The sequence below is a fragment of the Herbaspirillum sp. Her3 genome (assembly GCF_057961275.1).
In genome coordinates this window covers 5,459,374-5,515,106 of sequence record NZ_CM176328.1, presented here as the reverse complement: position 1 = coordinate 5,515,106, position 55,733 = coordinate 5,459,374, and the positions used below count along the sequence as shown (strand labels likewise).

Below are 55,733 nucleotides of genomic sequence, written 5' to 3'. Positions count from 1 at the left end.
TGGGCGGTCCCAACTCGCATACCGCCATCGTTGCCCGCAGCCTGGCCATCCCGGCTGCCGTGGGGATGCACAATGCTTCCGTCCTGGTAAAGCACGATGACGTGCTCATCATCGATGGCGACGCCGGCGTGGTCATCGTCGACCCCTCGCCGCTGGTGCTGGCGCAGTACCGTGCGCGGCAGGAAAGGCTGCTGCGCGAGCGGAAGAAACTTTCACGTCTGAAGAAAACCCCGGCCATCACCCAGGATGGCGAGCCGATCACGCTGCTGGCCAACATCGAATTGCCCAATGATGCCGCCAATGCCTTCGAGGCGGGGGCGATGGGCATTGGCCTGTTCCGTTCGGAATTCCTCTTCATGGGACGTGCCGGCCATCATCTGGAGAAATTCCCCAGCGAGGATGAGCAGTTCGAATCCTACAAGCAGGCCGTCATTGCCATGAAGGGTCGGGTGGTCACCATCCGTACCCTGGACGTGGGGGCCGACAAACCGCTGGACGAGGATGAGGAAACCGCCCTGAACCCGGCCCTGGGCTTGCGCGCGATCCGCTATTGCCTGTCCGAGCCGCAGATGTTCCTGACGCAATTGCGGGCCATCCTGCGCGCCTCGGCCTATGGCCCGATCAAGCTGCTGGTGCCGATGATGGCGCACGCCTTCGAGATCGACCAGACCCTGACCATGATCGAGCAGGCCAAGCAGCAGCTGCGCGAGCGCAAGCAGAAGTTCGATGAAGACATCCCGGTCGGTGCCATGATCGAGATCCCGGCCGCTGCGCTGGCGCTGCCGTTGTTCATCAAGCGGCTGGACTTCCTTTCCATCGGCACCAACGACCTGATCCAGTACACCCTGGCGATTGACCGCGTGGACCATGAAGTGGCGCATCTCTACGACCCGCTGCATCCGGCCGTGCTGTTCCTGCTCTCCACCGTCATCTCCCAGGGGCGCAAGGCTGGCATCCCGGTCTCGGTCTGCGGTGAAATGGCCGGCGACCTCAAATGGACACGCCTGCTGCTGGGCATGGGGCTGCTGGAATTCTCCATGCATCCTTCGCAGATCCTGTCGGTGAAGAACGAGATCCTCAACAGCGACCTGCGCCTCTTGGAACCGCAGGTCAAGAAGGTGCTGCGCGCCACCGAGCCGGCTGCCATCAGCGCGGCCATGGCGCAGTTGCAGGCGCTGCAGGCCGAACCGGTGGTGGTTGATACCAAGGTCGCCGTGCGCCGCCGTTAAGAGGCGCGATGCAAGCCGGGCAGGGCCGTTTGACGGGTCTGCCCGACTTGGGTATTCTTACGCCACTGCGCCGATTTGAACGGTTTGACCAACTTCAGCTTGCGGGCGCCGGGATCCTGATCCCATCTAAATGCGGCTAAAGCGAGCTTGGATCAGCTGTTCTTCCCAAGACTTGGCCCCATCGATGAGTAAGCCCGCAAGCACTGCTTCCGGGCTTTTTTGTTGCCCGCGCACGAGACTGGCCACCCCGCCCGGCGAAGCGACCGCCAGCACCGCTCCCCGGGAGCCGCCTGGCGCCGAGTCACTTACGCAGAACAATCATGTCGATCGGAATCGTATCGCCCCAGGTCATGCATTTCGCCGAGCCGCTACCGCTGCAAAGCGGTGCCTCGCTGGCGGACTACTCGCTGACCTTTGAAACCTACGGCACCTTGAATGCCGACAAATCCAATGCCGTGCTGGTCTGCCACGCCCTCAATGCCTCCCATCACGTGGCCGGCGTCTACGCCGACGATCCGGACAACGTGGGCTGGTGGGACAACATGGTCGGCCCCGGCAAGTCGCTGGATACGGATCGCTTTTTCGTCATTGGCGTGAACAACCTGGGCTCCTGTTTCGGCTCGACCGGGCCGATGCATCCCAATCCGGCCACCGGCAAGCCCTACGGTGCCGATTTCCCGGTGGTGACGGTGGAAGATTGGGTCAACGCCCAGGCACGCCTGGCGGACCGTCTCGGCATAGCCTGCTTCGCCGCCGTCATGGGCGGCTCGCTGGGCGGCATGCAGGCGCTGGCCTGGAGCATGATGTATCCGGAGCGCCTGCGCCATTGCCTGGTGATCGCGTCCACGCCCAAGCTGTCGGCGCAGAACATCGCCTTCAACGACGTGGCGCGCCAGGCCATCCTGACCGATCCGCAGTATCACGGCGGCGATTTCTATGCGCATGGCGTGGTGCCCAAGAATGGCTTGCGGGTGGCGCGCATGGTGGGGCACATCACCTATCTGTCGGACGACGACATGGCCGAGAAATTCGGTCGTGACCTGCGCTCGGGCGAGTACCAGTTCGGCTATGGCGTGGATTTCGAAATTGAATCCTATCTGCGCTATCAGGGCGACAAGTTCTCGACCTACTTCGACGCCAATACCTATCTGCTCATCACCAAGGCGCTGGATTACTTCGACCCGGCGCGCGAATTCGGCGGCGACCTGGCCAAGGCATTTGCGCGTACGCGCGCCAAGTTCCTGCTGGTGTCCTTCACCACCGACTGGCGCTTCTCCCCCGAGCGCAGCCGCGAGATGGTGCAGGCGCTGGTGGCCAACAAGCGCCGCGTGAGCTATGCCGAGATCGACGCCCCCCACGGGCACGACGCTTTCCTGCTGGACGATGCACGCTACATGAAGGTGGTGCGCGAGTACTACGGAAGCATCTGGACTGAACTGCAGCAGGAGGGCCGCGCATGACTTTCGAACAATTGAGCGCACTGCGCCCCGACCTGGCTTTCATCGCCCACTGGGTGCGCGGAAAGTCGCAGGTGCTGGACCTGGGCTGTGGAGATGGGGTGATGCTGGATTACCTGCAGAGCGACAAGGGCTGCTCCGGCTATGGCGTGGAAATCGACGATGCGCAGATTCCCAAGTGCGTGGCGCGCAACGTCTCGGTGATCCAGCAGGACCTGAACGGCGGCCTGGCCATGTTCGAGGACAATGCCTTCGATACCGTGCTGTGCCTGTCGGCGCTGCAGATGGTCAAGGATGTGGAGGGCACGCTGCGCGAGATCGCCCGGGTCGGGCGCGAGGTGACGGTTTCCTTCCCGAACTTTGCCTACTGGCCGCACCGCGTGGCGCTGCTGCGGGGGCGCATGCCGGTGTCCAGGAGCCTGCCGTACCAATGGTATGATACGCCGAATCTGCGCTGCGCCACGATCAGGGACTTCGAGGCGCTGGCCAACGAGCTGGGGCTGGAAGTGCTGGAATGCGTCGCCCTGAAGGATGGCAAACCGGTACGTTACCTGCCCAACTGGCGCGGCAGCCTGGCGGTGTTCAGGCTGCGCAAGAAATCCGCCAAAAAATAGCAAAAAGCTTCACCATGCCCGTAGACGCCGGTCCGGCAGCGCCCAGCGCTGGCTGCCGGCGTTTTTTGTTTCATATTCCGCGTTTTTCGAGCTGATCCGCCCCACTCTATGACTTCACCCGCCGCTTCCTGGCAACAATACCTGAACCGGCGCATGCTGATCTGCGTCTTCCTCGGCTTTACTTCCGGCCTGCCGCTGTTCATCCTGCTGAGCCTGTTGCAGGCCTGGCTGGCCAAGTCGGGCCTGAACGTGAAAACCCTCGGACTGTTCGCGCTGGTGATGTTCCCCTACACGTGGAAGTTCGTCTGGTCGCCGCTGATGGACCGTTTCCACTTCGGCCGCATGGGCCGGCGGCGCGGGTGGATGGTGTTCACGCAGTTGCTGCTGTTCCTGGCCATTGGCGGCATGGGCATGCTCGATCCGCTGACCGATGTCAGTACGATTGCCTTCATGGCCTCGGTGGTAGCTTTCCTCTCGGCCAGCCAGGACATTGCCATCGACGCCTACCGGCGCGAGATCCTGCCCGAGGCCGAACTCGGCCTGGGTAGCGCCATCCATGTCAATGCCTACAAGCTCTCCGGCATGGTGCCGGGCGCCCTGTCGCTGGTGCTGGCCGACCAGATGCCGTGGCCGACCGTGTTCTGGATCACGGCGGCCTTCATGCTGCCGGGGCTGCTGTGTTCGCTGGTGGTCAAGGAACCGAAAGTCTATGGCGCCCCGCCCAAGAATCTCTATGAAGCCGTGGTGCTGCCGTTCCGTGAATTCATCGCCCGTGGCGGCTGGGGCAATGCATTGTGGGTGCTGGGCTTCATCTTCCTCTACAAGCTGGGCGACAGCATGGCCACCGCCCTGGCCACCAAGTTCTACATCGACCTGGGCTTTTCGATGACCGAGATCGGCGTGGTCTCCAAGACCACCAGCCTGTGGGCCAGCGTGGCTGGCGGCATCCTCGGCGGCATCTGGATGGTGCGGCTGGGCATCAATCGCGGTTTGTGGGTGTTCGGGGTGCTGCAGGCCATTCCCATCCTGGGCTTTGCCTGGCTGGCCCACGTCGGCGCGAGCCTGCCGGTGCTGGCGGTGGTGATCGGGGTGGAAGCCTTCGGCGTGGGGCTGGGCACCACGGCCTTCGTGGCCTACATCATGCGCGAGACCGATCCACGCTATACGGCGACCCAGTTCGCCTTGTTCACCAGTTTGATGGCCGTGCCCCGTACTTTTGTGAATTCTTCGGTCGGATATATCGTCGCCGACACCGGCTGGTTAAATTTTTTTCTGATTTGTTTCGTTCTGGCCTTGCCTGGAATGCTGATGTTGCCTAGAATTGCGCCCTGGAATGAAAAGCCGGTTGAGTCGCAGACACAAAAAGCCTGAAGATTCGAAAAAACGTCGCGGGTCGTTCCTCTGAGCAATATCCGGCAGTCAATAAAATATTTAGCCTTGAAGCAAAAATTTAGTTGACAGTCTAGAGATGTTCCTCTATAGTTTTGAGTTCCCTGCACGGAGAGGTGGCCGAGTGGTTAATGGCAGCAGACTGTAAATCTGCCCTCTTACGAGTACGCTGGTTCGAATCCAGCCCTCTCCACCATTAGGCCGGGAGTCAAAGCAGTCTGCAGTACATACGCGATCGAAAGACGCGGCGGTTGTGAAGTGAACGTAGTTTCCTCGCGGGTGTAGCTCAATGGTAGAGCTGAAGCCTTCCAAGCTTAAGACGAGGGTTCGATTCCCTTCACCCGCTCCAAGTTTTGGTCCGGTTGCATGTTTGGTTGTTGTGCAGTCGGAAAAATGCCCTTGTAGCTCAGTGGTAGAGCACTCCCTTGGTAAGGGAGAGGCCACGTGTTCAATCCACGTCAAGGGCACCAGTTTCTCGTCGTATCGCTGACAAGTCAGTAATCAGTCGGGCGTGTTGCCTGGACATTCTCATCAAATCTAGGAGTCTAAGATGGCAAAAGGCAAGTTTGAACGGACCAAGCCGCACGTGAACGTCGGCACCATCGGTCACGTTGACCACGGCAAGACCACCCTGACCGCTGCAATCGCAACCGTTCTGTCGAAGAAGTTCGGCGGCGAAGCGAAGGCCTACGACCAGATCGACGCAGCGCCTGAAGAAAAGGCCCGCGGCATCACCATCAACACCGCGCACGTCGAATACGAAACCGCGAACCGTCACTACGCGCACGTTGACTGCCCAGGCCACGCCGACTATGTGAAGAACATGATCACCGGCGCAGCCCAGATGGACGGCGCGATCCTGGTGTGCTCGGCCGCTGACGGCCCGATGCCCCAGACCCGCGAACACATCCTGCTGTCCCGCCAGGTTGGCGTTCCTTACATCATCGTCTTCCTGAACAAGGCTGACATGGTGGACGACGCTGAACTGCTGGAACTGGTGGAAATGGAAGTCCGCGAACTGCTGTCGAAGTACGAGTTCCCTGGCGACGACCTGCCCATCGTGAAGGGTTCGGCCAAGCTGGCGCTGGAAGGCGACACCGGTCCCCTGGGCGAACAAGCCATCATGGCTCTGGCAGAAGCGCTGGACACCTACATCCCGACCCCGGAACGTGCCGTTGACGGTACCTTCCTGATGCCGGTGGAAGACGTGTTCTCGATCTCCGGCCGTGGCACCGTGGTGACCGGTCGCGTTGAGCGCGGCATCATCAAGGTCGGCGAAGAAATCGAAATCGTCGGTATCGCTGACACCCAGAAGACCACCTGCACCGGCGTGGAAATGTTCCGCAAGCTGCTGGACCAGGGTCAGGCTGGCGACAACGTTGGCGTGCTGCTGCGCGGCACCAAGCGTGAAGACGTGCAGCGTGGCCAGGTTCTGGCCAAGCCGGGTTCGATCAAGCCGCACAAGCACTTCACCGGCGAGATCTATGTTCTGTCGAAGGATGAAGGCGGTCGTCACACCCCGTTCTTCAATAACTACCGTCCGCAGTTCTACTTCCGTACCACCGACGTGACCGGTGCGATCGAACTGCCGAAGGACAAGGAAATGGTCATGCCGGGCGACAACGTGTCGATCACCGTGCAACTGATCAACCCGATCGCCATGGAAGAAGGTCTGCGCTTCGCTATCCGTGAAGGCGGCCGTACCGTCGGCGCCGGCGTGGTTGCCAAGATCTTCGACTAAGATCAAGCTGTAAAACACTTTGCCGCGGTGCGTAATGTATCGCGGCATTCGTGTCTCAATCGCGAGTTTTTGTAGGGGCGTAGCTCAATTGGCAGAGCGTCGGTCTCCAAAACCGAAGGTTGGGGGTTCGATGCCCTCCGCCCCTGCCACCGAATCTGGTGCAGGGTACTGAAAGTAAATATGTCTAGCCAGCCAGTTCAAACCGTCAACACCTCCAACGACAAGATCAAGATCGCCCTGGCGATCGTGGCTGTGGTTGCTGGCGTGGTCGGTTTTTTTGTGTTGTCTGATCAGTCGACTCCGGTGCGTGCCGTCGCCCTGGTCGCCGGTCTGCTGGTGGCGGTAGCGTTTGCCTGGACCTCTGCACAAGGCCGCGGCTTCGTCGGTTTCGCCAAGGAATCCGTGCGCGAAACCAAGAAAGTCGTCTGGCCCACCCGCAAGGAAGCCATGCAGATCACCGGGGTGGTCTTCGCCTTCGTGCTGATCATGGCCATCTTCCTGTGGGGTACGGACAAGTTGCTCGAGTTCCTGTTGTACGACGTAATTTTGGGCTGGAAATAACATGAGCGATAGCACGCAAGACAGCGCACCGATTGGTGCGCAAAGCGTTTCAAGCGCAGGAAACAAGCGCTGGTACGTGGTGCATGCGTATTCCGGCATGGAAAAGAGCGTGCAGCGCGCGCTGACCGAGCGCATCAACCGCGCCGGCATGCAAGACCAGTTCGGCCAGATCCTGGTGCCGACTGAAGAAGTCGTTGATATGAAGAATGGTCACAAGTCCGTGACCGAGCGTCGTTTCTTCCCGGGCTACGTCCTGGTCGAGATGGAAATGACGGACGAAACCTGGCACCTGGTGAAGAATACCGCCAAAGTGACCGGTTTCATCGGTGGCAAGTCGAATCGTCCGACCCCGCTGCCGCAGCGCGAAGTGGACTCGCTGCTCCGCCAGATGCAGGAAGGCGTCGAGAAGCCCCGTCCGAAGGTGCTCTACGAAGTGGGCGAGATGGTCCGCATCAAGGAAGGTCCGTTCACCGACTTCAACGGCAACGTCGAGGAAGTGAACTACGAGAAATCGCGCGTGCGTGTCTCGGTCACCATCTTCGGTCGCGCCACCCCGGTCGAACTCGAATTCGGCCAACTGGAAAAAGTCTGATCCCGCCCTCCGGAATCCCGTCTTTCCCTGCCAAGTTTTCAACGCCCGCTGGAGCGTACCGGACAAATCACCGTCCGCCAATTCAGCATTCCGAGGAGCCCGAGTAAGACGCCGCAAGGCCGATGAAACGGCGCTACAACTCAATCAATAAGGAGCCGTCATGGCAAAGAAGATTATTGGTTTTATCAAGCTGCAAGTGCCAGCTGGTAAAGCGAACCCGTCTCCCCCGATCGGTCCTGCGCTGGGTCAGCGCGGTCTGAACATCATGGAATTCTGCAAGGCCTTCAACGCCCAAACTCAAGGTGTTGAACCGGGTCTGCCGATTCCCGTCGTGATCACCGCCTTCGCGGACAAGTCCTTCACCTTCGTGATGAAGACCCCGCCGGCGACCATCCTGATCAAGAAGGCTGCTGGTATCCAGAAGGGTTCCTCCAAGCCGCATACCGACAAGGTTGGCAAGATCACCCGCAAGCAAGCGGAAGAAATCGCAACCCAGAAGAAGCCGGACCTGACCGCTGCTGATCTGGAAGCTGCCGTGCGCACCATCGCTGGTTCCGCACGTTCGATGGGCATCACGGTGGAGGGTCTGTAATGGCTAAGGTATCCAAGCGCGTCAAGGCAATGAAGGAAAAGGTCGACCGTACCAAGGCCTATCCGTTCGACAACGCCGTTTCCCTGATCAAGGAATTCGCAACCGCCAAGTTCAACGAATCGATCGACGTGTCCGTCCAGCTGGGCGTGGATGCGAAGAAGTCGGACCAGGTGGTCCGTGGTTCGGTGGTGCTGCCTGCCGGTACCGGCAAGACCGTTCGCGTGGCCGTGTTCGCCTCCGGCGACAAGGCTGAGGCTGCCAAGGCAGCTGGCGCCGACGTGGTTGGCATGGAAGACCTGGCAGAGCGCGTGAAGGCCGGCGACATGCCGTTCGACATCGTGATCGCTTCGCCCGACACCATGCGTATCGTCGGTACCCTGGGTCAGATCCTGGGCCCCCGTGGCCTGATGCCTAACCCGAAGGTTGGCACCGTGACCCCGGACGTGGCCACTGCCGTCAAGAACGCCAAGGCTGGTCAGGTGCAATACCGTACCGACAAGTCCGGTATCATCCACGCCACCATCGGTCGCAAGTCGTTCTCCGACGCCGATCTGAAGGCCAACCTGCTGGCCCTGATCGATGCACTGAACAAGGCCAAGCCGGCCAGCAGCAAGGGTGTGTACCTGCGCAAGATCGCTCTGTCGTCCACCATGGGCGCCGGCGTTCGCGTGGACCAGGCTTCCCTGACTGCCTAAGCAAGCAATACAGTCCCCGTTTCCGTGAGGAAGCGGGGCATCTCTTTGGGCTGTCGCAGTTGAAAGCAATCAGCAATTGATTGCGGCAGGCCTTCAAAGACCGTTGGGCGGAAGCCGGCAGCAGCAAGCCGGACGAAGTTAAAAGCGCTGTTCGCAAGACCAGTGAACCCAACGCAGATGGTGAACCCGAGCAAGTTTCGTAGTCTCAGGCAGCATATTCAGTTTTGCCCTATGCTGCAGTGAACTCCTAAACGTCGGACGCCGTGTTCGAACCGGTGCAAGGCAAGCAGGCATTGGCCTGCGTAGTGGCCGAGTACTATTTTTGGAGGTTGATCTTGAGTCTCAATCTGAATGACAAGAAGGCCGTCGTCGCCGAAGTTTCCGCAAAGGTTGCATCTGCGCAAACGATCGTCGTGGCCGAATACCGTGGCATCCAGGTTGGTTCCTTGACGCAACTGCGCGCACAAGCGCGTGCCCAAGGCGTGTACCTGCGCGTGTTGAAAAACACGCTGGCTCGTCGCGCCATCGAAGGCACGAAGTTTGCCGACCTCGCCCCGCAACTGACCGGTCCGCTGATCTACTCGATCTCGGAAGATGCCGTGGCCGCTGCCAAAGTCGTTTCCGACTTTGCCAAGACCAACGACAAGCTGGTTGTGAAGGCAGGTAACTACGAAGGCAAGCAGCTGGACAAGGCTGCTGTGGCTTCGCTGGCAAACATCCCGTCTCGCGAAGTTCTGCTGGCCCAGGTCCTGGGCATGATGCAGGCTCCGGTGTCGGGCTTTGCGCGCGCTCTGGCTGCCCTGGCAGCCAAGAAGGAAGCCGAAGCCGCATGAGGCACGGCCGCTTGAAGCGGCCCCGCTCTGCAGTTTCGACGCTTTCGCGTCACTACCAATCTGATGTTATTACCGAAATAAATTTAGGAGTTTCAAATGGCAATTAGCAAAGAAGACATCCTGGAAGCCGTTGGCGCGCTGTCCGTGATGGAACTGAATGACCTGGTCAAGGCATTCGAAGAGAAGTTTGGTGTTTCCGCTGCCGCTATGGCCGCTCCGGCCGCCGGTGGCGCTGCTGGTGGTGGTGCTGCCGCTGCTGAAGAACAGACCGAGTTCACCGTTGTGCTGGCTGAAGTCGGCGCCAACAAGGTCGGCGTCATCAAGGCCGTCCGTGAAATCACCGGCCTGGGTCTGAAGGAAGCCAAGGATCTGGTTGACGGTGCACCGAAGCCGGTCAAGGAAGGCATCGCCAAGGCTGACGCTGAAGCTGCCAAGAAGAAGCTGGAAGAAGCTGGCGCCAAGGCCGAACTGAAGTAATTCTCTTGCCTACCAAGGCGAGTCATTACTCCGGAGTCAAAGTGCAGAATCCCTTGAAAAAGGGATTCGGCTTTGGCTCCTTTGTCGTTTCTTATTTTTGCTGGTGATGTTGATGCGTTGCAGTATTCGTTGTCGGGAATATTAAGCGCGATCTCAGCAAAAAACTAGGGTAGACATTTGAAGATTTGAGTGCCGATGGCCCGGACTGCTTTGCCGGCAAGTCGCGCGGTCTGATCGAATCTTGAATTCTCTATCCTTCCTGTCACTCACGGAGTGTCCATGCACTACTCATTTACTGAGAAGAAGCGCATTCGCAAATCCTTCGCGAAACGCGCAAACGTCCACAACGTTCCGTTCCTGCTCGCGACTCAGATCGAGTCGTATCAGAATTTCCTGCAACCCGAACGTGCTGCATCGGAACGCAAGAACGAAGGCCTGCAATCGGCTTTCACCTCGATTTTCCCCATCGTGTCGCACAATGGCTTTGCGCGCCTCGAATTCCTGTCGTATGTGCTGGGCGCTCCGCCGTTTGACGTCAAAGAGTGCCAACAACGTGGCCTGACCTTCGCGTCCCCGCTGCGCGCCAAGGTGCGCCTGGTGATCCTGGACAAGGAGTCGCCCACCAAGCCGGTCGTCAAGGAAATGAAGGAACAGGAAGTCTACATGGGCGAGCTGCCCCTGATGACCACCACCGGTTCCTTCGTCATCAACGGCACCGAGCGCGTGATCGTGTCCCAGCTGCACCGCTCCCCGGGCGTGTTCTTCGAACACGACCGCGGCAAGACGCATTCGTCGGGCAAGCTGCTCTTCTCGGCCCGCATCATTCCTTACCGTGGCTCCTGGCTGGACTTCGAATTCGATCCGAAGGACATCCTGTTCTTCCGCGTCGACCGCCGCCGCAAGATGCCGGTGACGATCCTGCTGAAGGCCATCGGGATGACCTCCGAGCAGATCCTGGCGAACTTCTTCGTCTTCGACAACTTCAACCTGCACGCCGAAGGCGCGGACATGGAGTTCGTCTCCGAACGTCTGCGCGGTGAAGTCGCACGTTTCGACATCACCGACAAGTCGGGCAAGGTGATGGTCGCCAAGGACAAGCGCATCAACGCCAAGCACGTGCGTGACATCGAAGCCGCCGGCATCAAGCACATTTCCGTGCCTGAGGATTACCTGCTGGGCCGCGTGCTGGCCAAGAACATCGTCGATCCGGACACCGGCGAAGTCGTGGCCAGCGCCAACGACGAGCTGACCGAAGAACTGCTGGCCAAGCTGCGCGAAGCCAACATTTCGGCCATCCAGACCCTGTACACCAACGACCTGGACCAGGGCGGTTACATCTCGCAGACCCTGCGCACCGACGACACCGCCGACCAGACCGCTGCTCGCGTGGCGATCTATCGCATGATGCGTCCTGGCGAACCGCCGACCGAAGAGTCGGTGGAAGCCCTGTTCAATGGCCTGTTCTACAGCGAAGACCGCTACGACCTGTCGGCCGTGGGCCGCATGAAGTTCAACCGCCGCGTTGGCCGCGATGAGCTGACCGGTCCGATGACCCTGTCCAATGACGACATCCTGGCCGTCATCAAGATCCTGGTCGAACTGCGTAACGGCCGTGGCGAAGTCGATGACATCGACCACCTGGGCAACCGTCGCGTGCGTTGCGTGGGCGAACTGGCTGAGAACCAGTTCCGTGCGGGTCTCGTGCGCGTGGAACGCGCCGTCAAGGAACGCCTGGGCCAGGCCGAGGCGGACAACCTGATGCCGCACGACCTGATCAACTCCAAGCCGATCTCGGCTGCCATCCGCGAGTTCTTCGGTTCGTCCCAGCTGTCGCAGTTCATGGACCAGACCAACCCGCTGTCGGAAATCACGCACAAGCGCCGCGTTTCCGCCCTGGGCCCTGGCGGTCTGACCCGCGAACGCGCCGGCTTCGAAGTGCGCGACGTGCACCCGACCCACTACGGCCGCGTCTGCCCGATCGAAACGCCTGAAGGCCCGAACATCGGTCTGATCAACTCGCTGGCGCTGTATGCCCGCCTGAACGAATACGGTTTCCTGGAAACCCCGTACCGCAAGGTCGAGGGCAGCAAGGTCACCAACCAGATCGACTACTTGTCGGCCATCGAAGAAGGTCGTTACGTGATCGCCCAGGCGAACGCGACCATTGACGCTGAAGGCAAGCTGTCCGACGAACTGGTGTCGGCCCGTGAAGCTGGCGAAACCATCCTGGTCTCGCCGGAACGTGTGCAGTACATGGACGTGGCCCCGGGCCAGGTGGTGTCGGTGGCAGCCTCGCTGATTCCGTTCCTGGAACACGATGACGCGAACCGTGCACTGATGGGCGCCAACATGCAGCGCCAGGCCGTGCCTTGCCTGCGTCCGGAAAAGCCGCTGGTCGGCACCGGCATCGAGCGTACCGTGGCAGTCGACTCCGGTACCACCGTGCAAGCCCTGCGTGGCGGCGTGGTGGACTACGTCGATGCAGGCCGTGTGGTGATCCGCGTCAACGACGACGAAGCGCAAGCTGGCGAAGTCGGTGTGGACATCTACAACCTGATCAAGTACACCCGTTCCAACCAGAACACCAACATCAACCAGCGCCCGATCGTCAAGATCGGTGACCGCGTGGCCAAGCATGACGTGATCGCCGACGGCGCCTCGACCGACATGGGCGAGCTGGCACTGGGCCAGAACATGCTGGTGGCGTTCATGCCCTGGAACGGCTACAACTTCGAAGACTCGATCCTGATCTCCGAAAAGGTCGTGGCTGATGACCGCTACACCTCGATTCACATCGAGGAACTGTCGGTCGTTGCACGTGACACCAAGCTGGGTGCAGAAGAAATCACCCGCGACATTTCCAACCTGGCCGAGAACCAACTGGCCCGTCTGGATGAGTCGGGTATCGTCTACATCGGCGCGGAAGTCGAAGCTGGCGACACCCTGGTCGGCAAGGTCACCCCGAAGGGCGAGACCCAGTTGACTCCGGAAGAGAAGCTGCTGCGTGCGATCTTCGGCGAGAAGGCTTCCGACGTGAAGGACACCTCGCTGCGCGTGCCCTCGGGCATGGTCGGTACCGTCATCGACGTGCAGGTGTTCACCCGCGAAGGCATCCAGCGCGACAAGCGCGCCCAGCAGATCATCGATGATGAACTCAAGCGCTATCGCCTGGACCTGAATGACCAGCTGCGTATCGTGGAAGGCGATGCCTTCCAGCGTCTGGAGCGTCTGTTGATCGGCAAGGTCGCCAACGGCGGCCCCAAGAAGCTGGTCAAGGGCACCAAGCTGGACAAGGCTTACCTGGACGACCTGGACAAGTTCCACTGGTTCGACATCCGCCCGGCCGATGACGACATCGCCAACGCGCTGGAAGCCATCAAGGAATCCATCGCCGAGAAGCGTCACCAGTTCGACCTGGCCTTCGAAGAGAAGCGCAAGAAGCTCACCCAGGGCGACGAACTGCCTCCTGGCGTGCAGAAGATGGTCAAGGTCTACCTGGCCGTGAAGCGCCGCCTGCAGCCTGGCGACAAGATGGCCGGCCGTCACGGTAACAAGGGTGTGGTCTCGCGTATCCTGCCGATCGAAGACATGCCGCACATGGCCGACGGTACCCCCGCCGACATCGTGCTGAACCCGCTGGGCGTGCCGTCCCGTATGAACGTCGGCCAGGTGCTGGAAGTTCACCTGGGCTGGGCTGCCAAGGGTCTGGGCCTGCGTCTGGGCGAGATGGTGCAGGCGCAAGCCAAGGTTGCGGAACTGCGCAAGTTCCTGACCACCATCTACAACGAATCCGGCAAGAAGGAAGAGCTGGACTCGTTCACCGATGAAGAAATCATCGAGCTGGTGACCAACCTGAAGAAGGGTGTGCCCTTCGCGACCCCGGTGTTCGACGGTGCGCATGAAGAAGAAACCCGCCGCATGCTCGATCTGGCCTATCCGGACCCGATCGCCAAGCAGCTGGGCATGACGCCTTCGAAGAACCAGGTCACGATGTATGACGGCCGTACCGGCGAAGCCTTCGAGCGCACCGTGACCGTCGGCTACATGCACTACCTGAAGCTGCACCACCTGGTCGACGACAAGATGCACGCTCGTTCCACCGGCCCGTACTCGCTGGTGACCCAGCAGCCGCTGGGTGGCAAGGCGCAGTTCGGCGGCCAGCGTTTCGGCGAAATGGAAGTGTGGGCACTGGAAGCTTACGGGGCCTCCTACGTCCTGCAGGAAATGCTGACGGTCAAGTCCGACGACGTGAACGGCCGTACCAAGGTTTACGAGAACCTGGTCAAGGGCGATCACGTGATCGATGCCGGCATGCCGGAATCCTTCAACGTGTTGGTGAAGGAAATCCGCTCGCTGGGTATCGACATCGACCTGGAACGCGAATGATGTAAAAGGGGGGCGCGGCGCAGGCTGCGCACCCCGCCGGTTTTTCCGGCGAACCAAGAATTCAGTATTGACGCATCGCTCCACGGGCGATGTGAATGAATCAAGAGATTCAAGCGATTCAAGCGAAGTACGGCAGTAAGCTGGGGAGGTCTGTCCCGGTATCGAGCGGCACCGCGAAGCAGAGGCTTCGCTGGCTCTCCCGCCGATGCGAACAGGGTTAAGCAGGGTGAACCGGCCACACGTAAATTTAGTTTTTTCACGCCAACCTGGAGTGATACATGAAAGCACTGCTCGATCTATTCAAGCAAGTCCAGCAAAACGAACAATTCGACGCGATCAAGATCGGTCTGGCTTCGCCTGACAAGATCCGCTCGTGGTCCTTCGGCGAAGTCAAGAAGCCGGAAACCATCAACTACCGTACCTTCAAGCCCGAGCGCGACGGCCTGTTCTGCGCCAAGATCTTCGGCCCCATCAAGGACTACGAGTGCCTGTGCGGCAAGTACAAGCGCCTGAAGCACCGTGGCGTGATCTGCGAGAAGTGCGGCGTGGAAGTGACCCTGGCCAAGGTGCGCCGTGAGCGCATGGGCCACATCGAGCTGGCTTCCCCGACTGCCCACATCTGGTTCCTGAAGTCGCTGCCGTCCCGCCTGGGCATGGTGCTGGACATGACCCTGCGCGACATCGAGCGCGTGCTGTACTTCGAAGCCTACGTCGTGACCGATCCCGGCATGACCCCGCTGAAGAAGTGCCAGATCATGTCCGAAGACGACTACGCCGCCAAGTACGAAGAGTACGGCGACGACTTCATCGCCTTCATGGGCGCCGAAGGTATCCGCGAACTGCTGCGCTCGATCGACATCGACCGCGAAGCGGAAACCCTGCGCCAGGAACTGAAGGACTCCAAGTCCGAAGCCAAGATCAAGAAGTACGCCAAGCGCCTGAAGGTGCTGGAGGCGTTCCAGCGTTCGGGCATCAAGCCCGAGTGGATGATCATGGAAGTGCTGCCCGTGCTGCCGCCGGAATTGCGTCCGCTGGTGCCGCTGGATGGCGGCCGCTTCGCGACCTCCGACCTGAACGACCTGTACCGCCGCGTCATCAACCGTAACAACCGCCTGAAGCGCCTGATGGAGCTGCGTGCTCCTGAAATCATCACGCGCAACGAAAAGCGCATGCTGCAGGAAGCGGTCGACTCGCTGCTGGACAATGGTCGTCGCGGCAAGGCCATGACCGGCGCCAACAAGCGTCCGCTGAAGTCGCTGGCCGAAATGATCAAGGGCAAGGGCGGTCGTTTCCGTCAGAACCTGCTGGGCAAGCGCGTGGACTACTCGGGCCGTTCGGTCATCGTGGTGGGCCCGCAGCTGAAGCTGCACCAGTGCGGCCTGCCCAAGCTGATGGCCCTGGAACTGTTCAAGCCCTTCATCTTCAACAAGCTGGAACTGATGGGTCTGTCGACCACCATCAAGGCCGCCAAGAAGCTGGTGGAAGCGCAAGAGCCGGTGGTCTGGGACATCCTGGAAGAAGTCATCCGCGAACACCCGGTCATGCTGAACCGCGCACCGACCCTGCACCGTCTGGGTATCCAGGCGTTCGAGCCGGTCCTGATCGAAGGCAAGGCGATCCAGCTGCACCCGCTGGTTTGCGCGGCGTTCAACGCCGACTTCGACGGCGACCAGATGGCCGTCCACGTGCCGCTGTCCATCGAAGCGCAGATGGAAGCCCGCACCCTGATGCTGGCCTCCAACAACATCCTGTTCCCGTCCAACGGCGAACCTTCCATCGTGCCGTCCCAGGATATCGTGCTGGGTCTGTACTATGCCACCCGTGAAGCCATCAACGGCAAGAACGAAGGCATGATGTTCCAGGACGTGTCGGAAGTCATCCGCGCCTACGACAACAAGGAAGTCGAGCTGGCCACCCGTATCACGGTGCGTATCGTGGAACACCCGAAGGATCCGGTCACCGGCGAATTCGTGCGTACCGTCAAGCGCTACGAGACCACCATCGGCCGCGCCATCCTCTCCGAGATCCTGCCCAAGGGCTTGCCGTTCTCGGTGCTGAACCGCGCACTGAAGAAGAAGGAAATCTCCAAGCTGATCAACACGTCCTTCCGCAAGTGCGGTCTGCGTGCCACGGTGGTGTTTGCCGACCAGCTGATGCAGTCGGGCTTCCGCCTGGCGACCCGCGCCGGTATCTCCATCTGCGTGGACGACATGCTGGTGCCGCCGCAAAAGGCCACCCTGATCGCGGCTGCCGAGTCGGAAGTCAAGCAGATCGAACAGCAGTACTCCTCGGGTCTGGTGACCGCAGGCGAGCGCTACAACAAGGTCGTGGACATCTGGGGCAAGGCCGGTGACGAAGTCGGCAAGGCCATGATGGACCAGCTGAAGGTGGAAGACGTCATCACCCGCGAAGGCAAGAAGACCACGCAGGAATCGTTCAACGCGATTTACATGATGGCCGACTCCGGCGCCCGTGGTTCGGCTGCCCAGATCCGCCAGCTGGCCGGTATGCGCGGCCTGATGGCCAAGCCTGACGGCTCCATCATTGAAACGCCGATTACCGCGAACTTCCGCGAAGGCCTGAACGTGTTGCAGTACTTCATCTCGACGCACGGCGCCCGTAAGGGTCTGGCCGACACCGCGCTGAAGACCGCAAACTCCGGTTACCTGACCCGCCGTCTGGTGGACGTGACCCAGGATCTGGTCGTGATCGAAGACGATTGCGGCACTTCCAACGGTTCGGCCATGAAGGCGCTGGTGGAAGGTGGTGAAGTCATCGAAGCCCTGCGTGACCGTATCCTCGGCCGCGTGGCAGCCACCGATATCGTCAATCCGGAAGATCAATCCACCCTGTTCGAAGCCGGCACCCTGCTGGACGAAGACAAGGTTGAAGAGATCGAACGCATGGGTATCGACGAAGTGAAGGTCCGTACTCCGCTGACCTGCGACACCCGCTATGGCCTGTGCGCCAAGTGCTATGGCCGCGACCTGGGCCGTGGCCTGCTGGTGAACTCCGGCGAAGCCGTCGGTGTGGTGGCTGCGCAGTCCATCGGTGAGCCGGGTACCCAGCTGACCATGCGTACCTTCCACATCGGTGGTGCGGCATCGCGTGCAGCGGTGGCCTCCTCGGTGGAAGCCAAGTCCAACGGCACCGTGCGCTTCACCGCCACGATGCGTTACGTGACCAATGGCAAGGGCGAACAGATCGTCATTTCCCGTTCCGGCGAAGTGCTGATCACCGACGACCTGGGCCGTGAGCGTGAGCGTCACAAAGTGCCGTACGGCGCCACCCTGATCGTCAAGGATGGCCTGACCATCAAGGCCGGTACCGCCCTGGCGACCTGGGATCCGCTGACCCGTCCGATCATCACCGAGTACTCCGGTACCGTGAAGTTCGAAAACGTGGAAGAGGGTTCGACCGTCGCCAAGCAGATCGATGAAGTCACCGGTCTGTCGACCCTGGTGGTCATCGATGCGAAGCGTCGTGGTCCTTCCTCGAAGGTCATGCGTCCGCAGGTGAAACTGCTCAACGAACAAGGCGAAGAAGTGAAGATCGCCGGCACCGAACACTCGGTGACCATCGGCTTCCAGGTCGGCGCGCTGATCACCGTCAAGGACGGCCAGCAGGTGCATGTGGGTGAAGTACTGGCCCGTATCCCGACCGAATCGCAGAAGACCCGTGACATTACCGGTGGTCTGCCGCGCGTGGCCGAGCTGTTCGAAGCCCGTTCGCCCAAGGATGCCGGCATGCTGGCCGAAGTCACTGGTACCGTTGCCTTCGGCAAGGAAACCAAGGGCAAGCAGCGTCTGGAAATCACCGACATGGAAGGCACCAAGCACGAGTTCCTGATCACCAAGGACAAGCAGGTGCTGGTGCACGACGGCCAGGTGGTGAACAAGGGCGAAATGATCGTGGACGGTCCGGCCGACCCGCAGGACATCCTGCGCCTGCTGGGTATCGAAGCGCTGGCCCGCTACATCGTGGACGAAGTGCAGGACGTGTACCGTCTGCAGGGCGTGAAGATCAACGACAAGCACATCGAAGTGATCGTGCGCCAGATGCTGCGCCGCGTGCAAGTGGTGGAGCCGGGCGACACCAACTACATCACCGGTGAGCAGGTCGAGCGTTCCGAACTGCTGGACGAGAACGACCGCGTGACCGCCGAAGGCAAGATCCCGGCGACCTATGAAAACGTGCTGCTGGGTATTACCAAGGCATCGCTGTCGACCGACTCCTTCATCTCGGCCGCATCGTTCCAGGAAACCACCCGCGTGCTGACCGAAGCGGCGATCATGGGCAAGAAGGACGGCCTGCGCGGCCTGAAGGAAAACGTCATCGTCGGCCGCCTGATCCCGGCCGGTACTGGCCTGGCCTTCCACCGCGCCCGCAAGGAAAAGGATGCATGGGAAGCCGAAGAGCGCGCAGCACTGCTCGAAGCCGAACGTGCCTCCCGTTCCGAGTTCGCCGACGAGGAAATCTCCTCGACCGAATCCATCGGTGGCGGCGAAGGCGAAGCGTAAGCACTTCACCTGTTGCATCAGGGGCGGCCGGAAGCATCGGCTGCCCCGGCAAGAAAATGGCTGCAAGAACGAACGGCGCCGGAAGCAATTCCGGCGCCGTTTTTTCGTTCATAGAGGCTGTTTGGGGCTTGCCGACAACTTCATATCCCTAAATCGCATGGGGTTGATGGCTTGCGGCATTGCCAAGCATGCGTGAAGCTTTTATCATCTACAAACAATAACGATTCTCATCTGAGGTCTTCTCGATGGTATCGATGTTCATATGCCCGATGGCCTGCGTCCGCAGGCCGTTTTTTATCCCAAGGTAGCCAGCTCACGCCAGTAACCGATCCACATCTGAGGGGTGGTTACCGGTGTCTCCATGCAAATCGCGGTGTGCAGCCTCAACGTCAGCCTGAAGATCGCCTGCTGATCCCCCTTGGCTAGTTAAGGAACTCCCATGAGCAAGCACATCATCGCTCGCGCGGCATTGCGCCGTACTTCCATCGCCTTCTTGCTGGCGACCGCCCTGGCTGCAGCCGGCTGCGCAAGCCAGGCCTCTCTGTCCGAGCGCTGGGCAGAACTCCAGCGAACGCAGCCAAAGCTTCATACGCGAGATGCCGCGCGTGAACTTGGTGTCAAGGAATCGGCCTTGCTGGCCACCCAGGTCGGCCGCAATACCGTGCGCCTCAAGGGCGACCAGGCCGATCTGCAGGCGCTCTTCGAGCGGCTGCCCGAACTGGGCCGTATCAAGGCCATCACCCGCAATGAAGATGCGGTGCTGGAGCGTAGCGGCGAAGTCGCGCCAGTCAGGCGCGATGAGGAGGGCAGGGTGATCCCCGGCACCGGCTTCGCCGGCGGCGCCATCGACCTGCGTTTTGCCATGAGCCGCTGGGGTAGTGCCTTCGCGGTGGTGCAGCCGGGACGGGATGGCAAGATCACCCGCAGCCTGCAGTTCTTCGATCGCCAGGGTGACGCCGTGCACAAGGTCTATCTTGACAACGACCAGCACGTGCCACAGTTTGACCGCCTGGTGGCGGACTTCCGCCTGGCTGACCAGCAGGCTCCGTTGACCATCGAGCCGCCCGCTGCCGAGGCCACCGCGAGCACGAACACCGCGCCCAGCCCCGAAGCCATCCGCGAGCTGCGCCAGTCCTGGCAGGAGCTCACCGACGTCCACCAGTTCCCGCGCCTGTTGCGCGAACTGAAGCTCACGCGCGAACAGGCGTTGCAGCTCATCGGCACCGATTCAGCCTGGCGGCTCTCGCCACAGGCGGCGCAAACGCTGCTGGAAGAGGCCAGGGCGCGCCAGCAGCCCATCATGGTATTCGTCGGCAATGGTGGCGTGACGCAGATCTACAGCGGGCTGATCGGCAAGACGGCGGTGGCCGGCGGCTGGTTCAACGTGCTCGATCCGGACTTCAACCTGCACTTGCGCGCCAGTGCCATCGACCATGGCTGGGCGGTGCGGCGGCCGACCGATCACGGGATGATCACCTCGGTGGAGTTCTACGATGCCCAGGGCCGCCAGGTCGTCAACTTCTTCTCCCGCCGTGACCGCGGCCAGCCCGAGACCGCGCAGTGGCGCAAGCTGGTGGAAGCCCTGCCGCGCAGCTGAACTTGCCGGCCTGGGCATCTACCAGCGACACCCGAAGCTTGCACAGCAGCAAACATTGCCATTTCGCCACCCGTTAACCGTGGCGAAATGGCCATAAACGGCGCCAAATCGACGCTGCAGCGGCGTTCGGGTTGACCCGCTGGACATTCAGGCGTACACTCGCGAGTTCTCGAATTTAGGCTCTCCCGGGCTTATGCGTTCTTTGGTCTGAAACATCGCTTCTGCGACGCTATTCTCCCTTCCGGTCTTAAATCCGATTTGCGCATTGTCTTGCGCACAAGAGTTTCCTGTGTGGTTCCGGGCAACCGATTCCGGAACCTGTTTTCAATGTTGTACTTTGTTGGATTAAAACGATGCCAACCATCAATCAACTGATTAGCAAACCACGTGTCCGCGCGATCGTGAAGAGCAAGTCGCCGGCGCTGGAAAACAGCCCGCAAAAGCGCGGTGTTTGCACCCGCGTCTACACCACCACCCCGAAGAAGCCGAACTCGGCGCTGCGTAAGGTGGCCAAGGTGCGTCTGACCAACGGTTTCGAAGTCATTTCGTACATCGGCGGTGAAGGCCACAACCTGCAAGAACACAGCGTCGTGCTGATCCGCGGCGGCCGTGTGAAGGACTTGCCGGGTGTGCGTTACCACATGGTTCGCGGTGCACTGGATACCCAGGGCGTCAAGGATCGTAAGCAAGCTCGCTCGAAGTACGGTGCCAAGCGCGCCAAGGCAGCGAAGAAGTAATAATTGGTGTTTATCATGACGCTCGCGCGTCGTGTGAACAGACTCAGAGTCGGTCCAGGACGGGCCGAGTAAGTGGAAGCCATGATGGCTCTCCGCGAGTGCAGGCGAAGTTGAAGCAGGGTTCGCCCACTCAACTGAAGATTGAAAGGAATCGAAATGCCACGTCGTCGTGAAGTCCCCAAGCGGGAAATTCTGCCGGATCCGAAGTTCGGCAACGTTGAAGTCGCCAAGTTTGTGAACGTGCTGATGCTGTCGGGCAAGAAGTCCGTCGCTGAAAACATCATCTACGGTGCCTTCGACTACATCCAGACCAAGTCGGGCAAGGATCCGCTGGAAGTGTTCTCCGCAGCCCTGAACAACTGCAAGCCGATGGTGGAAGTGAAGTCCCGCCGCGTCGGTGGCGCCAACTACCAGGTGCCCGTTGAAGTGCGTCCGGTGCGCCGTATGGCCCTGTCGATGCGCTGGCTGCGTGAAGCCGCCAACAAGCGCAGCGAAAAGTCGATGCCGCAGCGCCTGGGTGGTGAACTGATGGAAGCCGCCGAAGGCCGTGGCGGCGCCATGAAGCGTCGTGATGAAGTGCACCGTATGGCAGAAGCGAACAAGGCGTTCTCGCACTTCCGCTTCTAATCAAGACTGGGCCGGGGTCTCTCTATCCGGGAGTGCTCCGGTCTGCATCTTAAATTGGTTCGAGCCGAGCGTTTATTTGAAAAAAATGACGCTCGGTTTCGTGCATTAAAGACTTAGGAATAAATCATGGCTCGCAAGACCCCCATTGAGCGCTACCGCAATATCGGTATCTCCGCGCACATCGATGCTGGCAAGACCACCACGACCGAGCGCGTGCTGTTCTACACCGGTGTGAACCACAAGATCGGTGAAGTGCACGACGGCGCCGCCACCATGGACTGGATGGAGCAGGAACAAGAGCGCGGTATCACCATTACCTCCGCTGCGACCACCTGTTACTGGAAGGGCATGGCGAACAACTTCCCGGCCCACCACATCAACATCATCGACACCCCGGGTCACGTTGACTTCACCATCGAAGTGGAACGTTCGATGCGCGTGCTCGACGGCGCCTGCATGGTCTACTGTGCAGTGGGCGGCGTGCAGCCGCAGTCGGAAACCGTGTGGCGTCAGGCCAACAAGTACAAGGTTCCGCGTCTGGCCTTCGTCAACAAGATGGACCGTACCGGTGCCAACTTCTTCAAGGTCTACGAGCAGATGCGTGCTCGCCTGAAGGCCAACCCGATCCCCATGCAAGTGCCTATCGGCGCCGAAGAAAACTTCGAAGGCGTGATCGACCTGGTCAAGATGCGCGCGATCTACTGGGACGACGCTTCCCAGGGCATGAAGTTCGACTACCGCGACATCCCCGAGCACCTGAAGGCTGACGCGCAGAAGTGGCGTGAAAACCTGGTCGAAACCGCTGCTGAAGCATCGGAAGACCTGATGAACAAGTACCTGGAAGAAGGCGACCTGACCGAAGCCGAAATCAAGGGCGCGATCCGTCAACGCACCATCTCCGGCGAAATCGTCCCGATGATGTGCGGCACCGCCTTCAAGAACAAGGGCGTGCAAGCCATGCTGGACGGCGTGGTCGAGTACCTGCCGTCGCCGGTGGACATCCCCCCGGTTCCGGGCCTGAACGAAGACGACGAACCGGTCGTGCGCGAAGCCAAGGACGACGAGAAGTTCTCCGCCCTGGCCTTCAAGATCGCCACCGACCCGTTCGTGGGCCAGCTGTGCTTCATCCGCTGCTACTCCGGTACCCTGAACTCGGGCGACACCGTGCTGAACTCGGTGAAGTCGAAGAAGGAACGTATCGGCCGTATCGTTCAGATGCACGCCAACCAGCGTGAAGAAATCAAGGAAATGATGGCCGGTGACATCGCCGCCGTCGTGGGCCTGAAGGACACCACCACCGGTGACACCCTGTGCGACGACAAGGCAATGGTCGTGCTGGAGCGCATGGTCTTCCCCGAGCCGGTGATCTCGCAGGCTGTGGAACCCAAGACCAAGGCCGACCAGGAAAAGATGGGCCTGGCCCTGAACCGCCTGGCTGCTGAAGACCCGTCGTTCCGCGTGCGTACCGACGAAGAATCGGGCCAGACCATCATCGCCGGTATGGGCGAGCTGCACCTGGACATCATCGTTGACCGCATGAAGCGTGAATTCAACGTCGAAGCCACCGTCGGCAAGCCGCAAGTGGCTTACCGCGAAACCATCCGCAAGACTTGCGAAGAATCCGAAGGCAAGTTCGTCAAGCAGTCGGGTGGTCGTGGTCAATACGGTCACGTCGTGCTGAAGATCGAGCCGCAAGAAGCCGGCAAGGGCTTCGAGTTCGTCGACGCGATCAAGGGCGGTACCGTTCCTCGCGAATTCATCCCGGCCGTTGAAAAGGGCGTGCGTGAAACCCTGAACACCGGCGTGCTGGCTGGTTACCCGGTCGTTGACGTCAAGGTCACCCTGTTCTTCGGTTCGTACCACGATGTGGACTCGAACGAAAACGCCTTCCGCATGGCCGGTTCGATGGCCTTCAAGGAAGGTTGCCGCCGCGCCAGCCCCGTCATCCTGGAACCGATGATGGCTGTCGAAGTGGAAACCCCGGAAGATTACGCCGGTACCGTGATGGGCGACCTGTCCTCCCGCCGTGGCATGGTCCAGGGCATGGATGAAATCGCCGGCGGTGGTGGCAAGATCATCAAGGCTGAAGTGCCCCTGTCGGAAATGTTTGGTTACTCGACCACGCTGCGTTCGGCTACCCAAGGCCGTGCAACCTACTCGATGGAATTCAAGCACTACTCCGAAGCGCCCAAGAACGTGATCGACGCAATCGTCACCTCCAAGGCCAAGTAAGTTGCAGGAATGGCGGTCCGCTTCGTGTGGGGCGGATCGCCGGCTGGATCACCAGCCAATCATTGAATATTGAACATCGAACATATCGTTCTTTTGAAGGAAATTTAAAATGGCAAAAGGCAAGTTTGAACGGACCAAGCCGCACGTGAACGTCGGCACCATCGGTCACGTTGACCACGGCAAGACCACCCTGACCGCTGCAATCGCAACCGTTCTGTCGAAGAAGTTCGGCGGCGAAGCGAAGGCCTACGACCAGATCGACGCAGCGCCTGAAGAAAAGGCCCGCGGCATCACCATCAACACCGCGCACGTCGAATACGAAACCGCGAACCGTCACTACGCGCACGTTGACTGCCCAGGCCACGCCGACTATGTGAAGAACATGATCACCGGCGCAGCCCAGATGGACGGCGCGATCCTGGTGTGCTCGGCCGCTGACGGCCCGATGCCCCAGACCCGCGAACACATCCTGCTGTCCCGCCAGGTTGGCGTTCCTTACATCATCGTCTTCCTGAACAAGGCTGACATGGTGGACGACGCTGAACTGCTGGAACTGGTGGAAATGGAAGTCCGCGAACTGCTGTCGAAGTACGAGTTCCCCGGCGACGACCTGCCCATCGTGAAGGGTTCGGCCAAGCTGGCGCTGGAAGGCGACACCGGTCCCCTGGGCGAACAAGCCATCATGGCTCTGGCAGAAGCGCTGGACACCTACATCCCGACCCCGGAACGTGCCGTTGACGGTACCTTCCTGATGCCGGTGGAAGACGTGTTCTCGATCTCCGGCCGTGGCACCGTGGTGACCGGTCGCGTTGAGCGCGGCATCATCAAGGTCGGCGAAGAAATCGAAATCGTCGGTATCGCTGACACCCAGAAGACCACCTGCACCGGCGTGGAAATGTTCCGCAAGCTGCTGGACCAAGGTCAGGCTGGCGACAACGTTGGCGTGCTGCTGCGCGGCACCAAGCGTGAAGACGTGCAGCGCGGCCAGGTTCTGGCCAAGCCGGGTTCGATCAAGCCGCACAAGCACTTCACCGGCGAGATCTATGTTCTGTCGAAGGATGAAGGCGGTCGTCACACCCCGTTCTTCAATAACTACCGTCCGCAGTTCTACTTCCGTACCACCGACGTGACCGGTGCGATCGAACTGCCGAAGGACAAGGAAATGGTCATGCCGGGCGACAACGTGTCGATCACCGTGCAACTGATCAACCCGATCGCCATGGAAGAAGGTCTGCGCTTCGCTATCCGTGAAGGCGGCCGTACCGTCGGCGCCGGCGTGGTTGCCAAGATCTTCGACTGATCGTCGAGTCAGCAGTAGCAGTACCCAAGTAACACCAGTCGCATTTTTAACATCGCCGGGGATGATCCCCATCCCCGGTTCGTTCTTTAAAGGAAAATCATGTCGGTTCCTAGCCAAAAAATCCGTATCCGTCTGAAAGCTTTCGACTATCGTCTGATCGACCAGTCCGCACTGGAAATCGTTGACACCGCCAAGCGTACCGGCGCTGTCGTCAAGGGCCCGGTTCCCCTGCCGACCCGCATCCAGCGCTTCGACGTCCTGCGTTCGCCGCACGTCAACAAGACTTCCCGCGATCAGTTCGAAATCCGTACCCATCAGCGCCTGATGGATATCGTCGATCCGACCGACAAGACGGTTGACGCATTGATGAAGCTGGACCTGCCCGCTGGCGTTGATGTTGAAATCAAGCTGCAGTAATCAGCTGGCATAGTGTTGGAAAAGCGCACAACCTCGGTTGTGCGCTTTTGTTTTACGGGCTATAATGCTCGGCTTCGATGTGGGTTTTGCGTTTGCAAGGCCCATAATTTATGGTAGTACGAACATCAGCCCCGCCCAATCGCAGGCGGGAATGGAGAAAACAATGAGCCTGGGCCTTGTTGGTCGCAAGGTTGGTATGATGCGCATCTTCACGGAAGATGGGGATTCGATCCCTGTGACCGTGCTGGACGTGTCCAACAACCGCGTGACACAAATCAAAACGCCTGAAGTGGATGGTTATTCCGCTGTTCAGGTGACCTTCGGTCAACGCCGCGCTTCGCGCGTGGTGAAAGCCGCCGCCGGCCACTTCGCCAAAGCTGGCGTCGAGGCAGGTACTGTCCTCAAAGAATTCCGTGTTGACGCTTCCAAGGCTGCCGAACTGAAGGCAGGCGACGTCGTTGGCATCGGCATGTTTGAAGCTGGCCAGAAAGTCGACGTGCAAGGCGTGTCGATCGGTAAGGGCTACGCCGGTACCATCAAGCGTTACAACTTCTCGTCGGGTCGCGCGACCCACGGTAACTCCCGCTCGCACAACGTTCCTGGCTCCATCGGTATGGCGCAGGATCCGGGCCGCGTGTTCCCCGGCAAGCGCATGACCGGTCATCTGGGTGATGTCAAGACCACCGTCCAGAACCTGGAAATCGCCCGTGTGGACGCAGAGCGTCAGTTGCTGCTGGTCAAGGGTGCCGTTCCTGGCGCCAAGAACGGTCAAGTGATCGTTTCGCCGGCAGTCAAAGTCAAAGCGAAGAAGGGGGCTTAATCAATGGAACTGAAGCTCCTGAATGACCAAGGTCAAGCTGCTTCGAACGTCGCCGCACCGGATACCATTTTCGGCCGCGACTACAACGAAGCCCTGATCCACCAGGTCGTGGTTGCCTACCAAGCCAACGCTCGTAGCGGCAACCGCAAGCAAAAAGATCGTGAAGAAGTCAGCCACACCACCAAGAAGCCGTGGCGTCAAAAGGGTACTGGCCGTGCACGTGCCGGTATGTCCTCGTCGCCTCTGTGGCGCGGTGGTGGCCGTATCTTCCCGAACTCGCCTGACGAAAACTTCACCCACAAGGTCAACAAGAAGATGTATCGCGCAGGTGTCTGCTCGATCCTGTCCCAGTTGGCTCGTGAAGGCCGCCTGTCGGTCGTCGAAGAGTTCGCCGTCGAAGCCCCGAAGACCAAGCTGCTGGCCCAGAAGTTGAAGGGTATGGGCATGGAATCGGTGCTGGTTATTACCGACAGCCTGGACGAAAAGCTGCTGCTGGCCTCGCGCAACCTGCCGGGCGTGCTGGTGGTCGAGCCGCGTCAAGCTGATCCCGTGTCGCTGGTGTACTTCAAGAATGTCTTGATCACCAAGCCGGCTCTGGCAAAGATTGAGGAGTTGCTGGCATGAACGCAATCGTGAAACATAGCGAAGAGCGCCTGATGAAGGTGCTGCTGGCACCGGTGATCTCCGAAAAGGCAACCTTTGTCGCCGAGAAGAACGAGCAAGTCGTCTTCCTGGTCGCCAAGGACGCCACCAAGCTGGAAGTCAAGGCCGCCGTCGAACTGCTGTTCAAGGTGGAAGTGGAATCGGTGCAAGTCGCCAACCGTCAGGGCAAGCAGAAGCGCTCGCGCAACGGTATGGGCCGCCGCAACCACACCCGCCGTGCTTTCGTCAGCCTGAAGCCGGGTCAAGAAATCAACTTCACCGAGGAGGCTAAATAATGGCACTCGTAAAAGTGAAGCCGACCTCGCCCGGTCGGCGCGGCATGGTCAAGGTCGTCAATCCCGACCTGTACAAGGGCCGTCCGCTGGCATCGCTGGTCGAAAAGAAGTCCAAGACCGCCGGCCGTAACAACAACGGCCACATCACCACCCGCCACATCGGCGGTGGTCACAAGCAGCACTACCGTGTTGTCGACTTCCGTCGCAACAAGGATGGTATCCCTGCCAAGGTTGAGCGTATCGAATACGACCCGAACCGTACCGCGCACATCGCACTGCTGTGCTACGCGGACGGCGAGCGCAAGTACATCATCGCTCCCAAGGGCGTGTCGGTTGGCGATCAGCTGATCAGCGGTTCTGAAGCTCCGATCAAGTCGGGCAACACCCTGCCGATCCGCAACATCCCCGTCGGTACCACCATCCACTGCGTGGAAATGCTGCCGGGCAAGGGCGCGCAAATCGCCCGTACCGCTGGCGCCGCTGTCGTGCTGATGGCACGTGAAGGCACCTACGCCCAGGTTCGTCTGCGCTCCGGTGAAGTGCGTCGCGTTCACATCGAATGCCGCGCCACCATCGGTGAAGTCGGTAACGGCGAGCACAACCTGCGCAAGATCGGTAAGGCCGGTGCAACCCGTTGGCGTGGTGTGCGTCCGACCGTTCGTGGCGTTGTCATGAACCCGGTGGATCACCCGCACGGTGGTGGTGAAGGCAAGACCGCCGCTGGCCGTCACCCGGTTTCCCCGTGGGGCCAGCAGACCAAGGGCAAGAAGACTCGTAGCAACAAGCGTACGACTTCGATGATTGTCTCGCGTCGCGGCAAGAAATAAAGGATAAAACATGACACGTTCATTGAAAAAAGGTCCTTTCTGCGACGCCCACCTGGTGAAAAAGGTTGAGGCTGCCCAGGCTACCAAGGACAAGAAGCCGATCAAGACCTGGTCGCGTCGTTCGACCATCATGCCGGACTTCATCGGCCTGACGATTGCCGTGCACAATGGCAAGGCACACGTGCCGGTCTATGTGTCGGAAAACATGGTTGGTCACAAGCTCGGCGAATTCGCGCTGACCCGTACGTTCAAGGGTCACGCCGCCGATAAGAAGGCTAAGAAATAAGGTCCTATGATGGAAACTAAAGCTACTCTGCGCGGTGTGCACCTCTCGGCCCAGAAAGGCCGCCTGGTTGCAGACCTGATCCGCGGTAAAAAAGTTGATCAGGCACTGAATATCTTGGCCTTCAGCCCCAAGAAGGGCGCGGTCATCATCAAGAAGGTTCTGGAGTCCGCTATCGCGAACGCCGAACACAACGATGGTGCCGACATTGACGAGCTGAAAGTCAAGACCATTTATGTGGAAAAGGGTGCGGTCCTCAAGCGCTTCACAGCGCGTGCAAAGGGCCGTGGTGATCGTATTTCCAAGCAGTCGTGTCACATTTACGTGACCGTCGGAAACTAAGGAGTCACGATGGGACAGAAGATTCATCCAACCGGTTTCCGTCTGGCGGTTACGCGTAACTGGGGCTCGCGTTGGTATGCAGGCAACAACAACTTTGCCGACATGCTCAACGAGGACCTGAAGGTCCGTGCTTACCTGAAGAAGAAGCTGAAGAACGCTTCGGTTGGCCGCGTGGTCATCGAGCGTCCGGCCAAGAACGCCCGCATCACCATTTACAGCTCCCGTCCGGGCGTTGTGATCGGCAAGAAGGGCGAAGACATCGAAGTGCTGAAGACCGCACTGGCCAAGCTGATGGGCGTGCCCGTGCACGTCAACATCGAAGAAATCCGCAAGCCTGAAGCCGATGCTCAGCTGATCGCTGACTCGATCTGCCAGCAGTTGGAAAAGCGCATCATGTTCCGTCGCGCCATGAAGCGTGCGATGCAGAACGCCATGCGCCTGGGCGCCCAAGGCATCAAGATCATGTCCTCGGGCCGTCTGAACGGCATCGAAATCGCACGTACCGAATGGTACCGCGAAGGCCGTGTGCCCCTGCACACCCTGCGCGCCGATATCGACTATGGCTTCGGCGAAGCTGAAACCACCTACGGCATCATCGGTGTGAAGGTGTGGGTCTACAAGGGCGATCGCCTGGCAAACGGCGAAGCGCCGGTGCTGGTCGGCGAACCGGAAGACGACAAGAAGCGTCGTGGTCCCCGTCGTGACGACGGCAAGCCGGGTGCACGTCCCCGCTCCAAGACTGGCGCTCCTGGCGCTGGTGCAAAGCGTGGCGGTGGTCGTCCTCAAGCTGCCGATGCCGGTGTGTCGGCTGAGAAAGCAGGAGAATAATCATGCTGCAACCAGCACGTAGAAAATATCGTAAAGAACAAAAAGGTCGTAACACCGGCATTTCGCACACCCGCGGAACCGCCGTCTCGTTCGGCGATTTTGGTCTGAAGGCAACCGGCCGCGGCCGTATCACTGCCCGTCAGATCGAAGCTGCTCGTCGTGCGATGACCCGTCACATCAAGCGCGGTGGTCGTATCTGGATCCGCGTCTTCCCGGACAAGCCAATTTCCCAGAAGCCCGCAGAAGTGCGTATGGGTAACGGTAAGGGTAATCCGGAGTACTACGTGGCTGAAATCCAGCCGGGTAAGGTACTGTACGAGATGGACGGTGTGGACGAAGCCCTGGCGCGCGAGGCGTTCCGTTTGGCTGCTGCCAAATTGCCGCTGTCGACGACTTTCGTTGTTCGCCAAGTCGGTCAATAATTAGGAGCGGAACATGAAAGCATCTGAACTCCGCGGTAAGGACAAGGCAGGACTGGAAAAGGAACTGGGCGAGCTGTTGAAAGCTCAGTTCAGCCTGCGCATGCAAATTGCGACCCAGCAACTGAACAATACCGCACAGCTGAAGAAGGTACGTCGCGACATCGCACGTGTGAAAACTGTGATCAACTCGAAGGATGGCCAACAATGAACGATCAAGTGAAACAAGCGCTCAAGCGCACGCTGATTGGCAAAGTTGTGTCGGACAAGATGGATAAGACCGTCACTGTCGAAATCGAGCGTCAAATGAAGCACCCGCTGTACGGCAAGATCATCAAGCGCACCAAGAAGTACCACGCGCATGATGAGCAAAACTCGGCGAAGGCCGGCGATGTGGTGGAAATCACCGAAAGCCGTCCGATCTCCAAGACGAAGTCGTGGACCGTGACCCGTGTGGTACAGGAAGCACAAATCGTCTAAGTAGTAAATGTAGTACTTGCGTGCTCGATATTATGCTGCCATAATATCGAGCTCTTTCTTTGCAAAACAAAGTTTGCAGGGAAAGGCTCAAGAGTAGCTCTATTCGTCCCCTAACTAGCGAGTTCGCTTGCTAACAGGACCAAGACTGACCGCCAGCGCATCCTGCGAAGCGGATTAAGTTGGGAAAGAAAATATCATGATTCAAACTGAAAGCCGGCTCGAAGTGGCCGACAACACTGGTGCGCGCGAAGTTCTGTGCATCAAGGTCTTGGGTGGTTCCAAGCGCCGCTATGCGGGCATTGGCGATGTGATCAAGGTTACTGTCAAGAGCGCAGCACCGCGTGGTCGCGTCAAGAAGGGTGAAATTTATAACGCTGTCGTCGTTCGTACCGCCAAGGGCGTGCGTCGTCAGGATGGTTCGCTGGTCAAGTTCGATGGTAATGCTGCCGTCCTGCTGAACGCCAAGCTGGAGCCCATCGGCACCCGTATCTTTGGGCCGGTGACTCGTGAGCTGCGTACAGAGCGCTTCATGAAGATCGTCTCCCTGGCGCCTGAAGTTCTGTAAGGAGTGGTCATGGCAAAGATTCGTAAAAACGATGAAGTCATCGTGTTGACCGGCAAAGACAAGGGCAAGCGCGGTGTCGTGACTGCTCGCGTCAGCGCCGATTATGTCGTCGTGGAAGGCGTGAACGTCGCAAAGAAGGCGACCCGTCCGAACCCGATGACGGGTGCAACTGGCGGCATCGTCGATAAGCTGATGCCAATTCATGTGTCGAACGTCGCGTTGTTCAACGCTGCGACCGGCAAGGCAGATCGTGTGGCTTACAAGGAAGTGGACGGCAAGAAGGTCCGCGCTTACAAGTCCAACGGCGAAGTCGTTAAGGTTTAAACATCATGGCACGTCTTCAACAGTTTTATAAAGATAAGGTCGTCGCCGATCTGACTACGAAGTATTCGTACAAGTCGGTGATGGAAGTTCCGCGCATCCTGAAGATCACCCTGAACATGGGTCTGTCCGAAGCAGTTGCGGACAAGAAGATCATCGAGCACGCCGTTGGCGATCTGACCAAGATCGCTGGCCAGAAGCCGGTGGTGACCAAGGCTCGCAAGGCTATCGCAGGTTTCAAGATCCGCGAAGGCTACCCGATCGGTTGCATGGTGACCCTGCGTGGCGCCCGCATGTACGAATTCCTGGATCGTCTGATCACCGTGGCCCTGCCGCGCGTGCGTGACTTCCGTGGCGTGTCCGGTCGTGCGTTCGATGGTCGTGGCAACTACAACATCGGTGTGAAAGAGCAGATCATCTTCCCCGAAATTGAGTACGACAAGATCGATGCACTGCGTGGCATGAACATCAGCATCACCACGACTGCAAAGACCGACGACGAAGCGAAGGCGCTTCTCGCCGCATTTAAATTCCCGTTCAGAAACTGAGGATGCCATGGCAAAACTGGCACTGATTAACCGTGAACAGAAGCGCGCAGAAATGGTGAAGAAGTATGCTGCCAAGCGCGCCGAGTTGAAGGCTATTATCGACGACCAATCGAAGTCGGATGAAGAGCGTTACGAAGCCCGCCTGAAGCTGCAGGCCCTGCCGCGTAACTCCGCTCCGACCCGCCAGCGCAACCGTTGCGCGCTGACTGGCCGTCCCCGTGGTACTTTCCGCAAGTTCGGATTGGGCCGTATCAAGGTCCGTGAAATCGCCATGCGCGGCGAAATCCCGGGTTTGACCAAAGCTAGCTGGTAATAGGAGAAGAAGCAATGAGTATGAGCGATCCTATCGCCGATATGCTGACCCGTATCCGCAATGCGCAAGGCGTGAACAAGACTACCGTCGTCATGCCGTCTTCCAAAGTGAAGGTCGCCATTGCCAACGTCCTCAAGGACGAGGGTTATATCGAAGATTTCGCCGTGGTTGCCGCTGATGGCAAGGCTGAATTGAAAATCGGTTTGAAGTATTACGCTGGCCGTCCGGTCATCGAGCGCCTGGAGCGCGTGTCCCGTCCGGGTCTGCGCATCTACAAGGGCAAGGACGATATCCCCAACGTCATGAACGGCCTGGGTGTGGCAATCGTGTCCACCCCGCGCGGCGTGATGACTGATCGCAAAGCACGCGCAACCGGTGTCGGTGGCGAAGTGATTTGCTACGTGGCCTAAGGAGTGCAAGATGTCTCGTGTAGGTAAAATGCCTGTTGCACTGCCGAATGGCGCGGAAGCGACCATCACTGCAGAGCAAATCACCGTCAAGGGCCCGCTGGGCTCCTTGACCCAACCGCTGACCAAGAAGGTCAAGGTGGTCAACAACAATGGCTCGCTGAGCTTCGAAGTGGCTGATGACAGCCGCGAAGCCAACGCGATGTCGGGCACCCTGCGTGCTCTGGTCAACAACATGGTCAACGGCGTCACCAAGGGCTTCGAAAAGAAGCTGAACCTGGTTGGCGTGGGTTTCCGTGCTCAAGCACAAGGCGACAAGCTGAACCTGTCGCTGGGCTTCTCGCACCCCATCGTTCACCAGATGCCTGCCGGCATCAAGGTTGAGACCCCGACCCAGACCGAAATCCTGATCAAGGGTATCGATCGCCAGGTGGTTGGCCAGGTCGCCGCTGAAATTCGCGCGTACCGCGAACCCGAACCCTATAAGGGCAAGGGTGTGCGCTACGCTGACGAAGTGGTGACGCTCAAAGAAACCAAGAAGAAGTAATAGGGGTTGACGATGGACAAGAAACAATCTCGCCTGCGCCGTGCGACTCAGACTCGCGCCAAGATCGCAGAACTGAAGGTGAATCGTCTGGCTGTGCACCGTACCAACACGCACATCTACGCCAGCGTCATCGGCCCCGACGCCAACGTGCTGGCTTCCGCTTCCACCCTGGAAGCCGAAGTCCGCGCCCAGCTGGCAGGTCAGTCCGGCAAGGGCGGCAATGCTGCCGCTGCTGCCCTGATCGGCAAGCGCGTGGCGGAGAAGGCTCTGAAGGCCGGTGTGACTGAAGTCGCATTCGACCGCTCCGGTTTCCGTTATCACGGTCGCGTCAAGGCGCTGGCTGAGGCTGCGCGTGAAGCCGGCCTGAAGTTCTAAGGATTATCGATCATGGCAAAAATGCAATCGAAAACGCAAAGCGACAAGCCTGATGACGGCATGCGCGAAAAAATGATCGCGGTCAACCGCGTCACCAAGGTGGTGAAGGGCGGCCGCATCATGGGTTTCGCAGCGCTGGCAGTGGTCGGTGACGGCGATGGCCGCATCGGCATGGGCAAGGGCAAGTCCAAGGAAGTGCCCGTGGCCGTGCAGAAGGCGATGGAAGAAGCCCGCCGCAAGCTGATCAAGGTGACCCTGAAGAACGGTACCGTGCAACACACCGTCATCGGCAAGCACGGCGCTTCGTCGGTGATGATCTCGCCGGCCAAGGACGGTACTGGCGTCATCGCCGGTGGTCCGATGCGCGCGATCTTCGAGGTGATGGGCGTGACCAACGTGGTGGCCAAGTCGACCGGTTCGACCAACCCCTACAACATGGTCCGTGCCACCCTGGACGGTCTGTCGAAGATGAACACTCCGGCTGAAATTGCTGCCAAGCGCGGCAAGTCGGTCGAAGAAATCCTGGGCTAAGGTGATCGAGATGGCTAACACAATCAAAGTCAAGCTGGTCAAGGGTCTGATCGGTACTCGTCAGGACCACCGCGCCACCGTGCGCGGTCTGGGTCTGCGTCGCGTCAACTCGGTGTCCGAACTGGAAGACACCCCGTCGGTGCGCGGCATGATCAACAAAGTGTCCTATCTTGTGAAAGTTGTGTCGTAAGCCGCGGCTTGCGAACGGAGCGAATCATGCAATTAAACACTATCCAACCCGCAGAAGGCGCAAAGCACGCTAAGCGTCGCGTCGGTCGTGGTATCGGTTCTGGCCTGGGCAAGACGGCCGGCCGTGGCCACAAGGGTCAGAAGTCGCGTTCGGGCGGTTTCCACAAGGTCGGCTTTGAAGGCGGCCAGATGCCCCTGCAACGTCGTCTGCCCAAGCGCGGTTTCAAGTCGTTGGCTACGCCCTACAAGGCTGAAGTGCGCCTGTCCGACCTGGAAAAGCTGCCCGTCGCCGAGATCGACGTGCTGGCACTGAAGCAAGCCGGCCTCGTGTCGGAACTGGCTCGTGTCGTGCGTATCATCAAGGCTGGCGAACTGACCAAGAAGGTAACCGTCAAGGGTCTGATCGCAACCGCTGGTGCCAAGGCCGCTATCGAAGCTGCCGGTGGTTCCATCGCTGAGTGATCCGGTCCCGGAGCATTAATTGGCAACTACTCCTCAATTAGCAAAAGGCGCCGCAAAAGGATTCCCCTGGGGTCGTTTGTGGTTCCTGCTGGGGGCGTTGATCGTTTATCGCATCGGTGCACATATCCCGGTTCCGGGTATTGATCCGACGCAGTTGGCGCAGCTGTTCAAGCAGAATCAGGGCGGCATTCTGGGCATGTTCAACATGTTCTCCGGTGGTGCCCTGTCGCGCTTTACGATCTTCGCACTGGGGATCATGCCGTATATCTCGGCATCGATCATCATGCAGCTGCTGTCGGTGGTTTCGCCGCAGCTGGAAGCATTGAAGAAAGAGGGTGAAGCCGGTCGTCGCAAGATCACGCAGTACACCCGTTACGGCACCCTGGTGCTGGCGACCTTCCAGGCGCTGGGCATTGCGGTGGCGCTGGAATCGCAAGCCGGCCTGGTGCTGGATCCGGGTCTGGCCTTCCGTCTGACCACGGTGGTGACGCTGATTACCGGTACGATGTTCCTGATGTGGCTGGGTGAACAGATCACTGAACGTGGCCTGGGCAATGGCATCTCGATCATCATCTTCGCCGGTATTGCGGCAGGTCTGCCGAATGCTCTGGGTGGCTTGTTCGAGCTGGTCCGTACCGGTTCGATGAACGCTCTGTCGGCAATCCTGATCTGTGCGATCGTGGGTCTGGTGACGTTCCTGGTGGTCTTCATCGAACGTGGCCAGCGCAAGATCCTGGTGAATTATGCGAAGCGTCAGGTCGGCAACAAGATCTACGGTGGCCAGAGCAGCCACTTGCCGCTGAAGCTGAACATGGCTGGTGTGATCCCGCCGATCTTTGCATCGTCGATCATCCTGTTCCCGGCCACGATCACCAGCTGGTTCACCTCGGGTGACACGTCGAATCCCTTCATTCGTTTCCTGAAGGATCTGGCGGCATCGATGGCACCAGGCGAACCGATCCATGCGTTGCTGTATGCGGTAGCTATCGTCTTCTTCTGCTTCTTCTACACCGCACTGGTGTTCAACAGCAAGGAAACGGCAGACAACCTGAAGAAGAGTGGTGCTTTTGTTCCGGGTATCCGTCCGGGTGACCAGACCGCGCGTTATATCGACAAGATCCTGATGCGCCTGACCCTGGCCGGCGCCGTGTACATCACCTTGGTGTGCCTGCTGCCAGAGTTCCTGATCGCACGCTGGAAGGTGCCGTTCTACTTCGGTGGCACATCGCTGCTGATCATTGTGGTCGTGACGATGGATTTCATGGCCCAAGTGCAGAACTATGTGATGTCGCAGCAGTATGAATCGTTGCTCCGCAAAGCTAATTTCAAGGGTGGCATGACACCGCGATAAGCGGGCTCATGCTCCAGAGGAAGAAGACACGGAATGGCAAAAGACGACGTTATTCAGATGCAGGGCGAGATTCTTGAAAATCTGCCCAACGCGACATTCAGGGTTAAGTTGGAAAACGGTCACGTTGTACTCGGCCATATTTCCGGCAAGATGCGCATGAATTACATCCGCATCCTGCCCGGCGATAAGGTAACGGTGGAACTGACGCCTTACGATTTGAGCCGGGCACGTATCGTGTTCCGAACCAAGTAACAGTGAAACATTGAAAGAAAGAGGGCCACAATGAAAGTGCTCGCATCAGTCAAGCGGATCTGCCGCAACTGCAAAATCATCAAGCGCAATGGCATCGTTCGTGTGATCTGCACCGAACCCCGCCATAAGCAGCGCCAGGGTTAACTTAACGTTATTGATCGAGGAATAACGAATGGCACGTATTGCAGGGGTCAACATCCCCAACCATCAGCACACCGTGATCGGCCTGACCGCCATCTACGGTATTGGCCGTCCGCGCGCACAAGACATTTGCGCTGCTACCGGCGTTCCGACCAACAAGAAGGTCAAGGACCTGGACGATAACGAGCTGGAAAAGCTGCGTGACGAAATCGCCAAGTTCGTCGTGGAAGGCGATCTGCGCCGTGAGTTGTCCATGAACATCAAGCGTTTGATGGACCTGGGTTGCTACCGCGGCCTGCGTCACCGTCGTGGTCTGCCGGTCCGTGGTCAACGCACCCGCACCAACGCCCGTACTCGCAAGGGTCCGCGCAAGGCCGCTCAATCGCTGAAGAAATAATCCCGGCAGGCGCAAGCACTGGTCGGATTCAAGGAAGAAATTATGGCAAAGTCCCCCAACAACGCAGCAGCATCGCGTGTTCGTAAGAAAGTCAAGAAGAACGTTGCTGAAGGCATCGCGCACGTTCACGCTTCGTTCAACAACACCATCATCACGATCACCGACCGTCAGGGCAACGCTCTGTCGTGGGCAACTTCGGGTGGTGCTGGCTTCAAGGGTTCGCGCAAGTCGACTCCGTTCGCAGCCCAGGTCGCCGCTGAAAGCGCCGGCAAGGTTGCCATCGAATGCGGCATCAAGAACCTGGAAGTGCGTATCAAGGGCCCCGGCCCGGGCCGTGAATCCGCAGTGCGCGCTCTGAACAACCTGGGCATCAAGATCACCCAGATCCAGGACGTGACCCCGGTCCCGCACAACGGCTGCCGTCCGCCGAAGCGCCGTCGCATCTAAGTTGTAGTATAATCTTGCGTTTTCGCCTGTCACTCAGGCAAAAGCGCAGGCAAATCACCCGCCAATCACCTTGGCGGGTTTTGTTCTTAAGACCACTGTCTGGCCGCATGCAGGTCAGACTAGCGTCCGGCAACATGGGACGTCATTGATAAAGGAAATACCGTGGCACGTTATATCGGACCGAAAGCAAAACTCTCCCGCCGCGAAGGCACCGACCTGTTCCTCAAGAGCGCACGCCGCTCGCTGGATTCCAAGTGCAAGCTGGACTCCAAGCCGGGTCAGCACGGCCGCACCTCGGGCGCCCGCACCTCCGACTACGGCAACCAGCTGCGTGAAAAGCAGAAGGTCAAGCGCATGTACGGCGTCCTCGAGCGCCAGTTCCGCCGCTACTTCGCTGAAGCCGACCGCCGCAAGGGCAACACCGGCGAAACCCTGCTGAAGCTGCTGGAATCCCGTCTGGACAACGTCGTCTACCGCATGGGCTTCGGCTCGACCCGCGCTGAAGCGCGTCAGCTGGTGTCCCACAAGGCCCTGACCGTGAACGGTCAAGTCGTCAACATCGCTTCGTACTCCGTCAAGGCTGGCGACGTGGTTGCCGTCCGTGAAAAGGCCAAGAAGCAAGTGCGTATCGCCGAAGCCCTGTCGCTGGCCGAATCGAACGGTTTCCCGCAGTGGGTTTCCGTGGATTCGAAGAAGCTGGAAGGCACCTTCAAGTCCGCTCCGGACCGTAGCGAAATCGCTGCCGACGTCAACGAATCGCTGATCGTCGAACTGTACTCGCGTTAATTCGTAGTACCGCCGTACCCCTGTGCCCACCTCATGGTGGGCATTTTTCCGAACTGCCATCAGCCTTATCGGTGTAACGAGCCGAGGGTATTGAAAAGGACAATTCATGCAAAACAGTTTGTTGAAGCCCCGCATCATCGAAGTGGAAACCCTGGCCCCCGGTCACGCAAAGGTCGTGATGGAGCCGTTCGAGCGTGGTTACGGTCACACCCTAGGCAACGCGCTGCGTCGCGTGCTGCTGTCGACCATGAGCGGTTACGCTCCCACCGAAGTGACCATCGCTGGTGTGGTGCACGAATATTCGTCGCTGGACGGCGTGCAGGAAGACGTCGTGGACATCCTGCTGAACCTGAAGGGCGTGGTCTTCAAGCTGCACAACCGTGACGAAGTGACCCTGACCCTGAAGAAGGAAGGCGAAGGCGCCGTCCTGGCTTCCGATATCGATCTGCCGCACGACGTCGAACTGATCAACCCGGATCACGTCATCGCCAACCTGACCGGTGGCGGCAAGCTGGACATGCAGATCAAGGTAGAAAAGGGCCGTGGCTACGTGCCGGGTAACGTGCGTCGCCTGTCCGAAGACACCAACAAGACCATCGGCCGCATCATCCTGGATGCGTCGTTCTCGCCGGTGCGCCGCGTGTCCTACGCCGTCGAGTCCGCTCGTGTGGAACAGCGTACCGACCTGGACAAGCTGGTCATGAACATCGAGACCAACGGCGTCATCACTCCGGAAGAAGCGATCCGCCAGTCGGCTCGCGTGCTGGTCGATCAACTCAACGTGTTTGCTGCCCTGGAAGGCACCGAAGCGACTGCAGAAGCACCGTCGCGCGCACCGCAGGTCGATCCTATCCTGCTGCGTCCGGTCGACGACCTGGAACTGACCGTCCGTTCGGCAAACTGCCTGAAGGCCGAGAACATCTACTACATCGGCGACCTGATCCAGCGCAGCGAAAACGAGCTGCTGAAGACCCCGAACCTGGGTCGCAAGTCGTTGAACGAAATCAAGGAAGTCCTGGCTTCGCGTGGCCTGACCCTGGGCATGAAGCTGGAAAACTGGCCGCCGGCTGGTCTGGAAAAGTAATTCACGTCACCTGGCGGGCTGCGGTGCGAGCCGCACCGCCGGCTGATATGAAGCAGCACCTGAAGTATCCGTCGTATCCGTAGCAAAAAACCTTATCCGTCATTTACCGGTCCGCGGTCCGGACAGCCTAGCTGGCCTGCCGATAGAAGAACTGGATCAAAACTGTAACCTGAAAGGAAATTACCATGCGTCACCGTCACGGTCTCCGCAAACTGAATCGTACTTCGTCCCACCGTCTGGCCATGCTGCGCAACATGACCGTTTCGCTGCTGCGTCATGAAGCCATCAAGACCACCCTGCCGAAGGCCAAGGAACTGCGTCGCGTCGTCGAGCCGATCCTGACCCTGGGCAAGACCGACACCCTGGCCAACAAGCGCCTGGCCTTCAACCGCCTGCGCGACCGCGAAATCGTCGGCAAGCTGTTCTCCGAACTGGGCCCGCGCTACGCAGCCCGTAACGGCGGCTACCTGCGCATCCTGAAGATGGGCTTCCGCCAAGGCGACAACGCACCGATGGCCTTCGTCGAGCTGGTCGATCGTCCGGAAGTCACCGACGCTGCTGACGCTCCGACCGCTGAATAATTCACCGGGCGCTGCATCATCGACAAAAAGCCAGGCTCTGCCTGGCTTTTTTTGTTTTGCGCGCCTGCATTTTCTTTCACGCGGCTGATATGCGCCGTCACGCCTGGCCTCCGGATGTGGTTGAATACGGCTTCTGCAAGGAGACCCATCCATGTCCGCTTCCCTGTTGAACCAGCCGCTGCTGGTGCTGGCCAATGTGCCGGACCAGGCATTGGCCGAACGCATTGCCGATGCCCTGGTGGAACAAGGCCTGGCCGCCTGCGTCAACATCCTGGCGCCGGCCAGGTCGGTCTATCGCTGGCAGGGCAAGGTCCAGCGCGACACCGAGATCCCCTTGCTGATCAAGACCACCCAGGCGCGCTATCAGGAACTGGAGCAGGCGATTGTCCAACTCCATCCCTACGACGTGCCCGAGATCATCGCCCTGCCGATCACGGCCGGCCTGCCCGCTTATCTGGCGTGGATGCAGGATGAGACCGCCCGGCCCCTGCGCGTGTAAGCACCCACCGCCCCCTTCGAACGAGGAACACCGTTGAACCGCATCAACCGGCGCGAGCGCCTGACAAGACTTCCCCTGCTGGTCGTACTGGCCCTCCTGGCGCTGCTGGGCCTGCTGCTGGCCAAGGCCGCCAAGGCAGCGGACGATTACCTGCCGCCCGAACAAGCCTTCCAGCTCAGCGGCCGCATGATCGATGCCCAGACTTTGGAGCTGAGCTATCGCATCGCTGATGGCTACTACATGTACCGGGACCGTTTCCACTTCAGCGCCGAGGGTGCCACGCTGGGAGAGCCCCAGTTTCCGGCGGGTAAACGCAAGTATGACGAAAACTTCCAGAAGGAAGTCGAAACCTACCACCAGTCGGTGACGGCGCGTATTCCGGTGAGCGGCGCAGTGAAGGATTTTGTCGTTTTGGCGGTTTCCCAAGGCTGCGCCGACAAGGGCTTGTGTTATCCACCGATGACCTTGAAGCTGTCCATGTCGCCCCAGGCCATCGGCCAGAGCGTGAGTCCGGCCGGTGCCGAGGGTGCGAGCCAGAGTGCCGGTGGCAGCGACATCGACGGCATCGCCGCCGTGCTCAAGGGCGGCAAGCTGTGGCGCATCCTGTCGCTGTTCTTCGTGCTGGGCATCGGCCTGGCGTTTACGCCTTGTGTGCTGCCGATGCTGCCCATCCTGTCTTCCATCATCGTTGGCCAGGCGCCGGCTGCGGGTGGTGGACGGGCCCGGAGCTTCCTGCTCTCGGTTGATTATTCGCTCGGCATGGCGCTGGTCTATACGGCACTGGGCGTGGTCGCCGGGATGCTGGGCGAAGGCTTGTCGGCGTATCTGCAGAATCCCTGGGTGCTGGGCGCCTTCGCGCTGTTGATGGCGGGACTGGCCTTGTCGATGTTCGATCTCTACACGCTGCAGGTGCCCGCTGCGCTCCAATCCAAATTATCCACAGCCTCCGGCGGCGGCAGTGGCAAATGGCTGGGCGTATTCCTGATGGGCGCGATCTCGGCGCTGATCGTCGGCCCCTGCGTGGCCGCCCCGCTGGCCGGTGCATTGCTCTACATCAGCCAGACCGGCAATGTCGTGCTGGGCGGTAGCGCCCTGTTTGCCATGGCGGCCGGCATGAGCGTGCCGCTGCTGCTGATCGGCGCCTCGGCCGGCGCGCTGCTGCCGCGTGCCGGGGCCTGGATGGATGCGGTCAAGCGCTTCTTTGGCGTGTTGATGCTGGGCACGGCGCTGTGGATGGTCTCGCCGGTCATCCCGGCCTGGCTGCAGGTGGCGGGCTGGGCGGCCCTGGGCATCGGCTATGGCGCCTTCCTGTTGTGGACCCGTCCAGCCGGATGGATGTCCCGTGGGCTCGGGCTGGCGGTGGTTACGCTGGGCTTGCTGCAGCTGGTCAGTGTCGTCACGGGCGGACGCGATCCGCTGGCGCCGCTGTCACATCTGCGCGGGCAATCCGTTGCGGCCGGTGCTACCGATTTCGTGCGCATCCGCTCCAGCGCCGAGCTGGATGCAGCGCTACAGCAAAACGCTGCCGGCGAGCGCCGCCCGGTCATGCTGGATTTCTATGCCGACTGGTGCGTGTCCTGCAAGGAAATGGAACGCTTCACCTTTACCGACCCGCGCGTGAAGGAACGTTTCGGCCAGATGCTGCTGCTGCAGATCGACGTCACCGCCAACAATGCCGATGACCGCGCCATGTTGAAGCGCTTCAATCTCTTCGGTCCGCCCGGCATCATGTTCTTCGATGCCGATGGACGGGAACTGACGTCGCGCCGTGTGATCGGTTACCAGGATGCCGACAAGTTCATTTCTACGTTGCAAAACCTGTAGTTTCCTCATGTCCCAAGGTAATTTGAAAAGCACTTTATAGTCGTTGGCCCGAGGCTGGCCCCGCGTTATAGTCAGCCTTCTGTTTTCATTCTGTCCACCAAGGAGACCACCATGACGTTGCGCCTGGGCGATACCGCACCGGATTTCGAGCAAGAATCCTCGATCGGCAAGATCAAATTCCACGACTGGGCGGGTGACTCCTGGGTCGTGCTGTTCTCGCACCCGGCCGACTTCACGCCGGTCTGCACCACCGAGCTGGGCCTGACCGCCAAGCTGAAGCCCGAATTCGACAAGCGCAACGTCAAGGCCATCGCGCTGTCGGTGGATGGTGCCGAGGCCCATAACCAGTGGATCAAGGACATCGAGGAAACTCAGCAGACCGTGGTCGGCTTCCCCATCGTGGCCGACGTCGACAAGAAGGTCGCGGGTCTCTACGACATGATCCACCCCAACCAGTCTGAAACCGCCACCGTGCGTTCGCTCTTCGTCATCGATCCGAAGAAGAAGGTACGCCTCATCATCACTTACCCGATGAGCACCGGCCGCAACTTCGACGAAGTGCTGCGCGTCATCGATGCGCTACAACTGACCGATGGTTACACCGTGGCTACGCCGGGCAACTGGAAGGATGGCGATGACGTCATCATCCCGCTGTCGATCAAGGATGAGGAAACCATCAAGCAGAAGTATCCCAAGGGCTACAAGGCACCGCGTCCTTACCTGCGCATTACGCCGCAGCCGAACAAGTAATCGTTGCGTCGGAATCCATCAGAAAGCGCTCCTGCGGGAGCGCTTTTTGTTTGCCCTTTCATCAGGCTTGCGGCGCCACCGTGCGCGCAAAGCCCTCCAGGAACAGCCGGGCAACCGGCGAGAGCAGGGTGCCGCGCCGCGTCACCAACTGGTAGGGCTCGCTGCGGGTATGCAGTGTCAGGGGCAGGATGCGCGTCATGCCAAAGCGCGTACAGAACTGCGCCACATCCACCGACAGCAGCGCCACGAAGTGCGGATTCTTCTGCAGCAGTGACAAGGTGGTGAAGGCCGAGGTGGTTTCCATCAGGTGCAACGGGAAGCGCAAATCGGCATTGTGGAATTCTCGCTCCAGCGTCACCCGCATGGGCATGTTGGCCGAATAGACCACCCAGCGCGAATCGGCCAGGTCGGCCAGTTGCAGGCTCTGTGCCCCGGCCAGCGGATGCTGCACGCTGGCCACCACGGCCAGCTCTTCGTCATGGATGTTGAAGGCGTCATAGAGGTCCGGGCGCTGGCTGATACTGGTGCGGCAGATCGCCAGATCCAGCCGGCCCTGGTCCAGCAGGCGCAGCAGGCGGGCGCTGGTATCTTCAACGATCTCCACCGACAGGGCAGGGTGTGCCTCCAGCAATTGCGTGAGCGCATCGGTCAGCAGCGGCACCGCGCCCATGATGGTGCCCACGGCCAGCCGTCCACCATGGCCTTGCATGATGGATAACATTTCTTCACGCAGGTGGGTCAGGTCGGTCTGGATCAGCCGTGCATAGCGGATCACGCAATGGCCCAGCTCGGTGGGCTCCAGGCCGCGATTGGTGCGGGTGAACAATTGTGCGCCCAAGGTACTCTCGATTTCCTGCAAGGCCTTGCTGGCACCCGGCTGGGTGAGGGCGACCTGTTCGGCCGCCTTGAGCAGGGAGCCATGGTCCGACAGCGCGATGAGCAGGCGCAACTGGCGCAGGTGCAGGCGCGAAGTGATGGAGGCCAGCGAAGGCAGGGTGTTTTGCATGGCAATCGTCCTTGAAGAAGCGCTTAGTATGAGCGTTGGTTATACCCATATCAACAGCTCTCATTAGCCAAGGCGTCCGCGATGGCTTAGAGTCTGGCTTTCAAAATCCGGACGCCAGAGCGACGATGCGGCTTTGGGAGGTTCCGGAAGATGCCCGCCGAGAGCGGAACCGGTGGGGGCATCTATAAATCAAGGCTATGTAATGGCACGCTAGGCAAGCTAATGGCACTCATCAACTACATCACCCAGGTCCAGTTCGACTATGGCGCGCTGGCCCTGCTGCAGCAGGAATGCAACCGCCTGGGCATCAGCAAGCCGCTGGTGGTGACCGACATGGGCATCCGCAACGCCGGCCTGCTGGACAAGGTGCTGGCCCAGTTGACGGAGGGCGCCAGCGCCGTGGTCTATGACCAGACCCCGCCCAACCCCAACGAGGGTGCGGTACGCGCGGCCGTGGCGCTGTTTCGTGCGCATGGCTGTGATGGCATCGTGGCCGTCGGTGGCGGTTCCTCCATCGACCTGGCCAAGGGCGTGGCCGTGTGCGGTACGCATGAGGGGCCGCTGAAATCCTTCGCGTTGATCGAAGGCGGCCTGGCCAACATTACCGCCAGGACCGCCCCGGTGATCGCCATCCCGACCACGGCCGGCACCGGCAGCGAAGTCGGCCGTGGCGCCATCCTCATTCTCGATGATGGCCGCAAGGTCGGCATCATCTCGCCGCATCTGGTGCCCAGGCTGGCCATCTGCGACCCCGAACTGACCCTGGGCCTGCCGCCGCTGATGACGGCCGCCACCGGCATGGATGCCATCGCACATTGCCTGGAAACCTTCATGGCCCCGGCTTTCAATCCGCCGGCCGATGGCATCGCGCTGGACGGCCTGTGGCGCGCCTGGGCGCACATTGAGCGCGCTACCCGCGAACCCGGCGACCGCGAGGCGCGGCTGAACATGATGAGCGCCTCCATGCAGGGCGCCATGGCCTTCCAGAAGGGGCTCGGTTGCGTGCACAGCTTGTCGCACTCGCTGGGCGGCATCAATCCCAGGCTGCACCACGGCACCTTGAATGCCATCTTCCTGCCGGCCATCATCGCCTTCAACGAAAGCGCGCCCAGCATGGTCAAGGACAACAAGATGGCGCGCATGGCCCACGCCATGGGCCTGTCCGGTGGGGCCGAGATCGGCCCGGCGATCCGCGCGATGAGCCGTCGCCTGGGCTTGCCTGCAGGTCTGGGCGAGCTGGGCGTGAGTGAAGAACTGTTCCCCCGGATCATCCAGGGCGCACTGGCCGACCACAGCCACAAGACCAATCCGCGCGACGCCTCGGAACAGGATTACCTGCACATGCTGCAGCAATCCATGTGATGGCCGACAATGAACAGCGCGGGCAGGCCAGCACCGGCCTGTCCGCATGTCCCCCTCAGCTGCTCCCGCCTTGTGCGGGTGCGGTTTTCTTGCCTGACCCGGCCACGGGCGGCATCAACGACACCAGCAGGAGCACAACGTGAGCTACAAGATCCTTGGACACAACTACATCGGCGGCCAGCGCAGCGGCCAGGGCGACGTTGCCCTGCACAGCGTGGACGCGACCACCGGCGCCCTCTTCGAAACGCCCTTCCTGACCGCCACCGAAAAGGAAGTCGCGGCCGCCGTGGAAGCCGCCGAGAAGGCCTATCCCCTGTACCGCGCCATCCCGGCCGAGCAGCGCGCGCTGTTCCTGGAAGCCATCGCTGACGAGATCGACGCCCTGGGCGACGACTTCCTCGCCGCCGTGGCCCGCGAAACCGCCCTGCCGGCCACGCCACGCCTGGCTGGCGAGCGCGCCCGCACCAGCGGCCAGATGCGCCTGTTCGCCAAGGTCCTGCGCCGTGGCGACTTCTACGGTGCCCGTATCGATACCGCCCTGCCGCAGCGCCAGCCGCTGCCGCGTCCGGACATCCGCCAGTACAAGATCGGCGTGGGTCCGGTGGCTGTCTTTGGCGCCAGCAACTTCCCGCTGGCCTTCTCGGTGGCCGGTGGCGATACCGCCGCCGCCCTGGCGGCCGGCTGCCCGGTGGTGTTCAAGGCCCACAGCGGCCACCTGGTGACCTCCGAACTGGTGGCCGATGCCATCGAGCGCGCCGTCAAGAAGACCGGCATGCCGGCCGGTACCTTCAACATGATCTACGGCGACCGCGTGGGCGCCCAGCTGGTCAAGAGCGCCGGCATCCAGGCCGTGGGCTTTACCGGCTCGCTGCGCGGTGGCCGCGCCCTGTGCGACATGGCCGCGGCCCGTCCGCAGCCGATCCCGGTGTTCGCCGAAATGTCCAGCATCAACCCCATCATCCTGATGTCCGAAGCGCTGAAGGTGCGCGGTGACGCCATCGCCAAGGACCTGGCCGGTTCGGTCACGGTCGGCGTGGGCCAGCTGTGTACCAGCCCGGGCCTGCTGCTGGGTGTGCGTTCGCCGGAACTGACCGCCTTCATCGAGAAGCTGTCGGCAGCCTTTGGCGGCACCAATCCGGCCACCATGCTCAACAGCGGCGGCCTGACCCACTACAACGGCGGCGTGGCACGCCTGACCCAGCTGCCGGGCGTGAAGGTGATCGCCACCGGCGGCACCAGCTACACCCAGGCCGTGCCACACCTGTTCAAGGCCGATGCCGCGCTGCTGTTCTCCAAGGAAGCACCGCTGGAAGAAGAAGTCTTCGGCCCCTCCACCGTCATCGTCGAACTGGAAAGCCGTGAACAATTGCTGGACTTCGCCGCCAAGATGAACGGCCAGCTGACCGCCACCTTGCAAGCCGAAATCGGCGACCTGCAAGGCAACCAGGACCTGATCGCGATTCTCGAACAGAAGGCCGGCCGCCTGCTGCTGAACGGCTTCCCGACCGGTGTCGAGGTGTGCGATGCGATGGTCCACGGCGGCCCGTATCCGGCCACTTCCGACGCGCGTGGCACCTCGGTGGGCACGCTGGCCATCGAGCGCTTCCTGCGCCCGGTGTGCTACCAGAACTATCCGGACGCGATGCTGCCGGCCGCGCTGCAAAACGCCAATCCGCTGGGCCTGATGCGCCTGGTCGATGGCGAACAGACGCGCGCCACCATCGGATAAGGCTTGATCCGTCTTTGAGCAAGAGGTCCGATGTGGATCGGACCATGTTCGACGCATCCCGGGTAACCGGGGTGCGTTTTTTTTCGTCCTTGCAGATTGGTCAGCCTTGCTTGAGCTTGCGCGCGATGTCCAGCGCGAAGTAGGTCAGCACGCCATCGGCGCCGGCGCGCTTGAAGGCCATCATGGCTTCCATCATGGTCTTGTCGTGGTCCAGCCAGCCGTTCTGGGCAGCGGCCTTGATCATGGCGTATTCACCGCTGACCTGATAGGCGAAGGTGGGCACGCGGAATTCATCCTTCACGCGGCGCACGATGTCCAGATAGGGCATGCCCGGCTTGACCATCACCATGTCGGCGCCTTCCTGCAGGTCCAGCGCCACTTCGCGCAGGGCTTCGTCGCTGTTGGCCGGGTCCATCTGGTAGGTGGACTTGCTGCCCTTGCCCAGGTTGGCGGCCGAGCCGACCGCATCGCGGAAGGGACCGTAGAAGGCCGAGGCGTACTTGGCCGAATAAGCCATGATGCGGGTGTAGATATGGCCCTTGGCCTCCAGCATGGCGCGGATGGCGGCGATGCGGCCATCCATCATGTCCGACGGCGCCACCACGTCCACGCCGGCGTCGGCCTGGGTTTGCGCCTGCCGGACCAGCAGGGCCAGGGTTTCGTCGTTGAGGATGTAGCAGGTTTCATCCAGCACGCCATCCTGGCCGTGGCTGGTGTAGGGGTCCAGTGCCACATCGCACAACACACCCAGTTCCGGGAAGCGGTCTTTGAGCGCGCGCACCACGCGCGGGATCAGGCCATCGGGATTGGTCGCTTCGATGCCGTCGGGCGTCTTCAGGGATGGATCGATCACCGGGAACAGCGCCAGCACCGGCACGCCCAGCTTCACGCATTCCTCGGCTACCGGCAGCAGCGCATCCAGCGACAGGCGCTCCACGCCCGGCAGCGAGGGCACGGGCGTGCGCAGGTTCTGGCCTTCCTGCACGAATACCGGGTAGATCAGGTCGGCACTGGTGATGACGTTTTCGGCCATCAGGGCACGCGAGAAAGCGTCGCGGCGCATGCGGCGCATGCGCAGGGCGGGGTAGCCGGCGTTGGAACTGAAATCGGTCAAGGACATAGGTCAGCTTTCAAAAATTAGATGTTATTTGAGGCGATCTTGGAATTATTTCGAGACAAATATCGCTATCTTCGGAGATTTGATTCCTTTGATTGCGAATCTGCCCAAATTTCCACGACTTACTTTATCTTGGCGGCAGGTGATTTTTTTCACCTCCCGCTTCCCCTTCCCTCCCTGAGCGGGGCTGATCGCGCAAGCGAAAGGCGTTCTGCCCCCGGAGAATATCCCTGTTCTCCGGGGGTTTTTTTATTCATGCGTTGTACTCCGTTTGGAAGGTTCTTGCCTTGTCGGCGATCAGGCTTGTGAGCTTTCGGCTCCGGATTCGGCCGTACCCTCAGCGTCGGCGGGCACCGGCGGCGTGGCCGGTTCGTTGAGGCCGGCCAGTTCCAGGATCTTGTCGTTGGCTTCTTCCAGGCCGATGCGTTTGAGGGCCGAGAACAGTTGGGCCGTGAACGGGAAGGGCTGGCCGTCTGCATCCACATAGCTTTGCAGGAAGGTCTGGGCCTGGCGCAGGGCATTGGTGGATTCGTTGCGGTTGAGTTTGTCGGCCTTGCTCAGGATGCAATGGATGGGTTTGCCGGTGGGGGCGAACCATTCGATCATCTGGATATCGAGATCGGTGAAGGGACGGCGCGAATCGACGATCATCACCAGAGCCGCCAGCTGCTCGCGCTGGCGCACGTAGTCGCCCAGCAGCGCCTGCCAGTGGTGCTTGGCCGAGCCGGACACTTCCGCATAGCCGTAACCGGGCAAGTCCACCAGCATGGCGCGGATCTCGTCGGGGCGCGCCTCGTCATTGCGGTGCTGGCCCACGTGGGCGCCGCCCAGCGAGAAATAGTTGATGTGCTGGGTGCGCCCCGGCGTCTTGGAGGCGAAGGCCAGGCGCTTCTGGTTGCACAGCACGTTGATGGCGCTGGACTTGCCGGCGTTGGAACGGCCGGCGAAGGCGATCTCTGGCACACTGGTCTTAGGCAGGTCCCGCAGGTGATTGACGGTGGTGAAGAAACGGGCTTGCCAAAGTTGCGACATGGTGGGGGGAAATCCGAAAGAGGAGGGAAAAACGCGGAAAAGCTATTGTACAATGGCCCGAAACCCAACGCCTCGTTGACGCCCAGCAAGCAAAAAATATGGCGGCCATTGGAGACAGGTCAAACAACAGGCATTTGGGAAGGGGGCAGCCAGCCGCCGAACGGGCAAAATCTCTCAATTCCACAATAAGTATTAGGGTGACGAATGAACCGTGCCTTTTCCCCACTGTTGTATACCGTTCTTGCTGCCGTGCTGGCAGTGTCCTCGGCGGCCCATGCGGCCGATGACAAGAAAGCCCCGATCAAGGCCGATCCGGTCAAGGGGGAAGCCCTCTACACCAATGGCGACAATGCCCGCAACATCGTGGCCTGCGTGTCCTGCCACGGTGCGGCCGGCAATTCGACCATTACCCAGAATCCCAAGCTGGCGGGCCAGCACGAGGCCTACATCGCCAAGCAGCTGCTCAATTTCCGTACGCCCGAGCGCAACAACCCGGTGATGACGCCGATGGCCAAGGCGCTCTCGGATGAAGACATCCATAACGTCGCCGCCTACCTGTCGGCCCAGGCGCCCAAGCCGGGCGCGGCCAAGAACAAGGAAACCATCGAGCTGGGCAAGCACATCTGGCGCGCCGGTATCGCTGCCAAGAACGTACCGGCCTGCGCCGGCTGCCACAGCCCCAATGGTGCCGGCATCCCGTCGCAGTATCCGCGCCTGGCCGGCCAGCACCAGGACTACACGATGGCCCAGCTGACCAACTTCCGTGGCGGCGCACGCACCAACAGCACGCAAATGACAGCCATCGCCGACCGCCTTTCGGACAAGGAAATCAAGGCCGTGGCCGACTACATTGCCGGTTTGAAGTAAGCAGCCTGCCGCCGCTGGACGGCGCGGGCAGAAAAAAGGCGGCCGGCGTGCCGCCTTTTTTCGTGTGGATTGACGCACGTCGTGGCGCACGATCCCGGTTGCGCGGCATGATGCTTTCCCGCCGGACTACCCACAATCGCCCCGGCAACCCCGCGTTGCGCAGCCGCGTAGCACGGACTTTCTCCCGGAGCGGTAGAATTCCGGGTTCGCATCGCTTTGCCCGCTGGCAAGGAGATCCCCAAAAGGTAAGCGGAACCGGCAGGCCCGGTCCGGTAAGGCAGGAATATGACGACGGGCAGCAGTACCCAAGGAATCCAGATCAGGACTCGCCAGCGCTGGCTGGGTGAGGCCGTGGAACTGATCTCATCGATGCGCTTTGCGATCAGCCTCTTGACGCTGATTGCCATCGCCTCGGTGATCGGCACGGTGATGAAGCAGAACGACCCGATGCCCAACTACGTCAACCAGTTCGGCCCGTTCTGGTTCGAGATCTTCGACAAGCTGGGCTTGTATGCGGTTTATTCGGCCTGGTGGTTCCTGCTGTTCATGGGCTTCCTGGTGCTGTCGACCTCGCTGTGCATCGCCCGCAACGCGCCAAAAATGCTGCGCGACGTCAAAAGCTGGCGCGACAACGTGCGCGAGCAGTCGCTGCGCAATTTCCATCACAAGCATGAATGGACCACTGCCGAAGCCCCGGCCGAGGCCGCTGCGCGGCTGGCCCGCCAGGTTGGTGCGCGGGGCTACAAGACCAAACTGGCCGACAAGGACGGCGGCACGCTGCTGGCGGCCAAGCAGGGCGCGGCCAACAAGTGGGGCTACATTTTCGCGCACGCGGCCATCGTCATCATCTGCCTGGGCGGCTTGCTCGATTCGGACTTGCCGATCCGCTTCCAGCAATGGTTCTATGGCAAATCGGCCTTTGCCGGCAATGGCATCATTGCCGACATCCCGGAACGCTATCGCCTGGGGCTGAACAACCCGACCTTCCGCGGCAACACGCTCATCCCGGAAGGCTCCAGCAGCAGCACCGCCATCATCCCGCAGAAGGATGGCGTGATGATCCAGGACCTGCCCTTCACCATCCAGCTCAAGCGCTTCATCATCGATTTCTATTCGACCGGCATGCCCAAGCTCTTCGCCAGCGAAGTGGTGGTGCGCGACCATGAAACCGGCAAGGAGACCGCCGCCACCATCAAGGTCAACGAACCGCTGATCTACAAGGGCGTGGCGATCTACCAGTCCAGCTTCGAGGATGGTGGCAGCAAGCTCAAGCTGGTCGGCTATCCGATGCGCGGCGGCACCAACAGCCACTTCGAGCTGTCCGGCGAAGTCAACGGCAGCACGCCGCTGCCGGCCGGCATGGGCGACTACACCATCGAATGGAGCGGTTTCCGTCCCTTCAACGTGGAGAACATGCAGACCCAGGGATCCGGCTCGACCTCGGGCGATGCCCGCGCGGTCAACGTCGGCAAGAACGTCAATCGCGGCTTCATCGCCGATCTCGACAAGCATCTCGGCTCGGGCGCCAAGAACGCCAACAGCAAGGACTTCAAGAATGTCGGCCCGAGCGTGCAGTACAAGCTGCGCGACAAGACCGGCCAGGCGCGCGAATACTTCAACTACATGCAGTCGCTGCCCATCGATGGCGCCGACGTCTTCCTGGCCGGCATGCGCGAGCAGCCTGACCAGCCCTTCCGCTACCTGCGCATTCCCGCCGATGACCAGGACAGCGTAGCCGAATGGATGCGCCTGCGCGCCGCCCTGGCCAATCCGGCCCTGCGCGAGGAAGCGGCGCGCCGCTATGCGCGCCAGGCCATCAGTGGCGGGCGTGAAACGTCACCCGCGCTGCGCGAGCAACTGGAGCAATCGGCGCTACGCGGCCTGACCATCTTCGCTGGCGACGGCAAGGTCTCCGGCTACATTGCCGTCACCCGCTTCCTGGAACAACTGCCCGCGGCCGAGCAGGAAAAGGCCGCCGACATCTTCATGAAGATCCTCAACGGCAGCATGTGGGAACTGTGGCAAGCCGCGCGCGCCCAGGATGGGCTGGGGCCGGTGGCCAGCGACGAGAAGCATGGCCGCTATCTGCAGCTGGCCATCAATGCCCTGGCCGATGCCGCGTTCTACCCGGCGCCGGTGTTCCTGCAACTATCGGGCTTCCAGGAGATCAAGGCCTCGGTGCTGCAGGTGACGCGTTCGCCCGGCAAGAAGGTGGTGTATCTGGGCTGCCTGTTCCTGGTACTGGGCGTGTTCGCGATGCTGTACATTCGTGAACGGCGCCTGTGGATCTGGATCAAGCCCGGCCCCGATGGCCAGGGCAGCCAGGCGCTGCTGGCCATGAGCACGCAGCGCCGCACGCTGGACTTCGACAAGGAATTCGAACAGATGAAAGGCCGTCTGACCGGTGCGGGACATCCCGCGCAAGGTCCCTCGGCCTAGTACCCTCATGCCGCCGGATTACGGCGGCCATTCTCCCGAGCGTTGCGCCAGGGCCTTGCCCGGTAGCATCGTCCGGGACAGCAGCAGTGGAGAACGCAATGCAACTGACCCAAGCAAACCAGGCCTACGAGCAAGAGCAAGGCTTCTTCCGGCGCCTCGGCATCGTCGACTGGATTTACGCCGCCGCCCTGGTGGCGGGCTCGCTGTACGCCTTCGGGCGTTTCGGCAGCTACATGGATTACTACGAGAAAGCCGTGCTGCTGCTGGCCGCGCCGACCTTCGCCTGGCTGGGCTGGCACTGGAAGCCGGTGCGCCTGCTGATGCTGGTGATCGCGGTACTGTCGCTGGGGGCCATCGCCATGTATGGCGGGGCGCTGGAGCTGGCCGACAAGAAATTCTTCCTCAAGTACATGCTCTCCAGCCAGTCCGCCATCCTGTGGATGAGCGCGCTGTTCTGCCTGTCCACGCTGTTCTACTGGGGCGGCCTGGCCACCCGGGCCGGCACCGGCAGCGCGATCGGCTCGCGCCTGTGCTGGGCCGCCGTGGTACTGGGCTTTACCGGCATGATGGTGCGCTGGTACGAGTCCTACCTGATCGGCCCGGATGTGGGCCACATCCCGATTTCGAATTTATATGAAGTTTTCGTCCTGTTCTGCCTGATTACGGCGCTTTTCTACCTGTATTACGAAGAACGTTACGCCACGCGCCAGCTCGGCGCCTTCGTGCTGACGGTCATCACGGCGGCAGTGGGTTTCCTGATGTGGTATACCGTCTCGCGGGATGCCGCCGAGATCCAGCCGCTGGTACCGGCGCTGCAAAGCTGGTGGATGAAGATCCACGTGCCGGCCAATTTCATCGGCTACGGCACCTTCGCCCTGGCCGCCATGGTGGCGGTGGCCTACCTGCTGCGCGAGCGCGGCATCCTGGCCGACCGCCTGCCCACGCTGGAGGTGCTCGATGACGTGATGTACAAGGCCATTGCAGTCGGCTTTGCCTTCTTCACCATCGCCACCATCCTGGGTGCGCTATGGGCGGCCGAGGCCTGGGGCGGCTACTGGTCGTGGGATCCCAAGGAAACCTGGGCCCTGATCGTCTGGCTCAACTATGCGGCCTGGCTGCACATGCGCCTCATGAAGGGCCTGCGTGGCCGCACCGCCGCGTGGTGGGCGCTGGTGGGCCTGCTGGTGACGACCTTTGCCTTCCTGGGGGTGAACATGTTCCTCTCGGGCCTGCATTCCTACGGCGAACTTTGATGGCGCAGGCGGCTCCTTGAAGAGGGCGGCCCCCGCCCTCTGAATCACAAGGAGCAACGATGAAGCACCCCTCTGCCGCGCCGGAACTGGTCATCTTCGACTGCGACGGCACCCTGGTCGACAGCGAAGTGGTAGCCGCGCGTGCCTGGTCCGAATATGTAGCCGGGTATGGCGTCGTGCTCAGTCCCGAGGAAGCGCTGGCGCGCTTTCGCGGGGTGAGCATGAAGTGGTGTATCTCGCATATCGAGCAATTGAGCGGCCGGGCGCTGCCGGGGCATTTCGAGCAGGAGCTGCGCGCGCTCATGGGCGGCATGCTGGAGCAGCACCTGCAACCCATCAGCGGTGCCCTCGAGATGGTGGAGCAGCTGCACCTGCCCTTCGCCCTGGCCTCCAACGCCCCGCATCACAAGATCGAGCTGTGCCTGCGCGTGACCGGCCTGTTGCCGCATTTCGCCGGCCGCATCTTCAGCGCCTACGACGTGCAGCGCTGGAAACCCGATCCGGCCCTGTTCTTGTTCGCTGCCGACCGCCTGGGCGTGGCCCCGCAGCGCTGCGCGGTGGTGGAAGACAGCCTGCCTGGCGTACAGGCCGGAGTGGCAGCGGGCATGCGGGTGATCGCCCTGCAGGAGCATGGCGTGCATCCGGAAATGCCGGAGGGGGTGGCGGTCATCACCCATCTGGCGCAGTTGCGCGCGCAACTGGGCTGACCGCAGGGACAGTTCCCGCTGCGCCCGATTTCGGTAAGATCAGCAAGAAACTTCACCCAACGGTTCCCATGCTCCGCTCCCTAGACCGCGAACGGCAAATCATCTATTGCGACCGCGCCATCGAAGTGCGTCCGCTGGGCCTGCGCGAGGCCCCGGCGCTGTATGACGCCGTACACCAGTCGCGCGCTGCCATCAGCCAGTGGGAAGCCTGGTGCACGCCCGATTACGGCTTGCTGGACGCCAAGCTGTTCCTGCAGCGCTCCATCGAGCAATGGCATGTCCATGCGGCCTACGACTTCAACATCATCGATCGCAGCAACGGCCTGGTGATCGGCTCGGTGGCCGTCAACCAGGTCAGCCAGCTGAACCAGATGGCCAACCTGGGCTACTGGGTGCGCGAGGGTTATACCGGGCGCGGCATCGCCGCCCTGGCCGCGCGGGCGGCGGCGGCCTTCGCCTTTTCCAAGACCGGCCTGACCCGCCTGGAAATCGTCGCCCAGGCCGGCAACCTGCGCAGCCAGCGGGTCGCTGAAAAGGCCGGGGCGACGCTGGAATGCCTGGCCCGCAATCGCCTGGTCTTTCATGGCGAACCACGCGATGCGAAGGTTTTTTCACTGGTGCCGGCCGACCTGGGGCTGCCTATCCCGGTGCGGACCTGAGCTGTCGCAGCACCTGATAAATATGCCGTTGAGTAAGTTTTTCGTCACTTTTTTGTCGCGTCACGTGAAGAAAGATACGTTTCGCAACACTTTTTTTTCATTTTTTTTGTTCAGTAAAAGTGCACAATCCGGCGCATTCTGACAGCGCTGTCAGCCTTGATGGCTGCGGGTTTGCGCCGTTTTTTGCGGAGCCGCACGAAATTGTTTCAGCCAGGGAATTTCAATTTGGCTGACAAAATACTGACTTTTCGCGTATTCC

General features: G+C 60.6%; 60 protein-coding genes and 4 tRNA genes (1 of these 64 running past the window's edge). 61 read left to right on the top strand and 3 right to left on the bottom strand.

The window, feature by feature from the left end:
• The 54 genes from ptsP to ACVC5H_RS24850 all read left to right on the top strand — a co-directional run.
• Positions 1-1,229 carry the 3' portion of a phosphoenolpyruvate--protein phosphotransferase gene (gene ptsP / locus ACVC5H_RS25115; RefSeq protein WP_489620373.1) on the top strand. Its footprint begins 565 nt before the window's first position, so only the last 1,229 of its 1,794 coding nucleotides appear in the window; its start codon lies off the left edge, out of view; it ends in the stop codon at positions 1,227-1,229.
• A 320-nt stretch (positions 1,230-1,549) separates the two neighbouring features.
• Positions 1,550-2,689: a homoserine O-succinyltransferase MetX gene (gene metX / locus ACVC5H_RS25110; protein WP_489620372.1), complete on the top strand. Its 1,140-nt coding sequence runs from the start codon at positions 1,550-1,552 to the stop codon at positions 2,687-2,689.
• Positions 2,686-3,300, top strand: a complete 615-nt coding sequence (gene metW / locus ACVC5H_RS25105) for a methionine biosynthesis protein MetW (RefSeq protein WP_489620371.1) — start codon at positions 2,686-2,688, stop codon at positions 3,298-3,300. Before metX ends, metW begins: the two co-directional genes overlap by 4 nt.
• 108 nt (positions 3,301-3,408) lie before the next feature.
• Positions 3,409-4,671 (top strand): AmpG family muropeptide MFS transporter, encoded by a 1,263-nt coding sequence (locus tag ACVC5H_RS25100; protein ID WP_489620370.1) that lies wholly within the window; start codon positions 3,409-3,411, stop codon positions 4,669-4,671.
• 128 nt (positions 4,672-4,799) lie between these two features.
• Positions 4,800-4,885 (top strand) — tRNA-Tyr (locus ACVC5H_RS25095).
• A 79-nt stretch (positions 4,886-4,964) separates the two neighbouring features.
• A tRNA-Gly gene (locus ACVC5H_RS25090) sits at positions 4,965-5,038 on the top strand.
• A 46-nt stretch (positions 5,039-5,084) separates the two neighbouring features.
• Positions 5,085-5,159, top strand: a tRNA-Thr gene (locus tag ACVC5H_RS25085).
• An 80-nt stretch (positions 5,160-5,239) separates the two neighbouring features.
• Complete coding sequence (gene tuf / locus ACVC5H_RS25080) at positions 5,240-6,430, top strand: elongation factor Tu (RefSeq protein ID WP_008334097.1); 1,191 nt, start codon at positions 5,240-5,242, stop codon at positions 6,428-6,430.
• Positions 6,431-6,503: 73 nt separating this feature from the next.
• Positions 6,504-6,579 (top strand) — tRNA-Trp (locus tag ACVC5H_RS25075).
• Positions 6,580-6,610: 31 nt separating this feature from the next.
• Positions 6,611-6,991 (top strand): preprotein translocase subunit SecE, encoded by a 381-nt coding sequence (secE, locus tag ACVC5H_RS25070; protein WP_338717473.1) that lies wholly within the window; start codon positions 6,611-6,613, stop codon positions 6,989-6,991.
• A gap of 1 nt (position 6,992) precedes the next feature.
• On the top strand, positions 6,993-7,583 hold the full coding sequence (nusG, locus tag ACVC5H_RS25065; RefSeq protein WP_008334101.1) for a transcription termination/antitermination protein NusG: 591 nt from the start codon (positions 6,993-6,995) through the stop codon (positions 7,581-7,583).
• A gap of 160 nt (positions 7,584-7,743) precedes the next feature.
• Positions 7,744-8,175 carry a 50S ribosomal protein L11 gene (gene rplK / locus ACVC5H_RS25060; protein WP_013232178.1) on the top strand — a complete coding sequence of 144 codons (432 nt, stop codon included), beginning with the start codon at positions 7,744-7,746 and terminating at the stop codon, positions 8,173-8,175.
• On the top strand, positions 8,175-8,870 hold the full coding sequence (gene rplA / locus ACVC5H_RS25055; RefSeq protein ID WP_489620369.1) for a 50S ribosomal protein L1: 696 nt from the start codon (positions 8,175-8,177) through the stop codon (positions 8,868-8,870). Before rplK ends, rplA begins: the two co-directional genes overlap by 1 nt.
• A 335-nt stretch (positions 8,871-9,205) precedes the next feature.
• Positions 9,206-9,703, top strand: a complete 498-nt coding sequence (gene rplJ, locus ACVC5H_RS25050) for a 50S ribosomal protein L10 (protein ID WP_041309939.1) — start codon at positions 9,206-9,208, stop codon at positions 9,701-9,703.
• 96 nt (positions 9,704-9,799) lie between these two features.
• Positions 9,800-10,180 (top strand): 50S ribosomal protein L7/L12, encoded by a 381-nt coding sequence (gene rplL / locus ACVC5H_RS25045; RefSeq protein WP_008334117.1) that lies wholly within the window; start codon positions 9,800-9,802, stop codon positions 10,178-10,180.
• A gap of 279 nt (positions 10,181-10,459) precedes the next feature.
• Positions 10,460-14,566, top strand: coding sequence for a DNA-directed RNA polymerase subunit beta (gene rpoB, locus ACVC5H_RS25040; RefSeq protein WP_489620368.1), 4,107 nt, complete (start codon positions 10,460-10,462; stop codon positions 14,564-14,566).
• Between the two features lie 278 nt (positions 14,567-14,844).
• Complete coding sequence (gene rpoC / locus ACVC5H_RS25035) at positions 14,845-19,086, top strand: DNA-directed RNA polymerase subunit beta' (RefSeq protein WP_489620367.1); 4,242 nt, start codon at positions 14,845-14,847, stop codon at positions 19,084-19,086.
• A 439-nt stretch (positions 19,087-19,525) separates the two neighbouring features.
• Positions 19,526-20,683 carry a hemin-degrading factor gene (locus ACVC5H_RS25030; RefSeq protein WP_489620366.1) on the top strand — a complete coding sequence of 386 codons (1,158 nt, stop codon included), beginning with the start codon at positions 19,526-19,528 and terminating at the stop codon, positions 20,681-20,683.
• 353 nt (positions 20,684-21,036) lie between these two features.
• Positions 21,037-21,420, top strand: coding sequence for a 30S ribosomal protein S12 (rpsL, locus tag ACVC5H_RS25025; RefSeq protein ID WP_006465490.1), 384 nt, complete (start codon positions 21,037-21,039; stop codon positions 21,418-21,420).
• A gap of 156 nt (positions 21,421-21,576) precedes the next feature.
• The gene (rpsG, locus tag ACVC5H_RS25020) at positions 21,577-22,047 is read left to right on the top strand and encodes a 30S ribosomal protein S7 (protein WP_006465489.1); all 471 of its coding nucleotides are present in this window, start codon (positions 21,577-21,579) and stop codon (positions 22,045-22,047) included.
• A 126-nt stretch (positions 22,048-22,173) separates the two neighbouring features.
• Complete coding sequence (fusA, locus tag ACVC5H_RS25015) at positions 22,174-24,279, top strand: elongation factor G (RefSeq protein WP_013232184.1); 2,106 nt, start codon at positions 22,174-22,176, stop codon at positions 24,277-24,279.
• Between the two features lie 109 nt (positions 24,280-24,388).
• On the top strand, positions 24,389-25,579 hold the full coding sequence (tuf, locus tag ACVC5H_RS25010) for an elongation factor Tu (RefSeq protein ID WP_008334097.1): 1,191 nt from the start codon (positions 24,389-24,391) through the stop codon (positions 25,577-25,579).
• A 99-nt stretch (positions 25,580-25,678) separates the two neighbouring features.
• Positions 25,679-25,996 (top strand): 30S ribosomal protein S10, encoded by a 318-nt coding sequence (gene rpsJ / locus ACVC5H_RS25005; RefSeq protein WP_006464935.1) that lies wholly within the window; start codon positions 25,679-25,681, stop codon positions 25,994-25,996.
• Between the two features lie 151 nt (positions 25,997-26,147).
• Positions 26,148-26,816: a 50S ribosomal protein L3 gene (gene rplC, locus ACVC5H_RS25000; RefSeq protein WP_013232185.1), complete on the top strand. Its 669-nt coding sequence runs from the start codon at positions 26,148-26,150 to the stop codon at positions 26,814-26,816.
• A 3-nt stretch (positions 26,817-26,819) separates the two neighbouring features.
• Positions 26,820-27,440 (top strand): 50S ribosomal protein L4, encoded by a 621-nt coding sequence (gene rplD / locus ACVC5H_RS24995; protein ID WP_006464933.1) that lies wholly within the window; start codon positions 26,820-26,822, stop codon positions 27,438-27,440.
• The gene (rplW, locus tag ACVC5H_RS24990; RefSeq protein WP_006464932.1) at positions 27,437-27,754 is read left to right on the top strand and encodes a 50S ribosomal protein L23; all 318 of its coding nucleotides are present in this window, start codon (positions 27,437-27,439) and stop codon (positions 27,752-27,754) included. Before rplD ends, rplW begins: the two co-directional genes overlap by 4 nt.
• Complete coding sequence (rplB, locus tag ACVC5H_RS24985; protein WP_006464931.1) at positions 27,754-28,581, top strand: 50S ribosomal protein L2; 828 nt, start codon at positions 27,754-27,756, stop codon at positions 28,579-28,581. The genes rplW and rplB overlap by 1 nt, the downstream gene beginning before the upstream one ends.
• A 10-nt stretch (positions 28,582-28,591) precedes the next feature.
• On the top strand, positions 28,592-28,867 hold the full coding sequence (gene rpsS / locus ACVC5H_RS24980; protein ID WP_006464930.1) for a 30S ribosomal protein S19: 276 nt from the start codon (positions 28,592-28,594) through the stop codon (positions 28,865-28,867).
• Positions 28,868-28,873: 6 nt separating this feature from the next.
• Complete coding sequence (gene rplV / locus ACVC5H_RS24975; RefSeq protein WP_008334132.1) at positions 28,874-29,206, top strand: 50S ribosomal protein L22; 333 nt, start codon at positions 28,874-28,876, stop codon at positions 29,204-29,206.
• Between the two features lie 9 nt (positions 29,207-29,215).
• Positions 29,216-30,034, top strand: coding sequence for a 30S ribosomal protein S3 (gene rpsC / locus ACVC5H_RS24970; RefSeq protein ID WP_058893869.1), 819 nt, complete (start codon positions 29,216-29,218; stop codon positions 30,032-30,034).
• Positions 30,035-30,036: 2 nt separating this feature from the next.
• Positions 30,037-30,456 (top strand): 50S ribosomal protein L16, encoded by a 420-nt coding sequence (gene rplP / locus ACVC5H_RS24965; RefSeq protein WP_008334136.1) that lies wholly within the window; start codon positions 30,037-30,039, stop codon positions 30,454-30,456.
• A gap of 13 nt (positions 30,457-30,469) precedes the next feature.
• Positions 30,470-30,664 carry a 50S ribosomal protein L29 gene (gene rpmC, locus ACVC5H_RS24960; protein WP_006464926.1) on the top strand — a complete coding sequence of 65 codons (195 nt, stop codon included), beginning with the start codon at positions 30,470-30,472 and terminating at the stop codon, positions 30,662-30,664.
• Positions 30,661-30,933: a 30S ribosomal protein S17 gene (rpsQ, locus tag ACVC5H_RS24955; RefSeq protein ID WP_006464925.1), complete on the top strand. Its 273-nt coding sequence runs from the start codon at positions 30,661-30,663 to the stop codon at positions 30,931-30,933. The genes rpmC and rpsQ overlap by 4 nt, the downstream gene beginning before the upstream one ends.
• A gap of 196 nt (positions 30,934-31,129) precedes the next feature.
• Positions 31,130-31,498 (top strand): 50S ribosomal protein L14, encoded by a 369-nt coding sequence (rplN, locus tag ACVC5H_RS24950; RefSeq protein ID WP_006464924.1) that lies wholly within the window; start codon positions 31,130-31,132, stop codon positions 31,496-31,498.
• 9 nt (positions 31,499-31,507) lie between these two features.
• The gene (rplX, locus tag ACVC5H_RS24945) at positions 31,508-31,822 is read left to right on the top strand and encodes a 50S ribosomal protein L24 (protein ID WP_006464923.1); all 315 of its coding nucleotides are present in this window, start codon (positions 31,508-31,510) and stop codon (positions 31,820-31,822) included.
• A gap of 5 nt (positions 31,823-31,827) precedes the next feature.
• Positions 31,828-32,367, top strand: coding sequence for a 50S ribosomal protein L5 (gene rplE, locus ACVC5H_RS24940; RefSeq protein WP_006464922.1), 540 nt, complete (start codon positions 31,828-31,830; stop codon positions 32,365-32,367).
• A 7-nt stretch (positions 32,368-32,374) separates the two neighbouring features.
• The gene (gene rpsN, locus ACVC5H_RS24935) at positions 32,375-32,680 is read left to right on the top strand and encodes a 30S ribosomal protein S14 (protein ID WP_006464921.1); all 306 of its coding nucleotides are present in this window, start codon (positions 32,375-32,377) and stop codon (positions 32,678-32,680) included.
• Positions 32,681-32,694: 14 nt separating this feature from the next.
• Entirely contained in the window at positions 32,695-33,090 is a 396-nt protein-coding gene (rpsH, locus tag ACVC5H_RS24930; RefSeq protein ID WP_006464920.1) for a 30S ribosomal protein S8, read from the top strand.
• Positions 33,091-33,100: 10 nt separating this feature from the next.
• On the top strand, positions 33,101-33,634 hold the full coding sequence (gene rplF, locus ACVC5H_RS24925; RefSeq protein WP_008334141.1) for a 50S ribosomal protein L6: 534 nt from the start codon (positions 33,101-33,103) through the stop codon (positions 33,632-33,634).
• 12 nt (positions 33,635-33,646) lie between these two features.
• Positions 33,647-34,009: a 50S ribosomal protein L18 gene (gene rplR / locus ACVC5H_RS24920; RefSeq protein ID WP_050469965.1), complete on the top strand. Its 363-nt coding sequence runs from the start codon at positions 33,647-33,649 to the stop codon at positions 34,007-34,009.
• Between the two features lie 12 nt (positions 34,010-34,021).
• Positions 34,022-34,540, top strand: a complete 519-nt coding sequence (gene rpsE / locus ACVC5H_RS24915; RefSeq protein WP_006464917.1) for a 30S ribosomal protein S5 — start codon at positions 34,022-34,024, stop codon at positions 34,538-34,540.
• Positions 34,541-34,550: 10 nt separating this feature from the next.
• Entirely contained in the window at positions 34,551-34,730 is a 180-nt protein-coding gene (gene rpmD / locus ACVC5H_RS24910; RefSeq protein WP_006464916.1) for a 50S ribosomal protein L30, read from the top strand.
• A gap of 26 nt (positions 34,731-34,756) precedes the next feature.
• Positions 34,757-35,191, top strand: a complete 435-nt coding sequence (gene rplO / locus ACVC5H_RS24905; RefSeq protein ID WP_006464915.1) for a 50S ribosomal protein L15 — start codon at positions 34,757-34,759, stop codon at positions 35,189-35,191.
• A 19-nt stretch (positions 35,192-35,210) separates the two neighbouring features.
• Positions 35,211-36,542 carry a preprotein translocase subunit SecY gene (gene secY, locus ACVC5H_RS24900; RefSeq protein WP_017453026.1) on the top strand — a complete coding sequence of 444 codons (1,332 nt, stop codon included), beginning with the start codon at positions 35,211-35,213 and terminating at the stop codon, positions 36,540-36,542.
• A 33-nt stretch (positions 36,543-36,575) separates the two neighbouring features.
• Positions 36,576-36,794: a translation initiation factor IF-1 gene (infA, locus tag ACVC5H_RS24895; protein ID WP_005663428.1), complete on the top strand. Its 219-nt coding sequence runs from the start codon at positions 36,576-36,578 to the stop codon at positions 36,792-36,794.
• Positions 36,795-36,824: 30 nt separating this feature from the next.
• On the top strand, positions 36,825-36,938 hold the full coding sequence (rpmJ, locus tag ACVC5H_RS24890) for a 50S ribosomal protein L36 (protein WP_013232189.1): 114 nt from the start codon (positions 36,825-36,827) through the stop codon (positions 36,936-36,938).
• Positions 36,939-36,966: 28 nt separating this feature from the next.
• Positions 36,967-37,332 (top strand): 30S ribosomal protein S13, encoded by a 366-nt coding sequence (gene rpsM, locus ACVC5H_RS24885; protein WP_006464912.1) that lies wholly within the window; start codon positions 36,967-36,969, stop codon positions 37,330-37,332.
• 42 nt (positions 37,333-37,374) lie between these two features.
• The gene (rpsK, locus tag ACVC5H_RS24880; protein ID WP_006464911.1) at positions 37,375-37,779 is read left to right on the top strand and encodes a 30S ribosomal protein S11; all 405 of its coding nucleotides are present in this window, start codon (positions 37,375-37,377) and stop codon (positions 37,777-37,779) included.
• Positions 37,780-37,941: 162 nt separating this feature from the next.
• Complete coding sequence (gene rpsD / locus ACVC5H_RS24875; RefSeq protein WP_017453027.1) at positions 37,942-38,565, top strand: 30S ribosomal protein S4; 624 nt, start codon at positions 37,942-37,944, stop codon at positions 38,563-38,565.
• 106 nt (positions 38,566-38,671) lie between these two features.
• Positions 38,672-39,649: a DNA-directed RNA polymerase subunit alpha gene (locus tag ACVC5H_RS24870; protein ID WP_006464909.1), complete on the top strand. Its 978-nt coding sequence runs from the start codon at positions 38,672-38,674 to the stop codon at positions 39,647-39,649.
• Between the two features lie 185 nt (positions 39,650-39,834).
• Positions 39,835-40,230 carry a 50S ribosomal protein L17 gene (gene rplQ / locus ACVC5H_RS24865; RefSeq protein WP_008334167.1) on the top strand — a complete coding sequence of 132 codons (396 nt, stop codon included), beginning with the start codon at positions 39,835-39,837 and terminating at the stop codon, positions 40,228-40,230.
• A gap of 151 nt (positions 40,231-40,381) precedes the next feature.
• Positions 40,382-40,729 carry a divalent-cation tolerance protein CutA gene (cutA, locus tag ACVC5H_RS24860; protein ID WP_489620365.1) on the top strand — a complete coding sequence of 116 codons (348 nt, stop codon included), beginning with the start codon at positions 40,382-40,384 and terminating at the stop codon, positions 40,727-40,729.
• Between the two features lie 33 nt (positions 40,730-40,762).
• Complete coding sequence (gene dsbD, locus ACVC5H_RS24855) at positions 40,763-42,553, top strand: protein-disulfide reductase DsbD (RefSeq protein ID WP_489620364.1); 1,791 nt, start codon at positions 40,763-40,765, stop codon at positions 42,551-42,553.
• Positions 42,554-42,664: 111 nt separating this feature from the next.
• Entirely contained in the window at positions 42,665-43,303 is a 639-nt protein-coding gene (locus ACVC5H_RS24850) for a peroxiredoxin (RefSeq protein WP_075256122.1), read from the top strand.
• Positions 43,304-43,364: 61 nt separating this feature from the next.
• Here ACVC5H_RS24850 and ACVC5H_RS24845 read toward each other — a convergent pair whose 3' ends face one another.
• Entirely contained in the window at positions 43,365-44,309 is a 945-nt protein-coding gene (locus tag ACVC5H_RS24845) for a LysR substrate-binding domain-containing protein (protein ID WP_489620363.1), read from the bottom strand.
• 222 nt (positions 44,310-44,531) lie between these two features.
• Between ACVC5H_RS24845 and ACVC5H_RS24840 the strand changes: the two genes are divergently transcribed.
• On the top strand, positions 44,532-45,671 hold the full coding sequence (locus tag ACVC5H_RS24840; RefSeq protein ID WP_489620362.1) for an iron-containing alcohol dehydrogenase: 1,140 nt from the start codon (positions 44,532-44,534) through the stop codon (positions 45,669-45,671).
• A 139-nt stretch (positions 45,672-45,810) separates the two neighbouring features.
• Positions 45,811-47,400, top strand: a complete 1,590-nt coding sequence (locus tag ACVC5H_RS24835; protein WP_489620361.1) for an aldehyde dehydrogenase (NADP(+)) — start codon at positions 45,811-45,813, stop codon at positions 47,398-47,400.
• Positions 47,401-47,500: 100 nt separating this feature from the next.
• Here the strand turns inward: ACVC5H_RS24835 and hemB are convergent, their stop codons facing one another.
• Together hemB and yihA are read right to left on the bottom strand one after the other, a co-directional pair.
• Complete coding sequence (hemB, locus tag ACVC5H_RS24830) at positions 47,501-48,520, bottom strand: porphobilinogen synthase (RefSeq protein WP_489620360.1); 1,020 nt, start codon at positions 48,518-48,520, stop codon at positions 47,501-47,503.
• Positions 48,521-48,814: 294 nt separating this feature from the next.
• Entirely contained in the window at positions 48,815-49,549 is a 735-nt protein-coding gene (gene yihA, locus ACVC5H_RS24825) for a ribosome biogenesis GTP-binding protein YihA/YsxC (RefSeq protein ID WP_489620359.1), read from the bottom strand.
• Positions 49,550-49,753: 204 nt separating this feature from the next.
• On the opposite strand from yihA, the gene ACVC5H_RS24820 reads away from it, so the two are divergent.
• The 5 genes from ACVC5H_RS24820 to ACVC5H_RS24800 all read left to right on the top strand — a co-directional run bounded on the left by ACVC5H_RS24820 (position 49,754) and on the right by ACVC5H_RS24800 (position 55,474).
• Positions 49,754-50,416, top strand: a complete 663-nt coding sequence (locus ACVC5H_RS24820) for a c-type cytochrome (RefSeq protein ID WP_489620358.1) — start codon at positions 49,754-49,756, stop codon at positions 50,414-50,416.
• A gap of 285 nt (positions 50,417-50,701) precedes the next feature.
• The gene (locus ACVC5H_RS24815; protein WP_489620357.1) at positions 50,702-52,855 is read left to right on the top strand and encodes a cytochrome c biogenesis protein ResB; all 2,154 of its coding nucleotides are present in this window, start codon (positions 50,702-50,704) and stop codon (positions 52,853-52,855) included.
• Between the two features lie 98 nt (positions 52,856-52,953).
• Entirely contained in the window at positions 52,954-54,108 is a 1,155-nt protein-coding gene (gene ccsB / locus ACVC5H_RS24810; RefSeq protein ID WP_489620356.1) for a c-type cytochrome biogenesis protein CcsB, read from the top strand.
• A 59-nt stretch (positions 54,109-54,167) separates the two neighbouring features.
• Positions 54,168-54,815: an HAD family hydrolase gene (locus ACVC5H_RS24805; protein ID WP_489620355.1), complete on the top strand. Its 648-nt coding sequence runs from the start codon at positions 54,168-54,170 to the stop codon at positions 54,813-54,815.
• 68 nt (positions 54,816-54,883) lie between these two features.
• Positions 54,884-55,474 (top strand): GNAT family N-acetyltransferase, encoded by a 591-nt coding sequence (locus ACVC5H_RS24800; protein ID WP_489620354.1) that lies wholly within the window; start codon positions 54,884-54,886, stop codon positions 55,472-55,474.
• Positions 55,475-55,733 lie beyond the last annotated feature (259 nt).

Excerpts from the sequence above, each read along its gene's own strand:
- rplO (WP_006464915.1), top strand. The coding sequence starts at position 34,757 with ATGCAATTAAACACTATCCAACCCGCAGAAGGCGCAAAGCACGCTAAG.
- rplN (WP_006464924.1), top strand. The coding sequence starts at position 31,130 with ATGATTCAAACTGAAAGCCGGCTCGAAGTGGCCGACAACACTGGTGCG.
- rpsM (WP_006464912.1), top strand. The coding sequence starts at position 36,967 with ATGGCACGTATTGCAGGGGTCAACATCCCCAACCATCAGCACACCGTG.
- ACVC5H_RS24800 (WP_489620354.1), top strand. The coding sequence starts at position 54,884 with ATGCTCCGCTCCCTAGACCGCGAACGGCAAATCATCTATTGCGACCGC.
- ACVC5H_RS25100 (WP_489620370.1), top strand. The coding sequence starts at position 3,409 with ATGACTTCACCCGCCGCTTCCTGGCAACAATACCTGAACCGGCGCATG.
- rplB (WP_006464931.1), top strand. The coding sequence starts at position 27,754 with ATGGCACTCGTAAAAGTGAAGCCGACCTCGCCCGGTCGGCGCGGCATG.
- tuf (WP_008334097.1), top strand. The coding sequence starts at position 5,240 with ATGGCAAAAGGCAAGTTTGAACGGACCAAGCCGCACGTGAACGTCGGC.
- rplL (WP_008334117.1), top strand. The coding sequence starts at position 9,800 with ATGGCAATTAGCAAAGAAGACATCCTGGAAGCCGTTGGCGCGCTGTCC.
- rpsL (WP_006465490.1), top strand. The coding sequence starts at position 21,037 with ATGCCAACCATCAATCAACTGATTAGCAAACCACGTGTCCGCGCGATC.
- rpoC (WP_489620367.1), top strand. The coding sequence starts at position 14,845 with ATGAAAGCACTGCTCGATCTATTCAAGCAAGTCCAGCAAAACGAACAA.
- rpsQ (WP_006464925.1), top strand. The coding sequence starts at position 30,661 with ATGAACGATCAAGTGAAACAAGCGCTCAAGCGCACGCTGATTGGCAAA.
- rpsN (WP_006464921.1), top strand. The coding sequence starts at position 32,375 with ATGGCAAAACTGGCACTGATTAACCGTGAACAGAAGCGCGCAGAAATG.
- rplE (WP_006464922.1), top strand. The coding sequence starts at position 31,828 with ATGGCACGTCTTCAACAGTTTTATAAAGATAAGGTCGTCGCCGATCTG.
- rpsE (WP_006464917.1), top strand. The coding sequence starts at position 34,022 with ATGGCAAAAATGCAATCGAAAACGCAAAGCGACAAGCCTGATGACGGC.
- rpmJ (WP_013232189.1), top strand. The coding sequence starts at position 36,825 with ATGAAAGTGCTCGCATCAGTCAAGCGGATCTGCCGCAACTGCAAAATC.
- rpsH (WP_006464920.1), top strand. The coding sequence starts at position 32,695 with ATGAGTATGAGCGATCCTATCGCCGATATGCTGACCCGTATCCGCAAT.
- rplX (WP_006464923.1), top strand. The coding sequence starts at position 31,508 with ATGGCAAAGATTCGTAAAAACGATGAAGTCATCGTGTTGACCGGCAAA.
- ACVC5H_RS24815 (WP_489620357.1), top strand. The coding sequence starts at position 50,702 with ATGACGACGGGCAGCAGTACCCAAGGAATCCAGATCAGGACTCGCCAG.
- ACVC5H_RS24870 (WP_006464909.1), top strand. The coding sequence starts at position 38,672 with ATGCAAAACAGTTTGTTGAAGCCCCGCATCATCGAAGTGGAAACCCTG.
- rpoB (WP_489620368.1), top strand. The coding sequence starts at position 10,460 with ATGCACTACTCATTTACTGAGAAGAAGCGCATTCGCAAATCCTTCGCG.
- rplR (WP_050469965.1), top strand. The coding sequence starts at position 33,647 with ATGGACAAGAAACAATCTCGCCTGCGCCGTGCGACTCAGACTCGCGCC.
- ACVC5H_RS24850 (WP_075256122.1), top strand. The coding sequence starts at position 42,665 with ATGACGTTGCGCCTGGGCGATACCGCACCGGATTTCGAGCAAGAATCC.
- cutA (WP_489620365.1), top strand. The coding sequence starts at position 40,382 with ATGTCCGCTTCCCTGTTGAACCAGCCGCTGCTGGTGCTGGCCAATGTG.
- rplD (WP_006464933.1), top strand. The coding sequence starts at position 26,820 with ATGGAACTGAAGCTCCTGAATGACCAAGGTCAAGCTGCTTCGAACGTC.
- ccsB (WP_489620356.1), top strand. The coding sequence starts at position 52,954 with ATGCAACTGACCCAAGCAAACCAGGCCTACGAGCAAGAGCAAGGCTTC.
- rpmC (WP_006464926.1), top strand. The coding sequence starts at position 30,470 with ATGAAAGCATCTGAACTCCGCGGTAAGGACAAGGCAGGACTGGAAAAG.
- tuf (WP_008334097.1), top strand. The coding sequence starts at position 24,389 with ATGGCAAAAGGCAAGTTTGAACGGACCAAGCCGCACGTGAACGTCGGC.
- rpsC (WP_058893869.1), top strand. The coding sequence starts at position 29,216 with ATGGGACAGAAGATTCATCCAACCGGTTTCCGTCTGGCGGTTACGCGT.
- rplA (WP_489620369.1), top strand. The coding sequence starts at position 8,175 with ATGGCTAAGGTATCCAAGCGCGTCAAGGCAATGAAGGAAAAGGTCGAC.
- rplW (WP_006464932.1), top strand. The coding sequence starts at position 27,437 with ATGAACGCAATCGTGAAACATAGCGAAGAGCGCCTGATGAAGGTGCTG.
- rpsK (WP_006464911.1), top strand. The coding sequence starts at position 37,375 with ATGGCAAAGTCCCCCAACAACGCAGCAGCATCGCGTGTTCGTAAGAAA.
- rpsG (WP_006465489.1), top strand. The coding sequence starts at position 21,577 with ATGCCACGTCGTCGTGAAGTCCCCAAGCGGGAAATTCTGCCGGATCCG.
- hemB (WP_489620360.1), bottom strand. The coding sequence starts at position 48,520 with ATGTCCTTGACCGATTTCAGTTCCAACGCCGGCTACCCCGCCCTGCGC.
- nusG (WP_008334101.1), top strand. The coding sequence starts at position 6,993 with ATGAGCGATAGCACGCAAGACAGCGCACCGATTGGTGCGCAAAGCGTT.
- yihA (WP_489620359.1), bottom strand. The coding sequence starts at position 49,549 with ATGTCGCAACTTTGGCAAGCCCGTTTCTTCACCACCGTCAATCACCTG.
- rplF (WP_008334141.1), top strand. The coding sequence starts at position 33,101 with ATGTCTCGTGTAGGTAAAATGCCTGTTGCACTGCCGAATGGCGCGGAA.
- metW (WP_489620371.1), top strand. The coding sequence starts at position 2,686 with ATGACTTTCGAACAATTGAGCGCACTGCGCCCCGACCTGGCTTTCATC.
- secE (WP_338717473.1), top strand. The coding sequence starts at position 6,611 with ATGTCTAGCCAGCCAGTTCAAACCGTCAACACCTCCAACGACAAGATC.
- rpsS (WP_006464930.1), top strand. The coding sequence starts at position 28,592 with ATGACACGTTCATTGAAAAAAGGTCCTTTCTGCGACGCCCACCTGGTG.
- rplP (WP_008334136.1), top strand. The coding sequence starts at position 30,037 with ATGCTGCAACCAGCACGTAGAAAATATCGTAAAGAACAAAAAGGTCGT.
- fusA (WP_013232184.1), top strand. The coding sequence starts at position 22,174 with ATGGCTCGCAAGACCCCCATTGAGCGCTACCGCAATATCGGTATCTCC.
- ACVC5H_RS24820 (WP_489620358.1), top strand. The coding sequence starts at position 49,754 with ATGAACCGTGCCTTTTCCCCACTGTTGTATACCGTTCTTGCTGCCGTG.
- metX (WP_489620372.1), top strand. The coding sequence starts at position 1,550 with ATGTCGATCGGAATCGTATCGCCCCAGGTCATGCATTTCGCCGAGCCG.
- rplV (WP_008334132.1), top strand. The coding sequence starts at position 28,874 with ATGATGGAAACTAAAGCTACTCTGCGCGGTGTGCACCTCTCGGCCCAG.
- ACVC5H_RS24840 (WP_489620362.1), top strand. The coding sequence starts at position 44,532 with ATGGCACTCATCAACTACATCACCCAGGTCCAGTTCGACTATGGCGCG.
- rplK (WP_013232178.1), top strand. The coding sequence starts at position 7,744 with ATGGCAAAGAAGATTATTGGTTTTATCAAGCTGCAAGTGCCAGCTGGT.
- rplC (WP_013232185.1), top strand. The coding sequence starts at position 26,148 with ATGGAGAAAACAATGAGCCTGGGCCTTGTTGGTCGCAAGGTTGGTATG.
- rpsJ (WP_006464935.1), top strand. The coding sequence starts at position 25,679 with ATGTCGGTTCCTAGCCAAAAAATCCGTATCCGTCTGAAAGCTTTCGAC.
- rpmD (WP_006464916.1), top strand. The coding sequence starts at position 34,551 with ATGGCTAACACAATCAAAGTCAAGCTGGTCAAGGGTCTGATCGGTACT.
- ACVC5H_RS25030 (WP_489620366.1), top strand. The coding sequence starts at position 19,526 with ATGAGCAAGCACATCATCGCTCGCGCGGCATTGCGCCGTACTTCCATC.
- rplQ (WP_008334167.1), top strand. The coding sequence starts at position 39,835 with ATGCGTCACCGTCACGGTCTCCGCAAACTGAATCGTACTTCGTCCCAC.
- ACVC5H_RS24845 (WP_489620363.1), bottom strand. The coding sequence starts at position 44,309 with ATGCAAAACACCCTGCCTTCGCTGGCCTCCATCACTTCGCGCCTGCAC.
- infA (WP_005663428.1), top strand. The coding sequence starts at position 36,576 with ATGGCAAAAGACGACGTTATTCAGATGCAGGGCGAGATTCTTGAAAAT.
- ACVC5H_RS24805 (WP_489620355.1), top strand. The coding sequence starts at position 54,168 with ATGAAGCACCCCTCTGCCGCGCCGGAACTGGTCATCTTCGACTGCGAC.